55 protein-coding genes (2 of these 55 only partly in view) are annotated in these 56,532 nt (G+C 59.9%); 17 read left to right on the top strand and 38 right to left on the bottom strand.

The annotated features are described in order from the left end of the window. Positions 1-641, top strand: partial view of a LysR family transcriptional regulator gene (locus J7573_RS05850; protein WP_294330351.1) — the 3' portion only. 307 nt of this gene lie to the left of the window's left edge; 641 of the gene's 948 nt are visible here — the last part of the coding sequence; the start codon falls outside the window, past its left edge; it ends in the stop codon at positions 639-641. Here J7573_RS05850 and J7573_RS05845 read toward each other — a convergent pair. Beyond that, the gene (locus tag J7573_RS05845) at positions 583-801 is read right to left on the bottom strand and encodes a PA3496 family putative envelope integrity protein (RefSeq protein WP_294330206.1); all 219 of its coding nucleotides are present in this window, start codon (positions 799-801) and stop codon (positions 583-585) included. The genes J7573_RS05850 and J7573_RS05845 overlap by 59 nt on opposite strands. A 164-nt stretch (positions 802-965) precedes the next feature. Next, on the bottom strand, positions 966-1,832 hold the full coding sequence (gene hexR / locus J7573_RS05840) for a transcriptional regulator HexR (protein WP_027917078.1): 867 nt from the start codon (positions 1,830-1,832) through the stop codon (positions 966-968). Between the two features lie 103 nt (positions 1,833-1,935). Between hexR and zwf the strand changes: the two genes are divergently transcribed. Further along, positions 1,936-3,378, top strand: a complete 1,443-nt coding sequence (zwf, locus tag J7573_RS05835; RefSeq protein ID WP_294330203.1) for a glucose-6-phosphate dehydrogenase — start codon at positions 1,936-1,938, stop codon at positions 3,376-3,378. Positions 3,379-3,390: 12 nt separating this feature from the next. Here zwf and J7573_RS05830 read toward each other — a convergent pair whose 3' ends face one another. Next, positions 3,391-5,751 carry a GGDEF and EAL domain-containing protein gene (locus J7573_RS05830; RefSeq protein ID WP_294330201.1) on the bottom strand — a complete coding sequence of 787 codons (2,361 nt, stop codon included), beginning with the start codon at positions 5,749-5,751 and terminating at the stop codon, positions 3,391-3,393. Between the two features lie 235 nt (positions 5,752-5,986). Between J7573_RS05830 and uvrD the strand changes: the two genes are divergently transcribed. From uvrD to J7573_RS05815, 3 genes are all read left to right on the top strand, one after another. Next, complete coding sequence (uvrD, locus tag J7573_RS05825; protein ID WP_294330199.1) at positions 5,987-8,173, top strand: DNA helicase II; 2,187 nt, start codon at positions 5,987-5,989, stop codon at positions 8,171-8,173. A gap of 110 nt (positions 8,174-8,283) precedes the next feature. Beyond that, positions 8,284-9,141: a TIM44-like domain-containing protein gene (locus tag J7573_RS05820; RefSeq protein WP_294330196.1), complete on the top strand. Its 858-nt coding sequence runs from the start codon at positions 8,284-8,286 to the stop codon at positions 9,139-9,141. Positions 9,142-9,255: 114 nt separating this feature from the next. Further along, the gene (locus J7573_RS05815; RefSeq protein WP_294330194.1) at positions 9,256-9,663 is read left to right on the top strand and encodes an SMI1/KNR4 family protein; all 408 of its coding nucleotides are present in this window, start codon (positions 9,256-9,258) and stop codon (positions 9,661-9,663) included. Positions 9,664-9,793: 130 nt separating this feature from the next. Here J7573_RS05815 and J7573_RS05810 read toward each other — a convergent pair whose 3' ends face one another. Then, positions 9,794-11,554, bottom strand: a complete 1,761-nt coding sequence (locus J7573_RS05810) for a cation:proton antiporter (protein WP_294330192.1) — start codon at positions 11,552-11,554, stop codon at positions 9,794-9,796. A 333-nt stretch (positions 11,555-11,887) separates the two neighbouring features. Here J7573_RS05810 and J7573_RS05805 point away from each other — a divergent pair, with 333 nt between their 5' ends. Continuing rightward, a complete protein-coding gene (locus tag J7573_RS05805) occupies positions 11,888-12,373 on the top strand; it encodes an acyl-CoA thioesterase (RefSeq protein ID WP_294330190.1) in 486 nt (161 codons plus the stop codon). Here the strand turns inward: J7573_RS05805 and pdxY are convergent. Next, on the bottom strand, positions 12,370-13,242 hold the full coding sequence (gene pdxY, locus J7573_RS05800; protein WP_294330188.1) for a pyridoxal kinase PdxY: 873 nt from the start codon (positions 13,240-13,242) through the stop codon (positions 12,370-12,372). The two genes, J7573_RS05805 and pdxY, sit on opposite strands and share 4 nt — an antisense overlap. A gap of 120 nt (positions 13,243-13,362) precedes the next feature. Here pdxY and J7573_RS05795 point away from each other — a divergent pair, with 120 nt between their 5' ends. After that, entirely contained in the window at positions 13,363-13,755 is a 393-nt protein-coding gene (locus J7573_RS05795) for a DUF3301 domain-containing protein (protein WP_294330186.1), read from the top strand. A gap of 3 nt (positions 13,756-13,758) precedes the next feature. Here J7573_RS05795 and J7573_RS05790 read toward each other — a convergent pair whose 3' ends face one another. The 3 genes from J7573_RS05790 to zigA are packed head-to-tail and all read right to left on the bottom strand — an operon-like array spanning position 13,759 to position 16,598. Continuing rightward, complete coding sequence (locus tag J7573_RS05790) at positions 13,759-14,727, bottom strand: CobW family GTP-binding protein (RefSeq protein WP_294330184.1); 969 nt, start codon at positions 14,725-14,727, stop codon at positions 13,759-13,761. 39 nt (positions 14,728-14,766) lie between these two features. Beyond that, the gene (locus J7573_RS05785; RefSeq protein ID WP_294330182.1) at positions 14,767-15,393 is read right to left on the bottom strand and encodes a DUF1826 domain-containing protein; all 627 of its coding nucleotides are present in this window, start codon (positions 15,391-15,393) and stop codon (positions 14,767-14,769) included. Continuing rightward, a complete protein-coding gene (gene zigA, locus J7573_RS05780) occupies positions 15,390-16,598 on the bottom strand; it encodes a zinc metallochaperone GTPase ZigA (RefSeq protein WP_294330180.1) in 1,209 nt (402 codons plus the stop codon). The genes J7573_RS05785 and zigA overlap by 4 nt, the downstream gene beginning before the upstream one ends. 112 nt (positions 16,599-16,710) lie before the next feature. Here zigA and J7573_RS05775 point away from each other — a divergent pair, with 112 nt between their 5' ends. After that, the gene (locus J7573_RS05775; RefSeq protein WP_294330178.1) at positions 16,711-17,091 is read left to right on the top strand and encodes a glutamine synthetase; all 381 of its coding nucleotides are present in this window, start codon (positions 16,711-16,713) and stop codon (positions 17,089-17,091) included. Positions 17,092-17,112: 21 nt separating this feature from the next. Beyond that, the gene (gene folE2, locus J7573_RS05770; RefSeq protein WP_294330176.1) at positions 17,113-18,000 is read left to right on the top strand and encodes a GTP cyclohydrolase FolE2; all 888 of its coding nucleotides are present in this window, start codon (positions 17,113-17,115) and stop codon (positions 17,998-18,000) included. A 3-nt stretch (positions 18,001-18,003) separates the two neighbouring features. Here folE2 and J7573_RS05765 read toward each other — a convergent pair whose 3' ends face one another. Then, positions 18,004-18,531 (bottom strand): DUF3617 domain-containing protein, encoded by a 528-nt coding sequence (locus tag J7573_RS05765; protein ID WP_283723433.1) that lies wholly within the window; start codon positions 18,529-18,531, stop codon positions 18,004-18,006. A gap of 130 nt (positions 18,532-18,661) precedes the next feature. On the opposite strand from J7573_RS05765, the gene cls reads away from it, so the two are divergent. Further along, complete coding sequence (gene cls / locus J7573_RS05760; RefSeq protein WP_294330172.1) at positions 18,662-20,101, top strand: cardiolipin synthase; 1,440 nt, start codon at positions 18,662-18,664, stop codon at positions 20,099-20,101. A gap of 47 nt (positions 20,102-20,148) precedes the next feature. Here the strand turns inward: cls and cfaB are convergent, their stop codons facing one another. Further along, positions 20,149-21,333 (bottom strand): C17 cyclopropane fatty acid synthase CfaB, encoded by a 1,185-nt coding sequence (gene cfaB, locus J7573_RS05755; protein WP_294330170.1) that lies wholly within the window; start codon positions 21,331-21,333, stop codon positions 20,149-20,151. A 207-nt stretch (positions 21,334-21,540) separates the two neighbouring features. Between cfaB and lpdA the strand changes: the two genes are divergently transcribed. Both lpdA and J7573_RS05745 read left to right on the top strand, forming a co-directional pair. After that, positions 21,541-22,941 (top strand): dihydrolipoyl dehydrogenase, encoded by a 1,401-nt coding sequence (gene lpdA / locus J7573_RS05750; RefSeq protein ID WP_294330168.1) that lies wholly within the window; start codon positions 21,541-21,543, stop codon positions 22,939-22,941. Between the two features lie 73 nt (positions 22,942-23,014). Then, entirely contained in the window at positions 23,015-23,923 is a 909-nt protein-coding gene (locus J7573_RS05745) for a LysR family transcriptional regulator (RefSeq protein WP_294330350.1), read from the top strand. Here the strand turns inward: J7573_RS05745 and J7573_RS05740 are convergent. The 5 genes from J7573_RS05740 to J7573_RS05720 all read right to left on the bottom strand — a co-directional run bounded on the left by J7573_RS05740 (position 23,909) and on the right by J7573_RS05720 (position 29,659). Then, entirely contained in the window at positions 23,909-24,679 is a 771-nt protein-coding gene (locus tag J7573_RS05740) for a substrate-binding domain-containing protein (RefSeq protein WP_294330166.1), read from the bottom strand. The two genes, J7573_RS05745 and J7573_RS05740, sit on opposite strands and share 15 nt — an antisense overlap. Beyond that, the gene (locus tag J7573_RS05735) at positions 24,676-25,974 is read right to left on the bottom strand and encodes an MFS transporter (RefSeq protein ID WP_294330164.1); all 1,299 of its coding nucleotides are present in this window, start codon (positions 25,972-25,974) and stop codon (positions 24,676-24,678) included. Before J7573_RS05735 ends, J7573_RS05740 begins: the two co-directional genes overlap by 4 nt. 233 nt (positions 25,975-26,207) lie before the next feature. After that, the gene (locus J7573_RS05730; RefSeq protein WP_294330163.1) at positions 26,208-27,779 is read right to left on the bottom strand and encodes a glycosyltransferase family 39 protein; all 1,572 of its coding nucleotides are present in this window, start codon (positions 27,777-27,779) and stop codon (positions 26,208-26,210) included. A 608-nt stretch (positions 27,780-28,387) separates the two neighbouring features. Beyond that, positions 28,388-28,618 (bottom strand): DUF4917 family protein, encoded by a 231-nt coding sequence (locus J7573_RS05725; protein ID WP_294330349.1) that lies wholly within the window; start codon positions 28,616-28,618, stop codon positions 28,388-28,390. 21 nt (positions 28,619-28,639) lie between these two features. Then, positions 28,640-29,659, bottom strand: coding sequence for a hypothetical protein (locus J7573_RS05720; RefSeq protein WP_294330161.1), 1,020 nt, complete (start codon positions 29,657-29,659; stop codon positions 28,640-28,642). A gap of 384 nt (positions 29,660-30,043) precedes the next feature. Between J7573_RS05720 and J7573_RS05715 the strand changes: the two genes are divergently transcribed. The 4 genes from J7573_RS05715 to J7573_RS05700 are packed head-to-tail and all read left to right on the top strand — an operon-like array spanning position 30,044 to position 32,856. Next, positions 30,044-30,364 carry a hypothetical protein gene (locus J7573_RS05715; protein WP_294330159.1) on the top strand — a complete coding sequence of 107 codons (321 nt, stop codon included), beginning with the start codon at positions 30,044-30,046 and terminating at the stop codon, positions 30,362-30,364. A gap of 20 nt (positions 30,365-30,384) precedes the next feature. Continuing rightward, on the top strand, positions 30,385-31,596 hold the full coding sequence (locus tag J7573_RS05710) for a PfkB family carbohydrate kinase (RefSeq protein ID WP_294330157.1): 1,212 nt from the start codon (positions 30,385-30,387) through the stop codon (positions 31,594-31,596). Next, the gene (locus J7573_RS05705; protein WP_294330155.1) at positions 31,593-32,198 is read left to right on the top strand and encodes a 7-cyano-7-deazaguanine synthase; all 606 of its coding nucleotides are present in this window, start codon (positions 31,593-31,595) and stop codon (positions 32,196-32,198) included. Before J7573_RS05710 ends, J7573_RS05705 begins: the two co-directional genes overlap by 4 nt. After that, complete coding sequence (locus J7573_RS05700) at positions 32,176-32,856, top strand: nitroreductase family protein (RefSeq protein WP_294330153.1); 681 nt, start codon at positions 32,176-32,178, stop codon at positions 32,854-32,856. The genes J7573_RS05705 and J7573_RS05700 overlap by 23 nt, the downstream gene beginning before the upstream one ends. On the opposite strand, the gene J7573_RS05695 is transcribed toward J7573_RS05700, so the two are convergent. The 23 genes from J7573_RS05695 to rpmH all read right to left on the bottom strand — a co-directional run bounded on the left by J7573_RS05695 (position 32,791) and on the right by rpmH (position 54,841). Beyond that, complete coding sequence (locus J7573_RS05695) at positions 32,791-33,624, bottom strand: 8-oxoguanine DNA glycosylase (RefSeq protein ID WP_294330151.1); 834 nt, start codon at positions 33,622-33,624, stop codon at positions 32,791-32,793. The genes J7573_RS05700 and J7573_RS05695 overlap by 66 nt on opposite strands. Next, positions 33,624-34,262: a DNA adenine methylase gene (locus J7573_RS05690; protein WP_294330148.1), complete on the bottom strand. Its 639-nt coding sequence runs from the start codon at positions 34,260-34,262 to the stop codon at positions 33,624-33,626. Before J7573_RS05690 ends, J7573_RS05695 begins: the two co-directional genes overlap by 1 nt. A 345-nt stretch (positions 34,263-34,607) precedes the next feature. Next, complete coding sequence (glmS, locus tag J7573_RS05685; RefSeq protein WP_294330146.1) at positions 34,608-36,443, bottom strand: glutamine--fructose-6-phosphate transaminase (isomerizing); 1,836 nt, start codon at positions 36,441-36,443, stop codon at positions 34,608-34,610. A 2-nt stretch (positions 36,444-36,445) separates the two neighbouring features. After that, a complete protein-coding gene (locus J7573_RS05680) occupies positions 36,446-37,222 on the bottom strand; it encodes a DeoR family transcriptional regulator (RefSeq protein ID WP_294330144.1) in 777 nt (258 codons plus the stop codon). 149 nt (positions 37,223-37,371) lie between these two features. Then, entirely contained in the window at positions 37,372-38,739 is a 1,368-nt protein-coding gene (glmU, locus tag J7573_RS05675; RefSeq protein ID WP_294330142.1) for a bifunctional UDP-N-acetylglucosamine diphosphorylase/glucosamine-1-phosphate N-acetyltransferase GlmU, read from the bottom strand. 121 nt (positions 38,740-38,860) lie between these two features. Further along, complete coding sequence (locus J7573_RS05670) at positions 38,861-39,280, bottom strand: F0F1 ATP synthase subunit epsilon (RefSeq protein WP_103448396.1); 420 nt, start codon at positions 39,278-39,280, stop codon at positions 38,861-38,863. Between the two features lie 44 nt (positions 39,281-39,324). Continuing rightward, positions 39,325-40,701 carry a F0F1 ATP synthase subunit beta gene (atpD, locus tag J7573_RS05665; protein WP_008092236.1) on the bottom strand — a complete coding sequence of 459 codons (1,377 nt, stop codon included), beginning with the start codon at positions 40,699-40,701 and terminating at the stop codon, positions 39,325-39,327. A 27-nt stretch (positions 40,702-40,728) separates the two neighbouring features. Beyond that, the gene (gene atpG / locus J7573_RS05660; protein WP_013974905.1) at positions 40,729-41,589 is read right to left on the bottom strand and encodes a F0F1 ATP synthase subunit gamma; all 861 of its coding nucleotides are present in this window, start codon (positions 41,587-41,589) and stop codon (positions 40,729-40,731) included. A 48-nt stretch (positions 41,590-41,637) separates the two neighbouring features. Further along, entirely contained in the window at positions 41,638-43,182 is a 1,545-nt protein-coding gene (gene atpA, locus J7573_RS05655; RefSeq protein WP_016712768.1) for a F0F1 ATP synthase subunit alpha, read from the bottom strand. A gap of 21 nt (positions 43,183-43,203) precedes the next feature. Next, entirely contained in the window at positions 43,204-43,740 is a 537-nt protein-coding gene (locus tag J7573_RS05650; protein ID WP_003253191.1) for a F0F1 ATP synthase subunit delta, read from the bottom strand. A 12-nt stretch (positions 43,741-43,752) separates the two neighbouring features. Further along, positions 43,753-44,223 carry a F0F1 ATP synthase subunit B gene (locus J7573_RS05645; RefSeq protein WP_027917106.1) on the bottom strand — a complete coding sequence of 157 codons (471 nt, stop codon included), beginning with the start codon at positions 44,221-44,223 and terminating at the stop codon, positions 43,753-43,755. A gap of 57 nt (positions 44,224-44,280) precedes the next feature. Beyond that, positions 44,281-44,538 (bottom strand): F0F1 ATP synthase subunit C, encoded by a 258-nt coding sequence (gene atpE / locus J7573_RS05640; RefSeq protein ID WP_003097235.1) that lies wholly within the window; start codon positions 44,536-44,538, stop codon positions 44,281-44,283. A 143-nt stretch (positions 44,539-44,681) separates the two neighbouring features. Beyond that, complete coding sequence (atpB, locus tag J7573_RS05635) at positions 44,682-45,551, bottom strand: F0F1 ATP synthase subunit A (protein ID WP_294327064.1); 870 nt, start codon at positions 45,549-45,551, stop codon at positions 44,682-44,684. Positions 45,552-45,567: 16 nt separating this feature from the next. After that, the gene (locus tag J7573_RS05630) at positions 45,568-45,975 is read right to left on the bottom strand and encodes a F0F1 ATP synthase subunit I (RefSeq protein ID WP_043199916.1); all 408 of its coding nucleotides are present in this window, start codon (positions 45,973-45,975) and stop codon (positions 45,568-45,570) included. Between the two features lie 149 nt (positions 45,976-46,124). Next, a complete protein-coding gene (locus J7573_RS05625; protein ID WP_294327059.1) occupies positions 46,125-46,997 on the bottom strand; it encodes a ParB/RepB/Spo0J family partition protein in 873 nt (290 codons plus the stop codon). 9 nt (positions 46,998-47,006) lie between these two features. Continuing rightward, positions 47,007-47,798, bottom strand: coding sequence for a ParA family protein (locus J7573_RS05620; RefSeq protein ID WP_060507762.1), 792 nt, complete (start codon positions 47,796-47,798; stop codon positions 47,007-47,009). 18 nt (positions 47,799-47,816) lie between these two features. Continuing rightward, the gene (gene rsmG, locus J7573_RS05615; RefSeq protein ID WP_110638902.1) at positions 47,817-48,467 is read right to left on the bottom strand and encodes a 16S rRNA (guanine(527)-N(7))-methyltransferase RsmG; all 651 of its coding nucleotides are present in this window, start codon (positions 48,465-48,467) and stop codon (positions 47,817-47,819) included. Continuing rightward, on the bottom strand, positions 48,464-50,356 hold the full coding sequence (gene mnmG / locus J7573_RS05610; RefSeq protein WP_294327051.1) for a tRNA uridine-5-carboxymethylaminomethyl(34) synthesis enzyme MnmG: 1,893 nt from the start codon (positions 50,354-50,356) through the stop codon (positions 48,464-48,466). Before mnmG ends, rsmG begins: the two co-directional genes overlap by 4 nt. A gap of 558 nt (positions 50,357-50,914) precedes the next feature. Next, a complete protein-coding gene (mnmE, locus tag J7573_RS05605; protein ID WP_294327048.1) occupies positions 50,915-52,285 on the bottom strand; it encodes a tRNA uridine-5-carboxymethylaminomethyl(34) synthesis GTPase MnmE in 1,371 nt (456 codons plus the stop codon). An 86-nt stretch (positions 52,286-52,371) separates the two neighbouring features. Continuing rightward, entirely contained in the window at positions 52,372-54,048 is a 1,677-nt protein-coding gene (gene yidC / locus J7573_RS05600; protein WP_103448390.1) for a membrane protein insertase YidC, read from the bottom strand. Between the two features lie 2 nt (positions 54,049-54,050). Further along, positions 54,051-54,296, bottom strand: a complete 246-nt coding sequence (gene yidD, locus J7573_RS05595) for a membrane protein insertion efficiency factor YidD (RefSeq protein WP_011536514.1) — start codon at positions 54,294-54,296, stop codon at positions 54,051-54,053. Then, positions 54,289-54,693 carry a ribonuclease P protein component gene (gene rnpA, locus J7573_RS05590; RefSeq protein ID WP_082433472.1) on the bottom strand — a complete coding sequence of 135 codons (405 nt, stop codon included), beginning with the start codon at positions 54,691-54,693 and terminating at the stop codon, positions 54,289-54,291. The genes yidD and rnpA overlap by 8 nt, the downstream gene beginning before the upstream one ends. Before the next feature lie 13 nt (positions 54,694-54,706). Further along, positions 54,707-54,841, bottom strand: coding sequence for a 50S ribosomal protein L34 (rpmH, locus tag J7573_RS05585; protein ID WP_003253163.1), 135 nt, complete (start codon positions 54,839-54,841; stop codon positions 54,707-54,709). A gap of 583 nt (positions 54,842-55,424) precedes the next feature. On the opposite strand from rpmH, the gene dnaA reads away from it, so the two are divergent. Continuing rightward, positions 55,425-56,532 carry the 5' portion of a chromosomal replication initiator protein DnaA gene (dnaA, locus tag J7573_RS05580; RefSeq protein WP_294326960.1) on the top strand. 431 nt of this gene lie beyond the right edge of the window, so only the first 1,108 of its 1,539 coding nucleotides appear in the window; its start codon is at positions 55,425-55,427; the stop codon falls past the right edge of the window.

The raw sequence follows: 56,532 nt of genomic DNA, 5'->3' as shown, positions 1-56,532 counted from the left end.
CCAAGTACTTCGTGCCACACCTGTTCGCCGCCTTCAAGCAGCGTCACCCGGAGGTCAACCTGACCCTCACCGTGGTCAACCGGGCCCAGGCGATCCGCCGGCTCTCCGACAACCGCGACGACCTGATCATCATGTCGATGGTGCCACAGGACATGGGCCTGGAGTTCCTGCCGTTTCTCAACAACCCGATCATTGCCGTGGCACCGCCGGAACACCCGCTGTGCAAGCTCGAACACCTGCGCCTGCAGGACCTGGAGCCTCATACCCTGCTGGTCCGCGAGCAGGGTTCGGGCACGCGCAAGGCCTGCGAGGAGTACTTCAAGGACAAGCGCGTGCACTTCACCCAGACGCTGGAGGTCGCATCGGCCGATGCCCAGCGCGAATGCGTGATCGCCGGCCTGGGTATTGCCTTGCTGACCCGCCATGCCGTGAACCTGGAGCTGGCCACGGGGGTACTCAGGGAGCTGCCGGTGGAGGAGCTGCCGCTGTACCGCAGCTGGTGCGTGGTGCAGGCCAAGGCCAAGCGGCAGTCGCCGGTTGCCTTGGCCTTTCTGGCGTTCATCCGCAGCGAACGTGCGCTTATCAGCGCACTGGTTGAGCGTTTTTCGGGGAAGTTGCCGCCGACGCCTGCCACACCGTGAGCGCTTGCAGCTCAGGGTAGTCGACCAGATCGCGGAGCAGTTGACGCTGGTCGCAATAGCTCTCGATCGCGCGGCGGTATTCCATGCGGCGCTGATCCTTTTCCTGCTGCTTGCGAGCCTTGGCGCTGGGTTGGTACGTACCGTCGAAGTCACGAGCCATTGCCTGTCTCCCAGATAGGATGCGGGAGTTTCAGACTGGCCTTGAGGGTTTACGGTTTGGCTGTGGAATGGTGACAAAACCGTGAAATTTGACAGCCTGTTCCGGCCCTTTCGCGGGTTTATCGAGGCGTCGAACCGCCGCGAAGAGGCCGGTACAGGCTTACCTCAGTCGTCGGTAGCCTTGATCGACTTGGGCGACAAACGCAGGCTGCGCAAGCTGCGCTTCACGCTCTTGAGGTGATTGACCAGGCTCGGCCCACGGGCCATGGCCACGCCCATGGCCAGTACGTCGATCACCACCAGGTGAGCGATACGCGAGGTCAGCGGGGTGTAGATCTCGGTGTCTTCATGCACGTCGATCGCCAGGTTGACCGTCGACAGCTCCGCCAGCGGCGTCGCGCTCGGGCACAGGGTGATCAGGTTGGCACCGCTTTCACGCACCAGGTTGGCGGTGATCAGCAGGTCCTTGGAACGCCCCGACTGGGAAATGCATACCGCCACGTCACCCGGCTTCAGCGTCACCGCCGACATGGCCTGCATGTGCGGGTCGGAGTAGGCCGCGGCGCTGAGCAGCAGGCGGAAGAACTTGTGCTGGGCGTCGGCGGCGACCGCGCCGGATGCACCAAAACCATAGAACTCCACGCGTTGCGCCTGAGCCATGGCACTCACGGCCTGCTGCAGAGCCTGCGGGTCCAGGTGTTCACGCACTTCCATCAGCGTGTGCAGGGTAGTGTCGAAAATCTTCAGGCTGTAGTCGGCAACCGAGTCGTCTTCATGAATCGCGAACTGGCCGAAACTGGCACCGGCCGCCAGGCTCTGCGCCAGCTTGAGCTTGAGATCCTGAAAGCCCGAACAACCGATCGCCCGGCAGAAACGCACAATGGTCGGCTCGCTGATACCCACGCTGTGCGCCAGGTCAGCCATGGAACTGTGCATCACGGCAGCCGGGTCGAGCAGCACGTGGTCGGCCACTTTGAGTTCCGATTTGCGCAGCAGGTGGCGCGATTGGGCGATATGTTGCAACAGATTCACGGGCTGGACTCGGTTATGATCGGCTGGCCGGGATGTAGCTTTCTTGTAGTTATACTACATGGACGCCAACCCGCCCAGTTAAACGAACGTGGAGAGTGGTGGTTTGACTATTCCTTGCGACATTCTGGTGTTCGGTGGCACCGGTGACCTGGCCCTGCACAAACTGCTGCCGGCGCTCTATCACCTGTATCGCGAGGCACGCCTGAACAACGCGGTGCGCATCATTGCCCTCGCCCGCCGCCACATAAGCCGTGACGAATACCTCAAGCTCGCCGAGCGCCATTGCCGGGCGCAGATTGCCCGCCACGATTTCGATGAAGATGTGTGGCAACGCTTTTCCGCACGCCTCGACTACTTCCCCATGGATGCCGCGCAAAGCGCCGATTTCGTCCGCCTGGCGCGCTACCTCGGCGAGCCTGGAGGGCTGACCCGCATCTACTACCTGGCCACTGCGCCCAACCTCTTCGTGCCGATTGCCAACCATCTGCGGATTGCCGGGCTGGCCGACAGCGAAGCGCGCATCGTGCTGGAGAAGCCGATCGGTCACTCGCTGGCATCCGCCACCGCCATCAACGAAGCGATCGGCGCGGTGTTCGACGAATCGCAGGTGTTTCGCATCGACCACTACCTCGGCAAGGAAACCGTGCAGAACCTGATGGCCCTGCGCTTCGCCAATGCCCTGCTGGAGCCGGTGTGGCGCAACGGCCAGGTCGACCATGTGCAGATCAGCGTCTGCGAAACCCTCGGCGTGGAAAACCGCGGCGGTTACTACGACCGCGCCGGGGCGACTCGCGACATGCTGCAGAATCACCTGCTGCAGTTGCTGTGCCTGGTGGCCATGGAGCCGCCCGCGCAGTTCGAGGCCGAAGCCGTGCGCGACGAGAAAGTGAAGATCCTGCGCGCACTCAAACCCATTGCCGGCCAGGACGTGCAGGACAAGACCGTGCGTGGCCAGTACGGTGCCGGCCACATCGGCGGCCAGGAAGTGCCGGCCTACTACTTCGAGAAGGACGTCGACAACGACACCGACACCGAAACCTTCGTCGCCGTGCACGCCCACATCGACAACTGGCGCTGGGCCGGCGTGCCTTTCTACCTGCGCACCGGCAAGCGCATGGCACGGCGCTCGTCGCAGATCGTCATCCAGTTCAAACCGGTGCCCCACGAGCTGTTCAGCGGCGGCCAGGTCAACCAGTTGCTGATCCAGCTACAGCCGGAGGAGCGCATCAGCCTGCGCATGATGACCAAGAGCCCCGGCAAGGGCATGCGCCTGGAGCCGGTCGATCTGGACCTCAACCTTGCCCAGGTATTTGGCCAGACCCGCCGCTGGGACGCCTACGAACGTCTGCTGCTGGACATCCTGGAGGGCGATTCGACGCTGTTCATGCGCCGCGACGAAGTGGAGGCCGCCTGGGCCTGGATCGACCCGATCATCGAGGGTTGGCAAGAGCACTTCCAGGCGCCCCGCCACTATGCTGCCGGCAGCAACGGCCCGGAACAGGCCAACAGCCTGCTGGCCAGGCATGGCAGGCACTGGCACGGCTGAGGGTTGGTGCGCTCAATGCCCCCACGGGCGGGCAATCATCTGCCTGAACTCAGGCTCCGGGACGGGCCTGCTGATCAGGTAGCCCTGGGCCTCGTCACACGCCTGCTCACGCAGGAACGCGAGTTGTTCCGCCGTTTCCACCCCCTCCGCCACCACCTTCAGGCCCAGGCTCCTGGACATCGTGATGATCGCCTGGGTAATGGCCGCATCCTGGCTACCCTCGTGCACACCACGAATGAATGCCTGGTCGATCTTCACGTAGTCCACCGGCAGGCGCTTGAGGTAGCTCAATGACGAATAGCCGGTGCCAAAATCGTCGATGGCCAGTTTCACCCCCAGTATGTGCAGTTGCTCGAAGGTCGAGATGATGTGTTCGACGCTGTCCAGCAACTGGCTTTCGGTAAGCTCCAGCTCCAGCAGGTGCGGCGCCAGCCCGGTTTCCTCCAGCACCTGACGCACCAGGCTGACCAGCTTGCCCTGGCGCAGCTGGTAGACCGACAGGTTGACCGAAACCCGCACCTCCAGCCCTTGCCGTTGCCATTCACGCGCTTGCCTGCAGGCATGGCGGAGCACGAACTCGCCGATAGGGGCGATCAGCCCGGTTTCTTCCGCCAGGCCGATGAATTCGCCCGGCGGCACCATGCCCCGCTGTGGATGCAGCCAGCGCACCAGCGCCTCGGCGGCATGCAAGCGCCCACTGAGCAGGCACAGCTTGGGCTGGTAATAGACCATCAGTTGTTCTTCATCGATGGCCTTGCGAAGCTGGTTCTCCAGCTGCAGACGCTCGAGCGTGCTGGCGCGCAGGCTCTCGGTATAGAACTGGAAGTTGTCACCCCCAAGGTGCTTGGCATGCTGCTTGGCCATGTCGGCCTGGCTGATCAGGGCATCGGCATCGAGTGTGGCGTCGGACAGCACACTGATGCCCACCGAAGCGCTGACCACGACCTCATGCCCATCGAGCCGCTGCGGCTTGCGCAACTTGTTCAGCAAGCGGGTGGTGACCTGCACCAGGCTCGACAGGTTGCTGTAACCATCGAACAGCACGGCAAACTCATCGCCGGACAGCCGCGCCACGGTATCCGCCTCGGGAACGGTGCTGACAATGCGCCGGGCAATCTTGTGAATCAGCTGATCGGCCAGTTCATGGCCCAGGCTTTCATTGAGCAGCTTGAACCGGTCCAGATCAACATGCAGCAATGCGAGGCTTCGGCCGTTGCCGCGCACGCGTTGCGCAGCTTCCTGCAGGCGCAGCCGGAACAGTGTACGGTTGGCCAACCCGCTCAGTTCATCGTAGTGCGCCAGGTAGCGCAGGCGCTCCTCGGATGCCCGACGGGCCGACAGGTCGGTGAAGAAGCCGACCACCTGGTTCAAGTGGCCTTGAGGGTCGCGCACAGCCGTCAGCTGCAACCTTTGCGGGTGTAACTCGCCGTGCTTGCGGGCCTCTACCAGCTCACCCTGCCAGCCGCCTTGCAGCGCCAGCGCCGACTCGATGGCCTGGCTGTGCCGGCGCGCATCGCTGTGGCATGGCAGGTCGAACAGCTCGCGCGCCAGCAGCTCGGAGCGGTTGTAGCCGGTCATCTGGCAGTAAGCCTGATTCACTGCCAGCACCACGAAATCGGCACTGAGAATCGCCACACCCTCATTGCAGGCCTCGAACACCGTGGCAGCAAGGCGCTGCTGCTCTTCGAGCACCTTCTGCGCCGAAACCCGTTGCAGGTCCTGGTTCAACGCCTGATTCTGGAAACGCCGCAGCAGGCTGCGGTCGAGCAGCCGGTTGACCTGCCAGGCCACCACCAGCAGCGCCGCCAGCAGGATCAGGCCGAGCCAGCCCCAACCGCGCTGCTGCCCCGCCTCGAAGTAGAACAGGAACAGGATGGGTGGCAACAGGCAGGGCAAGGCAAAGCTGAGGAAGGCCGGCAGGCTCACTGCATAGGCAATGCTCGCGCTCAAGGTGGCCATCCCCAGCAACCCGAACACCCAGGCCTGCTGCACGAAATTGTCTTCCGGCACCAGCGCGATCGCAGCACAGGCCAAGGTCAAGCCGCTGAACGCCGAACCGAACAGGAACATGCGGCGCCAGCCGGGGTTGGCCTGGCGTTGCGCCGTGGCTGCGTCGAACGCCGCCACCTGGATCACCCGCAGGGCCACCAGCGCGAGCACCCACACCAGCCACACGCCCATCAGCAGATAGCGCCCAGGGCTCCACAACAGCCAGGCACACAGCAGGCCGTTGAGCAGCATGAACAATGTGGGTAACAGTGAGCCTTGATACAGCAGACGAGTTCGCTCGACGGAGAGCTGAGTGGCGAACTGCCTGCGCACGTTCCTTGTCATCTCCAGCGATACTCCGATCGCCGTGCAGTCCTGGGTCATAGCGCTGGTTCTTGTAGTGTTCTTGTTATGGTTGGCACTAAACGAGCTGCGATCTTACACAAACGGCAGACTTGGCCAAACTGCTGTCGGGCATCTTCCACCCAGTCAGGCGGGTGCAGACACTGGTATAGCTGAAATGTTGCGGCTACCAGAACCCGATGAGCGACCGCCCAAGAGGTGAATATTTATACAGTAGACGTTTGCCCGTTGCCCGGCCTGCCCCTAGAATGGCCGGATGCACACAGATGACCTCTCCCTCCTGCTGAACTCCCTCAACGATGCCCAACGCCAGGCCGTCGCGGCCACGCTTGGGCGTCAGCTGGTGCTTGCTGGCGCCGGTTCCGGTAAAACCCGCGTGCTGGTGCACCGCATCGCCTGGCTGATCCAGGTCGAGCAGGCCTCACCGCACTCGATCCTGTCGGTGACCTTCACCAACAAGGCTGCCGCCGAAATGCGCCAGCGGATCGAGCAGTTGCTGGGTATCAACCCGGCCGGCATGTGGGTGGGCACCTTCCACGGCCTGGCGCACCGCCTGCTGCGGGCGCACTGGCAGGAAGCACGCCTGGTGCAGAACTTCCAGATCCTCGACAGCGATGACCAGCAGCGGCTGATCAAGCGCGTCATGCGCGAACTCGGCCTGGACGAGCAGAAATGGCCGGCGCGCCAGGCCCAGTGGTTCATCAACGGGCAAAAGGACGAGGGCCTGCGCCCGCAACATATCCAGGCCAGCGGCGACCTGTTCCTGCAGACCATGCGCGATGTCTACAGCGCCTACGAACAGGCCTGCGAACGCGCCGGGGTCATCGATTTCTCCGAATTGCTGCTGCGCGCCCTCGACCTGTGGCGCGACCACCCTGGCCTGCTGGAGCACTACCAGCGGCGCTTCCGCCACCTGCTGGTGGACGAATTCCAGGACACCAACGCCGTGCAGTACGCCTGGCTGCGCCTGCTGGCTGGCAAGAACGGTGGCAGCCTGATGGCGGTGGGCGACGACGACCAGTCGATCTATGGCTGGCGCGGCGCCAAGATCGAGAACATTCATCAGTACACCGCCGACTTCCCTGATGCCGAGATGATTCGCCTGGAGCAGAACTACCGCTCCACTGGCGGCATCCTCAAGGCCGCGAACGCGCTGATCGCCAACAACAGCGGGCGCCTGGGCAAGGAACTGTGGACCGACATGGGCGAAGGCGAGCCCCTGACGCTGTACGCCGCCTACAACGAACACGATGAAGCGCGCTATGTGGTCGAGACCATCGAGAGCCTGATCAAGCAAGGCAACGCACGCAGCGACATCGCCATCCTGTATCGCTCCAACGCCCAGTCGCGGGTGCTGGAAGAAGCCCTGCTGCGCGAACGCATCCCCTATCGCATCTACGGTGGCCAGCGCTTCTTTGAACGCGCCGAAATCAAGAACGCAATGGCCTACCTGCGGCTGATCGAAGGCCGCGGCAACGATGCGGCGCTGGAACGGGTGATCAACGTGCCACCCCGTGGTATCGGCGAGAAGACCGTCGAAGCCATTCGCGAGCATGCCCGCCACAGCCAGCTGTCGATGTGGGAAGCGATGTGCCAGCTGCTGGCCGCCAAGGCGCTGAAAGGCCGAGCCGCTTCTGCCCTGGGTGCCTTCATCGAGTTGATCGAGGGCCTGGCCAGCAAGGTCGCCGACATGCCGCTGCACACCATGACCCAGACCGCCATCGAGCAGTCCGGCCTGATCATCTATCACCAGGAAGAAAAGGGTGAAAAGGGCCAGGCACGGGTAGAAAACCTTGAGGAACTGGTCAGCGCCGCGCGCAACTTCGAAACCAGCGAAGACGACGCCGACCTGTCGCCGCTGTCGGCCTTCCTTGGCCATGCCTCGCTGGAGGCCGGCGATGCCCAGGCGGACGAGCACGAAGACAGCATCCAGCTGATGACCTTGCACAGCGCCAAGGGCCTGGAATTCCCCTACGTGTTCCTGGTCGGCATGGAAGAAGGCCTGTTCCCGCACAAGATGAGCCTGGAAGAACCTGGCCGCCTGGAAGAGGAACGCCGCCTGGCCTACGTGGGCATTACCCGTGCCATGCGCCAGCTGATCATGACCTATGCCGAGACCCGCCGCCTCTATGGCAGCGAGACCTACAACAAGGTGTCTCGTTTCGTACGCGAGATTCCGAGCGGCCTGGTTCAGGAAGTACGCCTTTCCAATAGTGTCAGCCGACCGTTCGGCGGTTCGACGAGCACGAGCAGCAACCTGTTTGCCAATGCCAATATTCCACAGACCGCCTTCAACCTGGGCCAGCGCGTGCAGCATGCCGTGTTTGGCGAAGGGGTGATCCTCAACTTCGAGGGCTCCGGTGCCCAGGCGCGGGTGCAGGTGAACTTTGCCGAAGGCAGCAAATGGCTCATGCTGGGGTACGCCAAGCTCGAGGCTATCTAAAAGCCTCGAAACATTCAGGCAAAAGCTGGAAACATCTTGTCGCTGGTCATGTGCACAGGAACCTGTGCACCATGGCGCGCGTGCAATCCACAACAGGGGAAATCCCATTTATGCAACGTTTTCTTAGCATCGCACTGGCGCTCTGCGTCGGCCTGACGCTGAGCCTGGACGCCAACGCCAAGCGTTTCGGCGGCGGCAAGAGCTCGGGCGCCGCGCCTATCCACCAGACCCGCCAGGCTACGCCAACCACGCCTGCTGCCGCGCCGACCGCTCCTGGCCGCGCCCCGGCCGCCGCCAGTGGTGCTTCGCGCTGGCTGGGCCCACTGGCAGGCCTCGCCGCTGGTGGCCTGCTGGCTTCCATGTTCATGGGTGACGGCTTCCAGGGCATGCAGATCATGGACTTCCTGATCATGGGCCTGATCGCCTTCCTGGTGTTCCGCTTCATTGCCGCACGCCGTCGCCAGCAGCAGCCGCAAATGGCAGCTCCGGGTCACGCGCCGTTCCAGCGTGAAGCCCATGGCCAGCAGCCTGCCCAGCCATCGATCTTCGGTGGTTCGGCCGCCCCTGCCGCCGCAGCCGCTCCGGTGATCAACGCGCCGGCCTGGTTCAACGAGCAGAGCTTCCTGGCCGCGGCTCGCAGCCACTTCCAGTCGCTGCAGCAGCACTGGGATGCCAACGAGATGGACAAGATCGCCGAGTTCGTCACCCCGCAGATGCTCGAGTTCCTCAAGCGCGAGCGGGCCGACCTGGGTGATGGCTTCCAGTCCACCTACATCGATGACCTCGATGTGCAACTGGATGGTGTCGACGATCGCGCCGACCGCACTGACGCCACCCTGACCTTCCGTGGCGTGTCGAAGACCTCGCGCTTCGACCAGGGCGAAGTCTTCAGCGAAAGCTGGCACATGGTTCGCGCCCAGGGCGAAAACCAGCCTTGGCTGGTTGCCGGTATCCGTCAAAACGGTTAACCATCGCACGTTGCACAAAAAACCCCGGGCCTGTCCCGGGGTTTTTGCTTTTGCCAGAGCGGGCTACTAGGGTATAACGCGCAGCGTTGTCATCAAGGTCAGAGGATGTAAACCGTGGAAGAAGTGATCGAACAACTCCGTGAAGCCAATGAACCCGTGCCGGTGCCGCTGGAGCTTCCCGATGAAGACCAACTGGTCGAGATCGAGGAACAGCTGTTCATCAACATTCCGTTCGTGTTCAAAGAGTTCCTGCTGACTGTCAGTGACGTGGTGTACGGCTCGCTGGAGCCGGTAACCTGCACCGACCCGCAGTCACACACCTACCTGCCCGACGTCGCTGCCAACGCCTGGGATGCCGGTGTTCCGCGCGACCTGATCCCCCTGTGCGAAGACGGCAACAATTACTACTGCGTCGAAGAAGACGGCACCGTGGTGCTGTGGGATGGCGACGAAGAAGCGATCGGCGAGGACAGCTGGGAATCGGTGTGGCACTGGGCGCGAGACGTGTGGCTGGAAAGCTGATACACAGGAAAAACAATGGCTTAGTGCCATCAATGTAGTTAAAATCGCCAGGCTTTCTGCGCCTGGCGACATCGCTACCGCTCCATCCCCTCGGACGACGGTGAAATCTTGCGCAGAGGGCAATGCTGTCTCAGTGCGAATGATCGCGACTGTTCTCCAGCGTCTCCAGCAAGGCGATCTGCATCCGCGAATGCACACGGATGAACCAGCGCCACAGCAACGCCACCACCCCCGCCGCGACCACCGCGATCACCAGCAACAGCTCGCTGGTCGGCAGAATGCTCGCCGACAACGCCGACAGCAGCAGGAAGATCACCAGCAGCGACAGCAGCGGAATCACTTCGGCAACCACGCGACGCACGCGCTGGGTATGCCGCCCGGCCATTTCCGGCTTCACTCCCATCTCCGCCAACAGCATCGACAGTGCCTTGAGCTTGCGATAGGCGGCAATCAGGAACGGTAGCGACAGCAGTAGCGCCGCGCCCCAGATCAGCGCCTTCTGCTGGCTGACATCCGTCACCCACTCATTGAGCCAAGTGCCGATGCGCCCGGCGAAGTAACCGCCACTGAAGAAGATCGCGATCACCAGCGCCAGGTTGACCCCCACCTGCAGCAGAATGCGCCGGATCATCGCCGCCAGCATGGCACTTTCACCCTGCGGCTGAATGTTGCGCAACCATTCCCCATACAGTGACAGCACCCGCGCCAGGCGCCGTGGGACGACGTTGCCAAGTTTCAGTGACAGCGGGTCGGCGGCGCGGATCAGGTAAGGCGTCAGCAGCGTGGTAATGGCCGAAACCGCCACCGCCACCGGGTAAAGGAAGTCACTGGTGACTTGCAGGGTCATTCCCAGGGCCGCGATGATGAAGGAGAATTCGCCAATCTGCGACAGCCCCATGCCCACCCGCAGCGAGGTACGCCCATCGTTGCCGGCAATGAATGCGCCCATGCCGCACGACAGCATCTTGCCCAGCACCACTGCCACGGTGATGACCACGATCGGCCAGGCATAGTCGACCAGCACCTGTGGGTCGATCATCAGGCCGATGGCGACGAAGAAGATCGCGCTGAACAGGTCGCGCACCGGCTCGATCAGGCGTTCGATCTTCAGCAGCTGGCGCGATTCGGCCATGATCGCACCGATCAGGAAGGCCCCCAGCACCATGCTGTATTCCAGCTTGACCACCAACAGGCAGAAACCGAAGCACAAGCCCAGCACGGTAATCAGCAACATCTCGTTGCTTTCGAATTTCGCCACGTAGGCCAATAGCCGCGGCACCAGCAGAATGCCGATGACCAGCGCGACGATCATGAACAACGACAGCTTGCCGATCGTCGAAAACACTTCGCCGGAGCTGACCGCGCCACTGACGGCAATGCCCGAGAGCAAGGCGATGATACCGATGCCGAGGATGTCCTCGACGATCAGCACGCCAAAGATCAGCTGGGCGAAGCGCTCGTTCTTCATCTTCAGGTCGTTCAGCGCCTTGACGATGATGGTGGTCGAGGAAATCGCCAGGATCGCGCCAAGGAACAGCGAGTCCATGGTGTTCCAGCCAAACCAGCGGCCGATCTCGAAACCGATCCAGATCATCAGGACGATTTCCAGGAATGCCGCAATGAATGCCGTGGCGCCGACCTTGAACAGCTTGCGCAGGCTGAACTCAAGGCCCAGGCAGAACATCAGGAAAATGACCCCCAGCTCGGCCAGGGTCTTGATCGTGTCTTCATCGTGGATGAGGCCAAACGGCGGCGTATGCGGGCCGATGATGAAGCCGGCGACGATGTAGCCCAGTACCACGGGCTGCTTGAGGCGATGAAAGAGGATCGTCACCACACCGGCGACCAGCATGATCACTGCCAGGTCCTGGATGAAGCTGATGGCATGCATGGCGCGATACTCCTTTTCGACTTTGCTGGGTGCCCGGGCAGACCGCTCCTCTGCCAAGACAAAGCCGAGCGAGCAGCAAGTACATACTGTATTGAATGCAGAAACGCCCACGTTGCATGGGCGTACTCAGGTTAACATCGCACCCCGCCGCAAAAAGCCGGTGCAATATGTAGAAACAGATCGGCCAATCAGCCGCCTCTGATGACGTAATTGGCGTGACGAGGGAGCGTCCGGCAACGTCCCGTAATTCAGGAAGGCAAACCTTCTAGAGGGGAAACAGAAGTGTCAGCAGATACCAGCCCCGATTCAGCGCAATCTCACCGTGAGCACACTATGGAACCTGGAAACGCCGAGCTGAGCATGACCGTCCTGATGACCCCGGACATGGCCAACTTCTCTGGCAACGTACACGGCGGCACCCTGCTCAAGTACCTCGACGAAGTGGCCTATGCCTGTGCCAGCCGCTATGCCGGCAGCTATGTGGTGACCTTGTCGGTCGACCAGGTGATCTTCCGCGAGCCGGTTCACGTCGGCGAGCTGGTAACGTTCCTCGCCTCGGTCAACTACACCGGCAACACCTCGATGGAAGTGGGTATCAAGGTGGTCACCGAGAACATCCGCGAGCGCTCGGTCCGCCATTCCAACAGCTGCTTCTTCACCATGGTCGCCGTCGATGACAACCGCCGCCCGGTGCCGGTGCCACCACGCCAGCCGCACTCCAGCGAAGAGAAGCGCCGCTTCCTGCAAGGCCAGCAGCGCCGCCAGATCCGCCAGGAATTGGAAAAACGCTACCAGGACCTGAAAACCGACTCGATTTAAACCGCCAGGCGCTGCGCCTCGAAGCGCACGCGCGGGTGGGCAATGCGATCCTGGGCCCGCACCAGCTGCAGTTCGTAGCTGGTGCAGGCCTGGGTTTCCAGCAGCACCTCATGCACGGCCGCCGCAGTGAACTCAAAGGCCTGCAACCAGCTGTCGCCCAGCAGCACCCGGGCCAGGAACAACCCCGACGTCAGGTCGCCCACGCCAACCGGCTGCCGCGGGAAGGCCAGCAGGGGGCGACGCAGGTGCCAGCTTTCTTCGCGGGTCACCAGCAACATCTCGAACATGTCTTCAGCACGACCCGGATACGACAGGTGCTTGACCAGCACCACTTGCGGGCCGCGCTCGAGCAAGCTGCGCGCCATGCTCACGCAATCCTCGAGCGATTGCGCACGACGGCCGCAGAAGCTGTCCAGTTCCAGCTGGTTGGGGCAAAGGATATCCGCCTTGGCGGCTGCTTCATCGAGCAGGAACTCGCTGACCTCCTGGGGAACGATACAGCCCTTTTCCGCATGGCCCATGACCGGGTCACACAGGTACAGTGCCTTCGGGTTCACAGCCTTGATGCGTTCGACCCCAGCCAGAATCGCCCGGCCCTGCTCGGCGCTGCCCAGATAACCAGACAGCACCGCATCGCAGTGGCCCAGTTCGCCAATGTTGGAAATACCTTCCACCAACGCAGGAATTTGCGCTGGAGCGAGCACTTCACCCGCCCACTGGCCATACTGAGTGTGATTGGAAAACTGTACGGTATTGAGGGGCCAGACGTTGACCCCGATACGCTGCATGGGGAACACCGCAGCGCTGTTGCCGGCGTGGCCGAAGACCACGTGGGACTGGATGGCGAGCAGATGCGGGGTACGTTTCATGCGGGAGGGTTCCAAAGCTGTTTCAAGGATTGTGCAGCGCGCAGTATGGACTCGATTGCCACCTGTACGACAGGCCAGGGACGCAGTTAAGCTGGTTCGACCTGTTTGGAGCATACGTAAATGTTGACCCTGGAGAATCTCTTCGTCCTGATGTTGTTGGCCACGGCAGGCGCTTGGTTATGGCACAACCATGGGCTGCGCGAGAAGGCCCTGGAGCGGGTCAAACAGCACTGCGCAAAGCTCGACCTGGAACTGCTGGATGACGCCGTTGCGCTCAAGCGCATCGCGTTCATCCGCGATGCCAACGGCCGCAAGCGCCTGGCCCGGGTCTATGCCTTCGAGTTCACCGTGACCGGGGAACAACGTCACCCTGGTACCGTGACCCAGTTCGGCGCCCACAGCGCACTGATCGAACTGGCACCCTACCCGTTCGAGATCAAGACGCCCCCACGGGCTGACAATGTGATCGAGATGCAGCAGTGGCGCCAGGAGCACAATCGCTGGCGCAACTGACAATCAGATCAGGCATTTCGCCAGAGCCGCCTGTAGCAGCGGCTCTGGCTGCGCTTGCTCGAAGATCAGCTCGATGCGCGAGTCCTTGCGCCAGTCGCTCGGCAGCCACTGCGGCAAGTTACCTTCCAGCCCATTGAACGACTGCCATCCCTCCGCACTGTGGATAACTCCCTTGGCGCGCCGCCATGGCCAGGTCGCGAGAAACGCCTGCAAACGCAGTGGCTCGAATCGCTGGCTGGGGTGCCAGCGCCAGCCGATGCTCCAACCCCCCTCACCTTCGTGGGCCGAACAAATCGGCAGAGAAGGATCTATCCACAGGGCTGAAGACGCTGTGGATAGACTTGCTTCAGGCAAATTATTCACAGAACTGTCACTAATTTGACTTGTGGATGAAACGGGCAGCATGTCGAGGTCGACCAACCCCTGCTGGGTCCAAACCTTGTGGATATTTAAAAACTCTTTATTTATCAACAACTTGATATCTTCATCCACAGCATCGGCCTTGTTCAGCAAAACCAGCGCTGCCGCTTGCAAGGCCTGTTGCTGAGCCTCCGGTAGCGGCTCACGTCGGGCCAGTGCCTGAGCATCCAGCACCATCACTAACGGCTGCACCGCCAGCACCCCAACCCAGGGTGCCTGCTGCAGCTGGTTCAGCAACTGCACGGGATGGCCCAGCCCGGAAGGCTCGATGAACAACCGGTCGGGCCGAGCCTTGCGCAGCAGGCGGCCAAGCCCGACCTGAAACGGCGTGCCGTTCACGCAGCACAGGCAGCCGCCAGCCACCTCGCCTATGGCGATACCGTCCTCGTCACGACTGAGCAACGCCGCATCGAGGCCAACCTGGCCAAACTCGTTGACCAGCACGGCCCAGCGTTCGTTTGCCGGGCGCTGGGCCATCAGCTGGCGGATCAGGCTGGTCTTGCCGGCCCCCAAGGGGCCGCCGATGACGTGGGCGGGGATGTTCTGCAGCATGCCAGGACTTCTATGGGGAATTCACCCCACTATGCCCCGTCATGCCAACCAGTCAAGGCTGAGCAACAGCCGCCGCTGCTCACTGGCTGGCGAGCGGTGGATAAGTCCCGCGCCTTCATTGCCCAGCCATTTCTCCCCTTTGAGGACGGCCACCTCACCCGCCTGCAAGGTGCGAATGTTATCCACAGGTGCCGGCGCGAGATGCAGACCGACCCGCTCTACTGCACCTTCTTCCAGCCATTCACTGCCAGGGCCCACGTAGGTGGTCAGCAAGCGCAAGGGCACGTTATCCACATGGAAGCGCGGGCACATCGCACCTTGCAGCACCCGCAGACGCAGACCCACCCGCCGTGCACCGAGCAGGCAGGTGTAGGCTGATACCAGCCACTTCACATCGGCGACAAAGCCCTCGTAACCCTGCAGGTCGGCAGCCTCCTGCAGCAAGCCAGGCAATTGCGGCGGCTCGTGCTCGTTCACGTCAAGTACGCGCTGGTCAGCCAGGGACTGGCCGAGACTCACCACCAGGGCCGCAAAGTCTTCCACCTGTGCTGGCAAGCGGCGCTGCCAGACAGCCAGGTTCACGCCATCCTGGAAGATCTCGGTGAGCACCTTTGGCGATTCAGCAAAGGTCTGGCGGATATCCACAGGGCGCAACGCCGGGTTCATGCCGCTTCCTCGGCATGCCAGGGGCCGAAAGGATCCGGCAGGCGAAGCCAGGCCATCGGCCCAACTGCCATTTCCTCATCGCTCAGCAGGCAGGCATTCAGCTCTGTGGATAACCGTGCGAAGTCGATGTTCTGCCCGATGAATACCAGCTCCTGACGGCAGTCACCGGTTTCGGCGTGCCAGTGCTTGAGAATGTCTGCTGTGCTCTGCTCATCCTGTGGCCAATGCTCCCGTGGAACAAAACGCCACCAACGCCCGGCCAGGCCATGGCGCATCATGCCGCCGGCCTGCGACCAGCTGCCGGCTTCCTGGAATTTGCTGGCCAGCCAGAAAAAGCCCTTGGAGCGCAGCAGCCGACCGTTGCTCCAGCTGTTGTGGATAAAGTCGAAGAAGCGTTGCGGGTGCAGTGGCCGGCGGGCTTCCCAGGTGGTCGCCGCGATGCCGTATTCCTCGGTTTCCGGTATGTGCGCGCCGCGCAACTCCTGCAGCCAACCTGGCGCCTGCGCGGCCTGGTCGAAGTCGAACAGCCCGGTATCGAGAATCCGCGCCAGCGGCACCTGGCCCATGACCATCGGCACGATCTGCGCGCGGGCATTGAGGCTGCGCAAAATGGCGGTGAGTTCTTCGCGCTCGTGCTGGCTGATGAGGTCGATCTTGCTGAGCAGCAGCACATCGGCGAACTCGACCTGTTCGATCAACAGGTCGCTGATGGAACGCTCATCGTCCTCACCCAACGTCTCGCCACGGCTGGCCAGGCTGTCGGCTTGCTGATAATCGCGCAGGAAGTTCAAGCCATCGACCACAGTGACCATGGTGTCCAGGCGCGCCATGTCGGACAGGCTACGGCCTTGCTCATCGCGGAAGGTGAACGTCTCGGCGACCGGCAGCGGCTCCGAGATACCGGTGGACTCGATCAGCAAATAGTCAAAGCGACCTTCATCGGCCAGACGCGCAACTTCCTCCAGCAGGTCTTCACGCAGGGTGCAGCAGATGCAGCCGTTGCTCATCTCGACCAGTTTTTCTTCAGCGCGGTTGAGGCTGACGTTGCGCTGTACCTCGCTGGCATCGATGTTGATTTCACTCATGTCGTTGACGATCACTGCGACCCGAAGGTTGTCGCGGTTACGCAGCACATGGTTGAGCAAGGTGCTCTTGCCGGCGCCGAGGAAGCCGGAAAGCACGGTGACAGGGAGGCGATTGGACATGGTGAAACCTCTTCAGACGGACGCACTCGAAACGATGCATTGCATAATGTTATAAAGTAACAATACAATTTCGCCAAGCCGTACTCGTCGGAAGAGTGCTTCGGAGATGTAAATGAACCTGTCACGTGCTGCCCTGTTACTGCTCCTTCTCACGCCAGTGCCAGCCTTGGCACTGGCGCAGGGCAACTCGCTGGCGTTATGCACCCGTAGTGCAACACTGCTCGCCTGCCAGGACGGCAAAGGCAGCTACTACAGCGTGCGCACCGAAGGCAGCCATTTCTACCTGCGCGGTTTCGACTCAGCAACACGCCGGCTTTGGTCACAGACCAACAGCCGTTACGGCACGCTGACGTTTTTCACCGGTCTGGCCAGCGATGGTGAAGCCTGGTTCGGTTACAGCCGGCGTGTTGGCTGGACCACGTTAAATCGCGTTTCCAGCTCCAGCGGCCAACGCTTCAACTTGCATTGCAGCCTGGTCGGCGGATGCCGCTGACCCTTTTGCCTGGTATCCCACATGACTAGCCTGACGCTTCCGGACATTGCCACACAGACCCAAGAGCACGCCGTCCCACTGGATTGGGTCGGCATGTGCGGCATTGCCTTACCCATTCAGCTCGATGGTCGTCAGTTGGCGGCCATGGCCGATGCCGGTGTCAGCCTGGTGGATGGCACTTCACGGGGCATTCATATGTCTCGCCTCTACCTCGCACTGGATTCGCTTGAACAGCAGCCATTGACGCCCTTGGCCATTCGCCGTCTTCTGGCAGACTTTCTCGCCAGCCACGAAGGGCTTTCCAACGCGGCTTACCTCAACCTGGCCTTCGAGCACCTGCTGAAGCGACCCGCCTTGGTGAGCCCACTCGCAGGTTGGAAGAGCTATCCGATCACCCTCGACGCGAAGATAGAAAATGAAATGTTCCACGTGGAACTATCAGTTCGAGTGCCTTACTCCTCAACCTGCCCCTGCTCGGCAGCGCTGGCAAGGCAACTGATTCAACAGCAGTTCGAGGCTGATTTCGCCGGGCAGCACCTGGAGCGCAGTGCAGTACTGGAGTGGTTGGGCAGCAGCCAGGGCATCGTCGCAACGCCGCATAGCCAACGCAGCCAGGCGCTGATCAGCGTGCGCCTGCAAGACAATCTAGCGTCGTTACCCATAACCGAATTGATCGACCAGATTGAGGCCAGCCTAGGTACGGCTGTGCAGACCGCCGTAAAGCGTGCAGACGAACAGGCGTTCGCTTTGGCCAATGGGCAGAACCTGATGTTCTGCGAGGATGCCGCGCGGCGACTGCATCAATCACTGCGGCAGTTGCAGTGGGCTACCGCCTTCAAGCTGCGCGTGGAACATGCAGAGAGCCTGCATGCCCACGATGCGGTAGCCAGCAGCCAATGGCAGTGGTGAAACTCAGGTACGCGGTTTGACTGTTCCACAGTCGTTGCCGAGCCATACGGCCCGGGTGTTCATGCTGCCCTGCTGCTGAACGCCCGAGGCATTGAAGGTGCCGTTGACCTGCGTGGTGAATTCCTTGTCGCTGAGGAAAGTCGCCTGGCCAGTGCCTTGGGCTTTCGGGCAGCTGAACTGAAACTTCCAGACATTGCCCGTGCGGTCGGTAATTTTCTGGGTGCAGCCAGACTTCGGATCCTGCAACGGGATATCGTTGGTCTGCACCTGCTCACGCGTCAGGCACGAACGCACCCCATTGCCGCCAATCGTGACGCCCTGCTTGGCCAGTACCCCTTCCATCATGGCTCGCTGTTCCGGCGGCAGGTTCTTCAACTGCCCGAGCATGAACTGCATATCGGGTAACGGCTTGCCATCGACCTGCATGTTGCTGGTAGTCAGCTCCCACAAACCAGGTTGCAACATCTGCGCATGCACCAGTGGGCTGCTCAGGCCCAGGGCCAGAGCCAACAGTGGCAGACGAATCTTCATGTACGAACGCTCCTCGAAAAACCGGCCAACGGGCCGGGCTCAGCCTTAGACGCCAAATCCGCTTTCAGGTTGCAAGGCGGACGTGGAACGTGTTCTGTTATCCGCTGTGTACTCGGCAAGCAGGATGCGTATGGATTACCACAGCCCCTACTTTTTCGGCTATGTGCTCGGCCTGATTCACTTGCTTGGCATGATCGCCGCGTTGCATGCAGTGTTCACCGTGCGTACCGCCCAAGGCGCAATTGCCTGGGCCATGTCGCTGTTGTTCATTCCTTACTTCACGCTGATTCCCTACCTGATCTTTGGTGCGCGATCCTTCTACGCCTACATCCAGGCCCGGCGCCAGGCCAACCAGGAAATGCACGTGGCCATGGCCAACCTCAACTGGCGGCCGTGGGTTGAAGAAGCCCTCACCGCCAGGGAATCGGAAAGTTACGCCGCCTTGCGTGCCATGCCGAAACTCGGGCGAATGCCTTGCCTGGCCAATAACCAAGTGAAGCTGCTGATCAATGGCAAAGCCACTTTTGACGCTATCTTCGCCGCCATCGAGCAGGCGCGCGAAGCGGTACTGGTGCAGTTTTTCATCATCCACGACGACACCCTCGGCAAAGCCCTGCAGCAGTTGTTGCTGCGCAAGGCAGCCGACGGGGTGAAGGTATTCGTGTTGTACGACCGTGTCGGCAGCCATGCCCTGCCTGCCAGCTACAGCCAGGCACTGCGTGATGGCGGTGTACAGATCCATGCCTTCGCTACCCGCCGCGGGTGGTTCAACCGCTTCCAGGTCAACTTCCGCAACCACCGCAAGATCGTCGTGGTCGATGGCCTGCTCGGCTTTATCGGTGGGCATAACGTTGGCGACGAATACCTCGGCAAGAACCCACACCTGTCACCTTGGCGCGATACCCATGTGCAGATCAGCGGCCCGGTGCTGGCCTGCCTGCAGGAGTCGTTTGCCGAAGACTGGTACTGGGCCACGCGCCAGCTGCCACCTCTGATCCTGCCGGACACCTACCCCGACAACGGCGTGCTCTGCCAAGCCCTTGCCAGTGGCCCGGCAGACCCGCAGGAAACCTGTTCGCTGTTCTTCATCGAGGCCATCCACTCGGCGAGCAAACGGGTATGGATCACCAGCCCTTACTTCATTCCGGATGAGGCCGTGTTCGCCGCCTTGCGCCTGGCGGTACTGCGCGGGGTGGATGTACGCGTGCTGATTCCGTCTCGGCCCGATCACAAGATCGTCTATGCCGCCTCCAGCCTGTTCGCGTTCGAAGCGGTACGTGCAGGGGTGAGGATGTTCCGTTATCAGCCTGGCTTCCTGCACCAGAAGGTGGTACTGGTGGATGACGAGGTTAGCGCGATCGGCAGCGCCAACCTGGACAACCGCTCGTTCCGGCTCAATTTCGAAATCACCTTGCTGACGGTGGACCGCCCGTTCGCCGACCAGGTGGAGGCGATGTTGCGGGACGACTTCGAGCAGGCCCGCGAGATCACAGCCGAAGACAGCCGCGATACCCATCGTGTCCAGCAGCTGGGGATGCGCATTGCGCGCCTGATTTCACCCATCCTCTGAATGAAGAAAGGGCCGCTTCTGCGGCCCTTACTTCAATCAGCGCTTGGTCAGCGATAAAGGTCTTCCCGTGTCCACGGCAGATCATGGTGCCCATCGGCGTACGGCTTCACGGCCAGAATCTGATGCAGGTTGATCCAGCCCTTCTGGAACGCATAAGCACACCCGGCCAGGTACAAGCGCCAGATGCGCAGGGTCTTCTCAGGCACCAGCGCCGCTGCTTTATGCAACTGGTTCTCCAGGTTCTCGCTCCAGTGATGCAGCGTCTTGGCGTAGTGCAGGCGCAGGCTCTCCACGTCCACCACCTCCAGCCCCGCCTCACAGATGCTGGCTGTGATCATCGACAAATGCGGCAGCTCACCATGGGGGAACACATAGCGGTCGATGAACTCACCTGCCCCACGCCCGACCGGTCGGCCATCGACGTGCTTGGCAGTAATCCCATGGTTCATCACCAGCCCACCTTCCTTGACCGCACCGAATAGTTTCCGGCAATACAGCGCCAGGTTGGCGTGCCCGACATGCTCGAACATACCAACGCTGACGACCTTGTCGAAGCGGCCATCCTGAGGCAGGTCGCGGTAGTCGAGGATCTGCAGGTCGACCTTGTCGGCCAGGCCCTCGGCCTTGACCCGCTCGCGCCCGAGCTTGAGCTGCTCCTTGCTCAGGGTGATGCCGAATACCTTGGCGCCATATTCGCGCGCGGCGAAACGCGACAGCCCGCCCCAGCCACAGCCCACATCGAGCAGGTAGTCGCCGGCATCCAGGCGCAGCTTGCGGCACAGGTGGTCGAACTTGTCCTGTTGTGCTTGATCCAGGGTGTTGTCCGGCTCACGGAAATAGGCGCAGGAATAAGCCATGTCCTGGTCGAGCCAGAGTTGATAGAAGTCATTGGAGACATCGTAATGGTAGGAAATAGCCTTGGCGTCTGTGCGCTTGTCATGGGAGAGGCGCTCTGGCGGGGTGTCATCCTCGTCGATCAGCAGCGCTTCGCTAAGCTCGTCGCACACGCGGATGGCTTCACCGATATCACCTTCCAGCTCCAGCTTGCCCTCCACGAACGCAGTGCCCAGCTGGTCCAGGCTTGGGTGGGTCAGCTGGCTGATCAGCTGTGGCTCCTTGACCAGGATGGTGACCTGCGGGCTTGGGCCCAGATCGAACTGGTTACCGTCCCACAGTTTCAGCCGCAGCGGCAGATGCAGGCTTTGCAGTGCCGGTGGAAGTTGAGCAAGCATGAACACTCCTCCTATCCCTAAAGGCCACGACGCCTGATATTTCGAACGTCGCCGGATCAGAGTAGTTCATTCGTAGGAGCTTTCCTCTAAACGAGACCAAGGTCTAGAACCAACTGATCTGATGAAAGCAACGGATTGTATACAATCCGCCCTTCTCAGCTTAACCTTATGCCCCTCTCGCGCTTCCTCATCTGGAGTACAAAACCCATGAAATCCTATGACGTGGTGATCATCGGCGGCGGCCCTGGCGGCTACAACGCAGCGATCCGCGCTGGCCAACTGGGCCTGAGCGTCGCTTGCGTGGAAGGCCGTTCGACCCTCGGTGGCACCTGCCTCAACGTCGGTTGCATGCCGTCCAAAGCGTTGCTGCACGCCTCCGAGCTTTACGAAGCGGCCAGCGGCGACGAGTTCGCCCACCTTGGCATCGAAGTGAAGCCGACGCTCAACCTCGCCCAGATGATGAAACAGAAGGACGAGAGCGTGACTGGCCTGACCAAGGGCATCGAGTACCTGTTCCGCAAGAACAAGGTCGACTGGATCAAAGGCTGGGGCCGCCTGGATGGCGTCGGCAAGGTCATCGTCAAGGCCGAAGATGGCAGCGAGACCGCACTGCAGGCCAAGGACATCGTCATTGCCACGGGTTCCGAGCCTACTCCCCTGCCCGGCGTGACCATCGACAACCAGCGCATCATCGACTCCACCGGTGCCCTGGCCCTGCCGCAGGTACCCAAGCATCTGGTGGTGATCGGCGCGGGCGTCATCGGCCTGGAACTGGGCTCGGTATGGCGCCGCCTGGGTGCACAGGTCACCGTCATCGAGTACCTCGACCGTATCTGCCCGGGCATCGATGAAGAAACCGCCAAGACCCTGCAGAAAGCCCTGACCAAGCAAGGCATGGCCTTCAAGCTCGGCAGCAAGGTTACCCAGGCGAAGACTGAAGCCGAAGGTGTCAGCCTGACCCTGGAGCCAGCTGCTGGTGGAGCCGCCGAAACCCTGCAGGCCGACTACGTACTGGTCGCGATCGGCCGTCGTCCTTATACCAAGGGCCTGAACCTTGAGAGCGTAGGGCTGGAAACCGACAAACGCGGCATGCTGAGCAACGAGCACCACCGCACCTCGGTCCCCGGTGTATGGGTGATCGGCGACGTCACCTCCGGCCCGATGCTGGCGCACAAGGCTGAAGACGAAGCGGTCGCCTGCATCGAGCGCATCGCCGGCAAGCCCCATGAAGTGAACTACAACCTGATCCCCGGCGTGATCTACACCCGCCCGGAACTGGCTACCGTCGGCAAGACCGAAGAGCAGCTGAAGGCCGAAGGCCGCGCCTACAAGGTCGGCAAGTTCCCCTTCACCGCCAACAGCCGCGCCAAGATCAACCACGAGACCGAAGGCTTCGCCAAGGTCATCGCCGACGCCAACACCGATGAGGTGCTCGGCGTGCACCTGGTCGGCCCGAGCGTCAGCGAGATGATTGGCGAGTTCTGCGTGGCCATGGAGTTCGCCGCCTCGGCTGAAGACATCGCCCTGATCTGCCACCCGCACCCGACCCGCTCCGAAGCCCTGCGCCAGGCAGCCATGAACGTGCACGGCATGGCCATGCAGATCTGACCCATCTGGCTCCGCCGGTTTTTTCGAAATACCATTGATGCACGCTTTCGATCAAACCAGCGGGGCCCACCGGTTGAGCATCAACTTCGATCTGAATGACCTGCAAGCTTTCCGCGCTGTCGTCGAGCAAGGCAGTTTCCGCCGCGCCGCCGACACCATTCGCATCACCCAGTCGGCGTTGAGCCGGCGCATCGAAAAACTCGAGTCGGCATTGGGCGTGAAGCTGCTCGAACGGACCACCCGCAAGGTGTCGCTGACCAATGTCGGTCGCGCCTTCCTGCCTCAGGTCGAACGCCTGCTGGACGACCTGGACCTGGCGCTGCTCAGCGTCGGCGATGGTGGCTCGCTGCGCACCGGTACCCTGACCATCGCCTGCGTGCCGTCAGCGGCCTACTACTTCATGCCCCATGCAATCCGCGCCTTCCATACGCAGTATCCGAAAATTCGTATCAACCTGTACGACGCCTCCGCCAACGAAGTCAGCGCCGCCGTGGCCTCCGGCGAAGCGGACTTCGGCCTGAGCTTCACGGGCAACCTCGCCCCGGAGATCGAGTTCAGCGTCCTGCTCGAGGAGCGCTATGTCATCGCCTGCCGCCAGGATCACCCGCTCGCCAAGCTGGACAAGGTGACTTGGGCGCAGGCCTACGAGCATGACTACATCACCCTGGGCAAATCGTCAGGCAACCGCCTGGTACTGGATCGGGCGTTGGCCGGGATGCAGGTCAGCAAGGAGAGTGTGTGCGAAGCCAGGCATGTGACCACCCTGCTCGGCCTGATCGAAGCGGGGCTGGGTATCGCGGCGGTGCCATCGATCGCACTGCCGATGACCCCGCATCCGATCCTGGCCAGCATTGCACTGGTCGAACCGGAGGTCAGCCGCAAGATGGGCCTGCTCAAGCGCCGCGGCCGCACGCTGACACCGGCGGCACTTGAGATGGTCAGGCTGATTCGGGAACTGCCCGGCGTCTTACCGGGCGACTGAGTCCAGCCCTGTGGCGCGCACGGCGGGCTGCACGTCGGGCGAAGCGAGGTAGTTCAGCAACTGCTTCGCCTCAGCCGGGTGCTCGGCGGTTTTCGGGATGCCAGCGGCAAAGCGGGTCACCGACTGCAGGCTTTCCGGGATCTTGCCAACGTAAGTGACACCCTGCACAGGCAGCAGCTCGGCAACCTGCTGGAAGCCAAGCTGATAGGTGCCCTTGGCCACCTGCGAGGCCACCGGAATGCGCTCCACCATGGTGCTCTTGCCAACCAGCTGGTCCTGGATGCCCAGCTTCTTGTACAGCTCCTTCTCGATGTACACGCCGCTGGCGCTGTCCGAGTAGGCCACCGACCGTGCCGCCAGCAAGGTCTGCTTCAATTCGTCAGCAGTGCCGATGGCAGGCTTGGCCTGCCCTTCCCGGACCACCAGGCCGATGCGCGAATCCGCCAGTTCCACCCGCGATGCCGGGTCGACCTTGCCCTGACGGATCAGCTCGTCCAGCGCATAGCCGACCATGATCACCACATCCGCGTGCTCGCCACGCGCGAGGCGATTGGGGATCGCCTCGGGGGCCTTGCCCATGGACGGGCCCAGCACGGTGACCAGAGTATCGCCGCTCTGCGCCGCATACTGCGGCCCCAACTGCTTGTAGGCGGCGGTGAAGCCGCCCGAGGTCATCACAGTCAGTTCGGCAGCCTGGGCAAGGCTGCAGCCAGCGAGCAACGTAGCAGCCAGCAACGCTTTCAACGAAGCCCTCATGCGGCCACCGCTGCGCGGTTGGCCAGGCGGCGATAGAGCATCCAGGTGGCGACGAATGCACAGAGCGCGGCGAACATCATCCAGTAGGCCGGTGCGGCCTTGTCATTGGTGACGTGGATCATCCAGGTCGAGATCGCCGGGGTGAAACCGCCGAACAGTGCAGTCGCCAGGCTATAGGCCAGCGAGAAACCTGCCACCCGCACTTCCACCGGCATGATTTCGGTCAGCGCCGGGATCATCGCACCGTTGTACATGCCGTACAGGAACGAGAACCACAGCAGCACTTCGAGCATGTGGCCAAAGGTCGGCGACTGGGCCAGATAGGTCAGCGCCGGGTAGGCGGTGATCACGGTCATCAGCGACATGGCCAGCAGCAGCGGCTTGCGCCCGAGGCGGTCGCTGAGCGTGCCGCCGATGGGCAGCCAGATGAAGTTCGACACCGCCGTCAGCAAGGTCACCAGCAGTGCGTCGCCGGTACTCAGTTGCAGCACGGTCTTGCCGAAGGTCGGCGCATACACTGTGATCATGTAGAAGGCCGTGGTGGTCATGGCCACCATCAGCATGCCGAACAGCACCACGCCGGAGTTGGCCGCCAGCGTCGCCAGCACCTGCTTCATGGTAGGGCGATGCTCGCGGGCGGCGAACTCCTCGGTCTCCTGCAGGTTGCGCCGTAGCAGGAAGATCACCGGGATGATCATGCAGCCCACACCGAACGGCACGCGCCAGCCCCACTGGGCAATCTCGGCGGCAGACAGCCATTCGTTCAGCGCAAAGCCCAGCGCGGCGGCGACAACGATCGCCACCTGCTGGCTGGCGGACTGCCAGCTGGCGTAGAAGCCCTTGTGCCCAGGCGTTGCCATTTCGGCCAGGTACACCGACACACCGCCCAGCTCGGCACCGGCCGAGAAGCCTTGCAGCAAGCGCCCGATCAGCACCAGCGCCGGGGCCAATAGCCCGATGCTGGCGTAGCCGGGCACCAGCACGATCAGCAAGGTCCCGCTGGCCATGATCGCCAGGGTGACGATCAGCCCTTTGCGTCGGCCTACGTCATCAATGTACGCACCGAGGATCACCGCACCCAGCGGGCGCATGAGGAAGCCGGCGCCGAACACGGCGAAGGTCATCATCAACGAGGCGAATTCATTGGACGCGGGGAAGAAGGCCGCCGCGATGTGCGTGGCATAGAAGCCGAACAGGAAGAAGTCGAACTGTTCGAGGAAGTTTCCGGACGTAACCCGGAAGACCATACCGGCCTTGGACTTGCCCTCGGGCACCGAGCGTGACGGCAGACTCATGGTGGATCTCCAGCGTTTCTTAATAATTGTAAGTGCTTATTTCTGGAATGATCGTCGAAAGCGGCGCTGGAGATAATCGTTCATTTTTCATTAATTGATGCGCGGATGACATCAATGAGACGCGTGGGCCCTTGAAGATACCGTCTCGATCCTCACCTCGCGTGGCTTGCTTCGCGGCTAAAGCCGTTCCTACAGGAGCATGTGGCACGCTCGCGACGGCGAACCTTCGATTGCTAGTCTGCTTTCGCGTTATAGGCCATGCCAATAGTATAAAGGCGTACTTGGGTATCGCCGACTTTTAGCGTACTGACCTTATTCCAATTATCCGGTATGGGTGAGAAATCATCGGGCGGTTCGCTATTGCTTATCAACCAGACTCTGGTTTGGCCAACGGGTAGATTTTCAAGGCTGTCGAAATAGATTTTATCGGCATCATGGTTCACCAGTGTGCCAAATCCGTAGTTACCTGGCCGACCCGAAGCGCCGTTGGCCAGTGGCGGCGTATAGAGCAGTGGCACTGACCCGGTCTTGTTATAGTAGACGTAGCTGAAATACCAGAAAAGATCGCTGACGATGATACGGTCGTTCGTACGATAGTTTTCATTGACGAAGTTGACCAGCTTGTTGAACTGATCTTCATCCTTTTGGTAGTAACTACTCAGGCCGCCCAGCTCTACCGCCAGAAAGGTCACCAGGGTGGCTATTGCTGCGTATCGAAAATTACGCCTCATTCGATCAATGGCGACTGCCAGTATTAACGGTAAGCCCAGGGCGGAAAACATCAGATAACGCTCGACCATCAGTGGCGTTATCCACGAGACAGAAAATACGATGATCAACGGGAGAAACGTATAGATCGCCATTAGCGTATGGAATCTATGCGGGCTTCTATCATGTCGGCAGACAGCGACCGTTACCAGCGCCAACGCCAGTGGCAGTGCAAAGTAGACTGGCCATTTCAGATTCAGACCATCGGTAAGGGCCAGATCCTGCCAGATTGTCGATGGCAGTGAATACAGTGTAACGGGCAGTATCCAGCCAATGTCGCCACCCGCCTTGAGTTGGTCAAGGTGCTGCAGCAGGTCTATCAAGTTGGGAATCCAGGGGGTGTACAACAAGACGATCAAGCTGTTGGCGACCCACCATGATGGCCGAGTGATGAGGCGGTGTTTGTCGCCGCGTACAACCGATAGATAGGCCCAGTGAGACAGTACGCATAGGCTAGTGAAATAATGAGTATAGAAACTTGCCGTTATTAACAGCACATACACGCAAAGGTAGCGGTAGCGCTCAGGGTTTTTTACCCAATATACAAGCGCGATGGTTGCTCCCAGCAAAAAAAATCCCATTAGGGAGTACATGCGCACTTCTTGGCTGTAACGCACTGCAATTGGCAGCAAGGCCAACAAAACACCAGCCAGTATGGCTGCATGACGTGTTGCAATCTGATAAACCAGCCACATGCCCAGGGCTACAGTACCGACACCTGTCAGCACGCTGATGAACCTCACCGAAAAGATACTGTCCCCGAACACATCTATCCAAGCGTGTAGAAGGAGAAAGTAAAGCGGTGGGTGTACGTCATGGGCGCTGTGGACCCAGATGAGCGAGGGTGAGTACTGGCTCATTAACAAGCTGGAGCCCTCGTCGCACCAAATGGCGGAGGCCGTTGAGCCGTACACCCGAGCCAGCGTGGCGAGCAACAGGATTGGCAGCGGCCAGAGTTTCCTGGCCCATACAGCGAATTTCTTCGCATTACCGGGAGCTGGGCCTTTCCCACTGACGTTGTGCGAGTGAGACTTCATGTTTCCTCCAGCCCAGTGCATCCCTTGTGATCGAATTTTACACGACGTATGGCAAGCATGGTTGCCGCTGAGCGAACATTGACCCACTGTGTGAATTTTCAATCAGCGCCGGCATCCTGATAGAAGTCGCCGATAAATCAGTATTACTCTCAATACTCAACATGCGTGCCTGGAAAGCAGAGGTGCGAACGGTTATCGCAGATTCACGATGACCTGCGAGAGTGCGAGAGGCTCTAGGCTGAACACTCACCCACGAGCTTTAGCACAATCAGCTTGAGGCTGACATGTCGATGGAGGGAGCCAGAGTGGCTCCCTCCTTCTGCGGCAGTTTTTATTTTTTAGCGACAGCTTTAATTCTCTAAAACCATTTCGCTGGATTTAGAGAATTAAAACTGTCTCAGCAGGGGCACAAAACCCGCAGTCTGCAACCACGGCTTGAGGAAACGCAAAACTGTCGCAACCATCCGAAATGACAGTCCAGACGATTGCGCCAGAGAATTAAAACTGTCGCAGCCAGCTTCGACGTGGCGTGGAGGCCTCCCGACGCAGTGCGCTTCCGCCTTGATCGATCAGTCCTAATCCGCTGGATGAATCCAGCATCACGGGCTTTAACTGTCAAAGAATTTGACCTCTAAGGGACCAAGGTCACCCTGGATAACCTGGTAAGCCACGTTGCAGTACGGCTGGTCCCCTCGGAAAACCGAGACAGCTACGCGCTGAATGCCAATTCCACGCATGCGCTTAAGCACGTGCCTGTAACGCTCCCTTAACCCCCACCTGAACAGAGTCAGTCTCTCCCGCGGCGAGGTGAGAACCTCCCGGTAACCACCAGTGGAAATGCCGGAGCTTCCGCTGGCAACTCAAACCTCCGGCATCTCAAGTGAAATAACTACTTCACGATCATCCACAACCACATCGACGTCTTCTTTTTTCTTTACTAAGTAAAATACAAAGCCTTGATTTGGCAGCACGCCACCTTCTACGCGATAGATTTTCTGGATTGAACTTTCAGAAATCAAGCGTGGCGTAGTAGACATCAGCGGGCTGATATCAAAATGATAGCCATCTGGAAAGTTTACGATGATATCAGCGCCCACAACAGGTACTTTCGTACCCTGAGCATCAGTAATATCGCCCTTATAATGTTTTTCGAAAACAGTATTATATTCTGCATAGCTCTTGGCTGGAATTTTAACAGAATACAACACGGTAAGCTTATTACCGTCACGCACTACATCGAGATTAATGTGCTTGCTGTCGTCATCAGGATTATATTTCACGAGAACATCGCCAAATTGACCGTGACATTCTGCAGATACAAGGCTATAGGCGGCCCCTCCGAGCGCGTCAAGATCCAACCTTATCGGATTTGAGACCTCTTGATGACTTAAGTTGTGGAGCTCATATCGAGTTGTTTGTCTGCAGACTATTACCTCACCCCGCACAGTGAAGTCATAAATCCATTTTGCTTCCTTCCTTAGAACTTTGTTCTCAATAATTTCTTGCTTGATAATTTTGAAAATTGCGTCCGGGATTATCGTTTTGAAAAGGCTATCAAATACGTTCACACTGATAGCTTCGTTTAGCTTTGTCAGCTCTTGCTGCTTCTCTTCATGCAAAGCTTTTTGCATTCTATCCGCAATGAACACGGTGATAAAAATTGCCGCTCCGAGACCATACAGAAAATTCTTAGCCAGCCCTACAATTTGATACCACAGTGGGAAGGAAGCTTGAACCGTAATTAATTTTTCACCAGATGAATCTAATGTAACTTTATTGCTATATTCCACTGCAACATTAGAGGACACCAAATCCAAGAAAAAAGCTAAAGAAACAACAACAAGAACAGCAAGCAGATAGTGATACTTATCTTTGATCATTTACGCGTTCCCCATTAGGCGGCCGAATGATAGCATAAAGCCGTACTTAAAGGGTGGGAGTGCGTCGTCATTGACGTGAATAATATTGACTTCTTCGAGTTAGATGTCAGGCACTTATCGGAATTCCCATCCGAAAGCAGGGTTAGGCCAAGTTATGAAATTTTCATCGTATGGGCGACCAGCTCTAGATTTTTAAGGTTTCGCATTGCCAGTTGCGAGAAAACCATTTTTTGGATTTTTCTGACTAATTTAGTGAACAATTGGGCAGCCATGGTCGTGTGCGAGATAACGTTCTCTACCGCAATCGGACATACGATGTATGGCCATTTGACATGTTATGTGATATTGCTTTGAATCCTATCTGGCACGCAAAGGAAAATGCACATGTCTGGTTCTGGCGTCAGCTACCTGGGGCCTTCCACCCCGACCACTTCCTGCACCACTCTCCAATTTGATACCCAGCTGGCCTCGCCGAAAGCAGCGGTGGTCACTCAGTTGAAACCGAACGACATCCTCGACGTCGTCTTCGCCCAGGCCAATAACCCGCAGATCGTAATCGCCCTGTGGAACGGCGCGGAGGCCGGCAGCATTGTCGACCCGCACCTCACCCAACTGCGCAATTGCATGGGCCAAGGCGAGATGTACAAAGCCAGAGTTCTGCACGTCGGCGGCGGCCAGGTTCGCCTGCGCATTTACCACGTCTAATCGAGAGCAAGGAGAGCTCCATGATCACCATCGTTGGTGGCGTGTACCGGGAGAGGTGCATGCGTCCGGCTTGGGACGATATTTACGGGTCTGCTGGCCGGGCAGCCGCCGCTATCGCCCGCTTCGGCGGCCAGGCTGAGCTACACGCGTGCATGGACGATTACACCCATGTCGTTGTCGAGGCTCGCGCGACTGCTGAAGGTTTCAAGTTCAAAGCCACACCCGAACCCGCCAGCGTCACTTTTGAGTACATCCATGGCCTCTCTACGCCCGACATCCGCCGGGGCGTACACGGCCAATCGGACCTGAATGTCAGCGCCGACAAGGTTCTGCGATTCGGCATGATCGACGGAACGGCGGTCATCGAAGCCGACTATGCCGTTTTCGACCCGCAGAATGCCGATGGGCCAGAGTCCTTTGCCGCCAACGGCTCCCGCGCCAATCACCTGGCTCTGGTCTTGAATCGTCATGAGGCGAACCTGCTCGCACCTGGTTACGCACACCTCAAGGCTGAAGACCTTGCAACTGCCTTAGCAAAACAGGAAAACGCCGAGGTGGTCGTCATCAAGATGGGGCCGCTGGGTGCCTTGGTGTATGACCGCGGCACTCTTTCCACAGTCCCCGCTTACCGTACTGAAAAAGTGTGGAAGATTGGCTCGGGAGACACCTTCGCTGCACATTTCGCGCTGGGGTGGATGGACAATGGCCTGTCGGCCCATAAAGCTGCAGAGATCGCCTCCATAGCGACTGCGTTCTATTGCCAAAACCAGGGCTTTCCCGCCCCGGCTTTGCTCGCCGACTTTAAACCGCAGCCACTACAACCTTCGGCCCGCTACCGGGATGGCTATGTCCCGAAGGTGTACCTCGCCGGGCCGTTCTTTACGCTCGCAGAACTGTGGATGGTTGGCCAAGCTCGCCGCGACCTCTTGGCCATGGGCCTGGATGTTTTCTCTCCCTATCATGATGTGGGCCTCGGCACGGCTGAAGATGTGGTGGCGAAAGACCTCGAAGGCATCCACCAATGCGATGCACTGTTCGCCATTGGTGATGGGCTCGACTCGGGCACCATCTACGAGATCGGCTATGCCCGCGCCCTGAATAAGCCCGTGGTCTTTTACGCCGAGAACGAGTCAGAGCAGGATCAGAAAATGATGGAGGGCTCAGACTGTGTCATCACCGATGACTATGTGACCGCGATCTATCAGACGGTTTGGGAAGCGGTGGTGCTATGAAAACAGGATTGTTGCTCTCTGGTGGCATGGACTCCGTGGCGCTTGCCTGGTGGAAACGTCCCGACATCGCGTTCACCCTGGACTATGGCCAGCTCGCAGCGCAAGCCGAGATCGAGGCATCGAGCACAGTCTGCCAACAGCTGGAGATCACTCACCATGTTATCCGCATCGACTGCAGTTCACTCGGATCAGGCGACATGGCTGGCAACGCCGCCGACAGTCTGGCCCCAGCGTCAGACTGGTGGCCCTACAGGAACCAACTGCTGGTGACGCTCGCGGCAATGAAGGCGATTAGTCATGGCGTGACGCACCTGTGGTTGGGTACCGTAAAATCTGATGGATTCCACCGCGACGGCTCCCCCGACTTCATGTCGGCCATCAGCAAACTGCTCTCTCTGCAAGAGGGCGGTATGGAGGTCCAAGCGCCTGCAATCGGCCTTACGACCGCCGAGCTCGTCCGTAAATCAGGAATCCCTGCCAGCCTCTTGGCGTGGGCTCACAGCTGTCACAAATCCCACGTTGCGTGCGGCGATTGTCGAGGCTGCAACAAGTATATGGAAGTGTTCCGTGAGGTGGGGTATGACCTGGATCGACCTCGGTGATCCGGTACCTCGCTCAACGCCCGAGCGATACACGCCGATCGACTGGAGAGTCGGGGAAGTTCATCAGTTGCCGACGCCGACACAGGCCCTGGACCGCCCTTTCGGCGAAGTCCTCGATACACGCGCCACTCACCGGACCTTCGGGGTGGTTGACGATGAACAACTCGGCGCTTTTCTCTGGTCCACCTGCAGAACCCGCGGCTCTGCCGCGTCGCATCTTGGCTTTGACCTTGAGCACCGTGCAGCACCTTCCGCCGGCGCGACGCACCCCGTTCATGTCGTGGTGAGCCGACCTGCGGATAGGCGCTGGTGGTTGTATCAACCTGACCAGCACCGACTGGCTGAACTCAAGGACGCCGACGTCGTGCTCGGAGGCCTGTATAAGCTCAGCCTGGAGGTCCTCACCGGAGGCGACGCCACACGTTTGCTGCTCCTGGCCGAACCTGGGAAGACGCTGGGAAAATACCAAAACGGCTGCAGCCTGGTATGGCGAGATGCCGGTGTGCTGCTCGGCGTGATGTCGCTCACCGCGGCAGCCCAGGGACTTCATTTCTGCCCGCTGGGCATCACGGGGGATCCCTGGGCCAGGGCTCTAGCTGATCAGGGCCAACTGGCCGGGGTTGGACTTGCTCTTCTTGGTACGGCCACGAGAGCCTGATGTCGGCGCATGGTGTCCCATGCCCATTATGCTGTGCACCGTGCTCGGCGAAGCCATCATCTCCAGCCACATCAGGGCATCCAGTTCGGAGGCGCGTACACCCAGCCCCTTGCTGAAGCGGATGAACTGATCTTCGAGCTCCAAGTAGTGACGTTCAACGGTCAGGTGACTATCGAAGAATTTGCCCAACAAGCCAGCTCGCAGGATATGGATGTCGAGAATGGCCACATCATCTGCATCCAGCCAGTTGCGCGCGACCCACGAGGCCGTCTTATAACCAATGCCTGGAACGTCTAGCAGCCAGTCTCGTAAAGCTCTTCCCGACTCGAGCGGTGCGCGCTCGACGGAAAGCTTCTGCAGCGCCGCGCTCAAGTAACGGGCTTTCTGCTTGGCAAAACGGTACCGCACTTGGCGGTCCTCAACAGTCAGCGGCTCCCTAAGCCACTCAAGCAACGTTTCCTCGCATGGAGGCTGGTCACCGAAAGCACCGTGCTCCTTGAGGTGATGAAACGCAGCCAGGCCAACACTGGCTGGGATACCGTGCCCACCCAGCAAGCAGGCACCGACTTCTTCTTTCAAGGTCGCGCCAAGCTTGTAATTGACTCGATCACCGATCAACCGACGGGCATAAACCTGATAAGCCCAGTAAGCCGGTGACGGGAAAGCCTCCACAGGTCCCCACGGCACGCCGGGTATGACCTCGGCGTCCGCCTTGGGAAGTTCGACATTGAAGACCACTTGGTCCAAGCAAATTGCGCCCAGTTGCATTAGGCGACCTCCTCGGCACTGCCGTAGTGTTCCTGCATCCATTGCAGTAGCTCGTGCCGCTCAATTGGGTCCAGGCTCTCGATGCGGCTGCGGAGTCTGGTTTGGCGACGCTGAATGGTTTGGCGGTCCCGGAATGTCTGGCCCATATAGCGGCCGTCGTGCAAACAGTCGGGAGGATCGAAGTTCATCCATACCGTTTCTTCACGCACCTCCACATGGGTCTTGGCCGGGAAAGTCACCTTGCGCCATCCAACGAGCTCACGGTTGTAGAGATCACAGTCATAGCCCGAAAGCATCACTTTGCAAGGTAGCGCGGCCAAGCACCGCAGCAGACGCAGGTGATCATCTTCCGAGTAGTCGCAGCGATAGACCTTGGCTCGGCGGCGCGTCTCAGGGACATAGGGCGGGTCGGCATAGACCAGTTCATGACCCTCGAACGCATACCCTTCCAGGAAAGCGATCGCATCGACTTGGTGAAGCTCGCAAATGCCTGGATGCTGTGCGTGCCAAAGCGCAATGACTTTGTCGTCCAGGTCCAATCCGATGTTGCGCTGCGCGGCTTTCTTGTTGCGCATGACAGCGCCCCCACCAAGGTGGGATTCGATGTAGGTCTGATGCGGTGGCATCAGGTTGATCAAGCGCTGGTAGCACTTGCCTTTTCCGCCTGGATATCTCATGAGTCCAAGCATCGTCAGAAATGACGATGATGTCAAGCAGGGGCCGCCCAGCGGCAACCAGGCGCAACAATGCCCGCTTCACACTGAGTACCTGGGGTGCGTTTTCCAGCACGTTACGCCTGACGTACTAGGCGAGCGATTCATCGGGATGGATTTGGAGAGCCATGGATGAGCGTCGACACTGGCTTGCGGTGAGCGCAACGAAAAAGGGAGCCGGTTAAGGCTCCCTCCGTACACGACAGTTTTTATTGCGGTGCGACAGCTTTAATTCTCTAAAACCATTTCGCTTTTCCGAAGAACAAGCGCTTATTCAACAGTTACCGACTTCGCAAGGTTACGCGGCTGGTCGACATCAGTACCCTTCAGCACTGCCACGTAATACGACAGCAGCTGCAGCGGGATGGTGTAGAGGATCGGCGCCAGCTCGTCAGCGATGTGCGGCACCTTGATCACGTGGATGCCTTCGCCGTTGCTCATGCCGGCGTTCTCGTCGGCGAACACCACCAGCTCGCCACCGCGGGCACGCACTTCCTGCAGGTTGGACTTGAGCTTCTCCAGCAGTTCGTTGTTCGGCGCCACAGTCACCACTGGCATGTCGTTATCCACCAGCGCCAGCGGGCCGTGCTTGAGCTCACCGGCCGGGTAGGCTTCGGCGTGGATGTAGGAAATTTCCTTGAGCTTCAGCGCACCTTCCATGGCCACCGGGTACTGTGCACCACGGCCGAGGAACAGGGTGTGATGCTTGTCGGCGAACAGCTCGGCGGTTTTCTCCACGGTGCCGTCCATCGCCAGGGCCTCGCCCAGGCGTGCTGGCAGACGGCGCAGCTCTTCCACCAGCCCGGCTTCGACGCCCGCTTCGAGGGTGCCACGCACCTGGCCCAGGGCCAGGGTCAGCAGCATCAGCGAAACCAGCTGGGTGGTGAAGGCCTTGGTCGAAGCCACGCCAATCTCCGGGCCGGCCAGGGTCAGCAGGGTCAGGTCGGACTCGCGTACCAGCGAGCTGATGCCGACGTTGCAGATGGCCAGGCTACCGAGGAAGCCCAGTTCCTTGGCATTGCGCAGGGCAGCCAGGGTGTCGGCGGTTTCGCCGGACTGGGAGATCGAGACGAACAGGGTGTCTGGCTGCACCACCACCTTGCGATAGCGGAACTCGCTGGCCACTTCGACCTGGCAAGGAATGCCAGCCAGGCTTTCCAGCCAGTAACGGGCGACCATGCCGGCGTGGTAGCTGGTACCGCAGGCGACGATCTGCACGTTGCGCACTTTGGCGAACAGCTCGGCAGCCTGCGGGCCGAAGGCCTGGACCATCACGTGGTCCTTGCCCAGGCGACCTTCCAGGGTGCGCTGGACCACGGTCGGCTGCTCGTGGATCTCCTTGAGCATGAAGTGGCGATAGGCGCCCTTGTCGGCGGCTTCGGCGCCCTCGTGGTACTGCACGGTTTCACGCACCACCGGCTGGCCGGCCTGGTCCCAGATCTTCACCTGGTCGCGGCGGATTTCGGCGATATCGCCCTCTTCCAGGTACATGAAGCGGTCGGTGACCTGACGCAGGGCCAGTTGGTCGGAAGCCAGGAAGTTCTCGCCATGGCCCAGGCCGATCACCAGCGGGCTACCGCTGCGCGCGGCGACCAGGCGGTCAGGCTGTTTCACGCTGATCAGCGCCAGGCCATAGGCACCGTGCAGGCGCTTGACCGCGGATTTCAGCGCATCGGCCAGGTCCGGAATGGTCTTCAGGGTATGGTGGATCAGATGCACGATAACTTCGGTATCGGTCTGCGAGGTGAAAACGTAACCCAAGCCTTTCAGCTCTTCGCGCAGCTCTTCGTGGTTCTCGATGATGCCGTTGTGCACAACGGCGACTTCGCTACCAGAGAAATGCGGGTGGGCGTTGCCTTCGGTCGGCGCACCGTGGGTGGCCCAACGGGTGTGGGCGATGCCCAGCTGACCATTCAGCGGCTCGGCGGCCACAGCAGCTTCCAGCTCGGCGACCTTGCCGATGCGGCGGCGGCGTTGCAGTTCGCCCTGCTGGGTGTAGACGGCCAGGCCGGCACTGTCGTACCCGCGATACTCAAGACGCTTGAGGCCTTCGATGAGAATGGCAGTGATGTTGCGCTCGGCTACGGCACCAACGATTCCACACATGGTTATTGCTCCTGGCTGATCGCGGCGCAGATCAGGTTGATGCCGCGGGCTTGAATCTGTTCGCGTGCCGCTGTGGGCAGGCGTTCGTCTGTAATAAGGGTGTGCACGCTGCCCCAAGGCAGTTCGAGATTGGGGATCTTGCGTCCGACCTTGTCGGACTCGACCATGACGATCACCTCGCGGGCCACCTCGGCCATCACTCGGCTCAGTCCAAGCAGCTCATTGAAGGTGGTAGTGCCGCGCTGCAGGTCGATGCCATCGGCACCGATGAACAGCTGGTCGAAATCGTAAGAGCGTAGTACCTGCTCGGCGACCTGACCCTGGAACGACTCCGAATGCGGGTCCCAGGTGCCACCGGTCATCAGCAGCACTGGTTCGTGCTCGATCTCGCTGATGGCGCGGGCCACGTTCAACGAGTTGGTCATCACCACCAGGCCGGGCTGACGGCCCAGTTCCGGGATCATGGCGGCGGTGGTGCTGCCGCTGTCGATGATGATCCGTGCATGCTCGCGGATTCGCCCTACTGCGGCGCGTGCGATGGCTTTCTTGTAGGCAGAGACGGGTTGTGCAGCTTCACCCAGCATCTCCTGCGGTACCGGCACAGCACCACCATAGCGGCGCAGCAGCAGGCCGTTGGCCTCCAGCGCGGCAAGGTCCTTGCGAATGGTCACTTCCGAAGTTTCGAAACGCTTGGCCAAGGCGTCCACGCTCACCTCGCCCTGCTCACTGAGCATGGCCAGGATGTTGTGGCGGCGTTGGGGGGTGTTTCGTTTCGACATGGGCTAATAAGTTTCGATTCGAAAGATAATGGTTGCAATCAAAACCTAAGACGAGCGTTTCGTCAAGGTGTAGACAACATTTCCCGAGCCACAAAAAAAGCCGACTTATTCACATAAGTCGGCTTTCGATCGAAGCAGCTGTGTATAACTCAGCTTTTCTTGATCTTCTCCGGCCGCTTCCAGCCCGAGATGTTGCGCTGGCGCGCACGCGCCACGGCCAGGTCACCGGCTTCGACGGCCTGAGTGATGGTCGAACCGGCCGCCGTAGTCGCACCCGCCTTGATTTCCACAGGCGCCACCAGCGAGTTGTTGGAGCCGATGAACACGTCCTCACCCATTACGGTCTTGAACTTGTTGGCGCCATCGTAGTTGCAGGTGATGGTGCCGGCACCGATGTTGGTGCGTGCACCGATCTCGGCATCGCCCAGGTAGGTCAGGTGGCCGGCCTTGGCCCCTTCACCCAAGTGGGCATTTTTCAGTTCGACGAAGTTACCCACATGGGCCTTGGCTTCCAGCACGCTGCCCGGGCGCAGGCGGGCGAACGGGCCGGCATCGCTGCCCTCGCCCATAACCGCACCGTCGAGGTGAGTGTTGGCCTTGATGATCGCGCCCTTGCGCAGGATGCTGTCCTTGATCACGCAGTTCGGGCCGATCTGCACGTCGTCCTCGATGACCACCTTGCCTTCGAGGATCACGTTGATGTCGATCAGCACGTCGCGACCAACGGTCACTTCGCCACGCACATCGAAGCGTGCAGGGTCGCGCAGGGTGACACCCTGGGCCATCAGCCGGCGGCCTTCGCGCAGCTGGTAATGGCGCTCGAGTTCCGACAGCTGGCGACGGTCATTGGCGCCCTGCACTTCCATCGGGTCGTGCGGCTGCTCGGTGGCAACCACCAGCCCGTCGGCCACCGCCATGGCGATGACGTCCGTGAGGTAGTACTCGCCCTGAGCATTGTTGTTCGACAGGCGGCCCATCCAGTCGGCCAGGCGCGCGGCCGGCATGGCCAGGATGCCGGTGTTGCCTTCCTTGATCGCCTTCTGTGCTTCGCTGGCGTCCTTGTGCTCGACGATAGCGGTTACCTGGCCTTCGCCATCACGCACGATGCGGCCATAACCGGTCGGGTCCTGCAGCGTAACGGTGAGCAGGGCCAGCTGCTTGTCGCTGGCCTTGGCCAGCAGGCGCTGCAGGGTTTCCACTTCGATCAGCGGTACATCGCCATAAAGCACCAGCACCGTTTCGGCGGTGATCGCCGGCAATGCCTGCGCAACGGCATGGCCGGTACCCAACTGCTTGTCCTGCATGACGAAATTCAGGTCGTCGGCTGCCAGGCGCTCACGTACCCGCTCGGCGCCGTGGCCGATGACCACGTGGATGCCTTGGGGCTGAAGCTGGCGTGCACTGTGGATAACGTGGCCGAGCATGGAGTTGCCGGCTACCGGGTGCAGCACCTTGGGCAGCGCCGAACGCATGCGAGTACCTTGGCCGGCGGCGAGAATAACGATATCAAGGGACATTGACTGGCTACCAATCCTGGGCGGTCAGGGATGACCGAAGAGGAGAATTCAGAAAAAGAAAAAGGGTAGCCGAGGCTACCCTTTAACTCAATCGCAACGCAAAAATGCGGCCGAAACCGGATTACTTGCCTTTGCGCATTTGCTGGACGGTACGCAGCTGAGCTGCAGCCTCGGCCAGGCGTGCGGCAGCAGCACCGTAGTCGAAGTCCGCGCTTTTCGCATTCAGGGCGTTCTCAGCAGCCTTGAGGGCTTCCTGAGCCTGAGCTTCGTCCAGGTCGGCAGCGCGCTGCACGGTGTCGGCAAGAACCTTGACCATGTTCGGCTGCACTTCGAGGAAGCCACCGGAGATGTAGAACACCTCACGATCGCCACCTTGCTTGGTCAGCGTGATCGGACCCGGCTTGAGATTGGTGATCAGCGGGGCGTGGCCTGGAGCGATACCAAGATCGCCCAGGTTGCCGTGCGCTACTACCATCTCGACCAGGCCGGAGAAGATTTCTCCTTCCGCGCTGACGATATCGCAATGGACTGTCATAGCCATCTGCTTGCCTCAACCTGATTAGCGCCCCTTGCGGGGCGCCGGGATTACAGTTTCTTGGCTTTCTCGATCGCTTCGTCGATGCTGCCGACCATGTAGAACGCTTGTTCTGGCAGGTGGTCGTAGTCACCTTTGAGGATGCCGCTGAAGCCAGCGATGGTGTCTTTCAGGGAAACGTACTTGCCTGGCGAACCGGTGAAGACTTCGGCCACGAAGAACGGCTGCGACAGGAAGCGCTGGATCTTACGAGCGCGGGCTACCAGTTGCTTGTCGCTTTCGGACAGTTCGTCCATACCCAGGATCGCGATGATGTCCTTCAGCTCTTTGTAGCGCTGCAGCACATACTGAACGCCACGAGCGGTGTCGTAGTGTTCGTTGCCGATCACGTTCGGGTCCAGCTGGCGCGAAGTCGAGTCCAGTGGGTCGACCGCTGGGTAGATACCCAGGGAGGCGATGTCACGGGACAGAACGACGGTGGCGTCCAAGTGGGCGAAGGTGGTCGCTGGCGACGGGTCGGTCAGGTCGTCCGCAGGTACGTATACGGCCTGTACGGAGGTGATCGAGCCTTCTTTGGTCGAAGTGATACGCTCTTGCAGAACGCCCATCTCTTCGGCCAAAGTCGGCTGGTAACCTACTGCCGAAGGCATACGGCCCAGCAGTGCGGATACTTCGGTACCGGCCAAGGTGTAACGATAGATGTTGTCGACGAACAGCAGAACGTCGTTACCTTCGTCACGGAACTTCTCAGCCATGGTCAGGCCGGTCAGCGCTACGCGCAGACGGTTTCCTGGTGGCTCGTTCATCTGACCGTAGACCAGCGCTACCTTGTCGAGAACGTTGGAGTCCTTCATCTCGTGGTAGAAGTCGTTACCCTCACGAGTACGCTCACCCACACCAGCGAACACGGAGTAACCGCTGTGTTCCATGGCGATGTTACGGATCAGTTCCATCATGTTTACGGTCTTGCCGACGCCGGCACCACCGAACAGACCAACCTTACCACCCTTGGCGAACGGGCAAACCAGGTCGATAACCTTGATGCCGGTTTCCAGCAGGTCGTTGCCGCCTGCCTGGTCAGCGAACGAAGGCGCTGGCTGGTGGATACCGCGACGCTCTTCTTCGCCGATCGGGCCGGCTTCGTCGATCGGGTTGCCCAGTACGTCCATGATACGGCCCAGGGTGGCCTTACCAACTGGAACGGAAATGGCAGCGCCGGTGTCGACGACATCCAGACCGCGCTTCAGGCCTTCGGTCGAGCCCATCGCAATGGTACGAACCACGCCGTCGCCCAGCTGCTGCTGAACTTCGAGGGTGGTTTCCGCGCCTTGTACTTTCAGCGCGTTGTAAACACTCGGTACGACGTCACGTGGGAATTCCACGTCGATGACGGCGCCGATGATTTGAACGATACGTCCGCTACTCATAGCTGGATCCTCTGAATTTTTGAACCGTTAAACCGCGGCAGCGCCGCCGACGATTTCCGAGATCTCCTGGGTGATCGCAGCCTGACGCGCCTTGTTGTAGATCAACTGCAGCTCTTTGATCAAATCACCGGCGTTGTCTGTGGCGTTCTTCATGGCGATCATCCGGGCCGCTTGTTCAGCAGCGTTGTTCTCGACCACCGCCTGGTATACCTGCGACTCCACGTAACGCACCATCAAGCCGTCCAGCAGCTCTTTTGCGTCGGGTTCGTACAGGTAATCCCAGTGATGCTTGAGATCCTGATCCGGGGTTGCCACCAACGGTACCAATTGCTCGACCGTCGGTTTTTGGGTCATGGTGTTGATGAACTTGTTCGAAACCACCGAGAGGCGATCGATACGGCCGTCCAGGTAGGCGTCCAGCATCACTTTGACGGAGCCGATCAGATCGTTGATCGATGGCTCTTCGCCCAGGTGGCTGATCGCGGCTACGACGTTGCCGCCAAAGATGCGGAAGAAAGTCGCACCCTTGCTGCCGATCACGCACAGGTCGATTTCAACGCCCTGTTCGCGGTTTTCGTTCATGTCCTTGACCAGGGCCTTGAACAGGTTGGTGTTCAAGCCACCGCACAGACCACGGTCACTGCTCACCACGATATAACCGGCGCGCTTTACAGGGCGCTCGATCATGAACGGGTGGCGGTATTCCGGGTTGGCGTTGGCCAGATGACCGATCACCTGGCGGATACGCTCCGCGTAAGGACGGCTAGCAGCCATGCGCATTTGTGCCTTGCGCATCTTGCTGACCGCCACTTTCTCCATGGCGCTGGTAATTTTTTGCGTGCTTTTGATGCTCGCAATCTTACTGCGAATCTCTTTTGCGCCTGCCATGTATCACCTATCAGGTTAGCAAGCGGGGGCCGGAGCCCCCGCTGCGGCTTACCAGGTCTGGGTGGCCTTGAACTTCTCGATACCGGCTTTCAGGCCAGCGTCGATTTCGTCGTTGAAGTCACCCTTCACGTTGATCTTCGCCATCAGTTCGGCGTGATCACGGTTGAAGAAGGCGATCAGTGCTTGCTCGAAGCTGCCGATCTTGGAGACTTCTACGTCAGTCAGGAAACCACGCTCAGCGGCGTACAGCGACAGGGCCATGTCCGCGATGGACATTGGCGCGTACTGCTTCTGCTTCATCAGCTCGGTTACGCGCTGACCATGCTCCAGCTGCTTGCGGGTCGCTTCGTCCAGATCGGAAGCGAACTGGGCGAATGCAGCCAGTTCACGGTACTGAGCCAGAGCGGTACGAATACCACCGGACAGCTTCTTGATGATCTTGGTCTGAGCGGCACCACCTACGCGGGATACCGAAACACCGGCGTTCACTGCAGGGCGGATGCCCGAGTTGAACATGGCCGATTCCAGGAAGATCTGACCGTCGGTGATGGAAATCACGTTGGTCGGAACGAACGCGGAAACGTCGCCAGCCTGGGTTTCGATGATCGGCAGGGCGGTCAGGGAACCGGTCTTGCCAGTGACTGCGCCGTTGGTGAACTTCTCGACGTACTCTTCCGAAACGCGCGATGCACGCTCCAGCAGACGGGAGTGGAGATAGAACACGTCACCTGGGTACGCTTCACGTCCTGGTGGACGGCGCAGCAGCAGGGAGATCTGACGGTAGGCAACGGCCTGCTTGGACAGGTCATCGTAAACGATCAGGGCGTCTTCACCGCGGTCACGGAAGAACTCGCCCATGGTGCAGCCGGCGTATGGCGCCAGGAACTGCAGTGCGGCGGATTCCGAAGCACTGGCAACGACCACGATGGTGTTGGCCAGGGCGCCGGCTTCTTCCAGCTTGCGAACGATGTTGGCAACGGTGGAACGCTTCTGGCCGACAGCAACATAAACACAGAAAATACCGGAGTCTTTCTGGTTGATGATGGCGTCGATGGCCATGGCGGTCTTGCCGATCTGACGGTCACCGATGATCAGCTCGCGCTGGCCACGGCCGACAGGGATCATGGCGTCGACGGACTTGTAGCCAGTCTGTACAGGCTGGTCTACCGACTTACGCCAGATCACGCCTGGAGCTACTTTCTCGACCGCGTCGGTCTGAGTGTTGCCCAGAGGACCTTTGCCGTCGATCGGGTTGCCCAGTGCGTCAACGACGCGACCCAGCAGTTCCTTACCAACCGGAACTTCCAGGATACGGCCGGTGCACTTGGCGCTCATGCCTTCGGCGAGGGTGTCATAGGCACCCAGGATCACTGCACCTACGGAGTCTTGCTCCAGGTTCAGGGCCATGCCGAATACGCTGCCAGGGAACTCGATCATTTCGCCGTACATGACGTCGGCCAGACCGTGGATCCGCACGATACCGTCGGATACCGAAACAACGGTACCTTCGTTACGGGCTTGGGAGCTCACATCGAGGTTGTCGATGCGGCCCTTGATGATTTCACTAATTTCGGAAGGATTGAGTTGCTGCATTGCTCTGCTGCCCCTTCAAACTCAAGATTTCAATGCTTCGGCCAGTTTCGCGATCTTGCCGCGAACAGAGCCATCGATTACCAGGTCACCAGCGCGGATGACGACGCCGCCAATCAGGCTGGCATCCTCCGACGCGTGCAGGCGAACTTCCTGGCCTAGCCGTGCACTGAGAACCTTGGCGAGTTTGTCTTGCTGTTCTTGGTTCAACGCGAAGGCACTGGTGACTTCCACGTCCACGGATTTCTCTTGCTCGGCCTTGTACAGGTCGAACAGGGCGGCAATCTCCGGCAGAAGCAGGAGACGGTCGTTTTCCGCGGCAACATGAATGAAATTCTGTGCCTGTGCATTGAACTTGTCACCGCACACGTCAATGAACGTGGCGGCCTTTTCTGCGCTCGTCAGTCGCGGGGCCTTGAGCAGGCGCTGCATGGTGTCGTCTTGCGACACCGCAGCAGCCAGGCCGAGCATGGCTGACCAATTGGCCAGTTGCTGATGGGCCTGGGCATGCTCAAAGGCAGCCTTAGCGTAAGGTCGGGCCAACGTGGTCAGTTCTGCCATGATCGCCCTCGCTTAAATTTCAGCGGCCAGTTTGTTAACCAGCTCCGCATGCGCGTTTTGATCGATTGTGGCGCCAAGGATCTTTTCAGCACCGCCAACGGCCAGGGCACCCACTTGGGCACGCAGGGCGTCTTTAGCACTGTTCAGTTCCTGTTCGATCTCGGCCAGAGCCTGAGCCTTCACACGGTCAGCTTCGACGCGGGCCTGATCACGGGCTTCCTCGACAAGCTGAGCAGCGCGTTTCTTGCTTTGCTCAATGATTTCGGCTGCCTGTGCTTTAGCTTCACGCAGTTGCTGACCCACTTTCTCTTGGGCCAGCTCCAGGTCGCGAGCTGCGCGGTTGGCAGCGTCCAAGCCGTCGGCAATCTTCTTTTGACGCTCTTGCAGAGCAGTGATGACCGGAGGCCATACGTACTTCATGCAGAAGAGTACAAAAATCAGGAAGGCAACGGATTGGCCAATCAGGGTTGCATTAATGTTCACGCCAACACCTCGCTCGGTCTTAATTCATCACAGCCATCAACTCGTGGTTACGAGTGATTAGCCGGCGATCTGACCAACGAACGGATTCGCGAAGGTGAAGAACAGAGCGATACCAACACCGATCATGGTTACGGCGTCGAGCAGACCGGCAACGATGAACATTTTCACCTGCAGCATCGGAACCATTTCTGGTTGACGAGCAGCGCCTTCCAGGAATTTGCCGCCCAGCAGGCCGAAACCAATGGCGGTACCCAGAGCACCCAGGCCGATCAGCAGAGCAACAGCGATAGCGGTCAGACCAACTACAGTTTCCATCTTTCCTCCCGACTTTTACGTCGTATTGGTTAGGTTTTTAAGTTGAAGCGGTAAAACAAATCGTTTGGTACAGCTGCCCTTGCGGACTTTTAAAGCCCTCCCCCCAAACGAGCGGGGAAGGCTACAAGACACGCCAGGCGGTCTTAATGGTTATCTTCATGAGCCATCGACAGGTAGACGATGGTCAGCATCATGAAGATGAAAGCTTGCAGCGTGATGATCAGGATGTGGAACACAGCCCACGCCCACTGCAGCACGATACCCAGGCCGCTCAGCCAGAGGATGCCGGCGCCGAACATCACGGCGATCAGGATGAACACCAGCTCGCCGGCGTACATGTTGCCGAAAAGACGCAGTGCCAGCGAGATCGGCTTGGCGATCAGGGTGACGAATTCCAGCAGGAAGTTCACTGGGATCAGCAGGATCTGAACGAAGATGTTCTTGCTGCCGAACGGGTGCAGGGTGAGCTCACCGATGAAGCCGCCCAGGCCCTTGACCTTGATGCTGTAGAAGATGATCAGGGCGAACACGCTGAAGGCCATGGCCAGGGTCGCGTTCGGGTCGGTGGTCGACACGGCGCGGAACGGAATGTGCGGATCACCGGAGATCAGCATGGCCAGCTGAGGAATCCAGTCGACCGGTACCAGGTCGATGGCGTTCATCAGGAACACCCAGACGAAGATGGTCAGCGCCAGCGGAGCAATGACCGGGCTGCGGCCGTGGAAGGAGTCCTTCACGCTGCCATGGACGAAATCGACCATCACTTCAACGAAGTTCTGCAGGCCGCCTGGTTGGCCGGAAGTCGCCTTCTTGGCCGCCATGCGGAAGATGAACAGGAAGATCAGACCCAGCGCGACGGACCAACCCAGGGTGTCCACGTGGAACGCCCAGAAGCCCATTGCCTTGGCTTCTGCAGCCGAATGGGCGAAGCCCCAGCTGCCGTCTGGTAATTGACCATAGGTCAGGTTCTGCAAGTGGTGCTGGATATAACCCGAAGCGGTTTCTTCTGCCATGGTTGCCTCAAACGCCCTAAGGTCTCGAAAGTCTTTTATTCATCAGCAGGGGCGCGAACCAGCTGACCCAAAGGGTCAACACGAAGACGCCGAATACTGCCAACGGCGCCAGTGGCTTCACTCCTGCGAAGGTCAGTGCAAATAGCACTGCCGTCAAAATCATCTTGCCTGCCTCGCCAGCGTAAAACGACTTGACGATAGCTTGTGCCGCCCGAGCTCCGCTGAAGCGAAAAGCCTTCCAGGCGAAATACACATTGGGCAGCCAGGCAATCAAACCTCCGCAAAGGCCTGAATATCCACTGACCGCCCCTTTCCACTGCCACAACACCAAGGTTGCCAGCAGTAGTACGACGAATTGAGCCAGCAGTACCGGAAAAACCGCCCAGCGATGGAAAGGCAGGCGGTTTGGCGTGCGGATTTCCATCACAACTGCTCCTCGGAAGTCGACCAACAAGTCAGTTATGACTTGGCATAATTTGTGCCGACAAAATGCGCGCAGAGTATAGGGGTGGATTAACCCCTATTCAACTCTTCGGTAGTGATTTCCGACTGCGCGCTACAACGGGAATTGTTTCAGCGGATGTGAGCAAGCACGCCTTGCAACTCGTCAAGCGAGTTGTAGCGAATAACCAATTGGCCTTTGCCCTTGTTGCCGTGGCGTATCTGCACGGCAGAGCCCAGGCGCTCTGCGAGCCGCTGTTCAAGGCGCGCGATGTCCGGATCAGGTTTGCTCGGTTCGACCGGATCAGGCTTGCCATTGAGCCACTGACGGACCAGTGCCTCGGTTTGGCGCACGGTGAGGCCACGTGCGACAACATGACGCGCCCCCTCCTCCTGACGATCTTCCTCGAGGCCGAGCAAGGCACGGGCGTGGCCCATTTCCAGGTCGCCGTGGGCGAGCATGGTCTTGATCGCCTCGGGCAGCGAGATCAGGCGCAGCAGGTTGGCCACGGTGACCCGCGACTTGCCCACGGCATCGGCCACCTGTTGCTGGGTCAGCTCGAACTCCTGCTGCAGGCGCTGCAGGGCCAGGGCTTCTTCCAGCGGGTTGAGGTCCTCGCGCTGAATGTTCTCGATCAGCGCCATGGCGATGGCGGCTTCATCCGGCACTTCGCGCACCATCGCCGGGATGGTGTCGAGACCGGCCTGCTGGGTGGCGCGCCAGCGGCGCTCACCGGCAATGATCTCGTAGCGGCTACCGTCGATCGGGCGGACCACGATCGGCTGCATCACGCCGTGGTTGCGAATCGAGTGCGCGAGTTCTTCCAGTGCCTCGGGGTCCATGTCACGGCGCGGCTGGTACTTGCCGCGCTGGATCAGTTCGACGGGCAGGTGTTGCAGTTCTTTCTGGTCGATCGTCACAGCCTGCTCTTCGAGCGCGCTGACGGAAGGACCACTGAGCAGTGCATCCAACCCACGTCCGAGACCCCGTTTCTTAACGGCCATGCGGATTCCTTAAGTTGTTTGTGCAGTGCGAGATTGACGGCGTTGACGGCGTACCAGTTCCCCGGCCAGGGCCAGATAGGCCAGTGCGCCACGCGATTGCTTGTCGTAGGCCAGCGCCGGCATGCCGAAGCTCGGGGCCTCGGCCAGGCGGATGTTGCGCGGAATGACCGTGTCGTACAGTTGCTCGCCGAAGTGTTCCTTGAGCTGCGCCGAAACATCGTTGTTCAGGCTCAGGCGCGGGTCGTACATGGTCCGCAGCAGGCCTTCGATCTTCAGCTGCGGGTTCAACCGGGCAGCGATGCGCTTGATGTTATCCACAAGGTCGCTGAGACCTTCCAGTGCGTAGTATTCGCACTGCATCGGGATGATCACGCCATCGGAGGCGACCAGCGCGTTGAGCGTCAGCATCGACAGCGACGGCGGGCAGTCGATGAGGATGAAATCGTAGTTTTCGCGGATCGGCGCCAGCGCGTTGCGCAGGCGGCTCTCTTTGACCTGCATTTCCAGCAGCACCACTTCCGCGGCGGTCAGGTCGCGGTTGGCAGGCAGCAGCTGGTAGGCTCCATGCTCGGAGTAGTGCATGGCCTGGGCAAGGTCGCATTCCCCGATCAGCAGGTCATAGACCGAATGCTCGAGTTCGTGTTTGTCCACACCGCTGCCCATGGTCGCGTTGCCCTGGGGATCGAGGTCGATCAGCAGCACACGACGCTTGGTCGCGGCCAGCGATGCTGCGAGGTTGATACAGGTGGTGGTCTTGCCGACACCACCTTTCTGGTTCGCGATTGCGAATACCTTAGCCATTGTTGCGTGTGTTCCCAGTCAAGCCTTGCGGCGCAGTATCAGCAGATGGCGCTGGCCCTGGCAACCTGGAACGGTCAGGGCCTGCTCGCTTTCCACTGTGAAGTCTGCGGGCAATGCTACCAGTTCATCGGCAGGATGCAGCCCCTTCATTGCAAGCCATTGCGTCCCGGTGTCGCCCAGATGGCGGGTCCAGTTGGTGAAGTTCTCCATGCTGCTGAAGGCGCGAGAGATGATTCCGCTGAACGGTAGCGACGGCTGGAAGGCTTCGACCCGGCTGTGGATAACCGTGAGGTTGTCCAGTTTCAGTTCCATTTTCACCTGGGTCAGGAAGCGCGTCTTCTTGCCATTGGCGTCCAGCACCGTCACCTGCTTGTGCGGATGCAGGATAGCCAAAGGAATGCCGGGCATGCCACCGCCGCTGCCAACATCCAGCCAGTTGTCACGCTCGCTGTGGATAAACGACATGACGCTTAGGCTGTCGAGCAGATGGCGGGACACCATCTCGTCCGGATCGCGCACGGCAGTGAGGTTGTAGGCTTTGTTCCATTTGATCAACAGGGCCAGGTAGCCCAGCAGCTTCTCGTGCTGCTCGGCGCTCAGCTCGACACCGAGCTGGCGCGCACCTGTGGACAACTCTTCGGCGTGTTGCGGGGTGACCAGGGAACTCAAGCGCTTTGCTCCAATTCGCGGCCAGCGCCGCGTTTTTTCAGATGAATCAGCAACAGGGAAATCGCCGCCGGGGTAACGCCGGGGATACGCGAAGCCTGGCCCAGGGTCTCCGGACGGGTCTGGCCGAGCTTGCCCTGGATTTCCTTCGACAGCCCGGAAATGGTGGTGTAGTCGATATCCACAGGCAGGCGGGTGTCTTCGCTGGCGCGCAGGCGAGCGATCTCGTCCTGTTGGCGGTCGATGTAACCGGCGTACTTGGTCTTGATCTCGACCTGCTCGGCGACCTGTGGATCGATTTCTGCACCGCCGGTCGCTTCGATCAGCCCGGCATAGTCGATCTCTGGCCGGGCCAGCAGGTTGAGCAGGCTGTACTCGTGGGCCAGCGGGGTGCCGAACTTATCCACAATGGCTTGGCCTTGCTCGGTGTTCGGGCGCACCCAGGTCGACTTCAGACGCTGCTCTTCACGTTCGATGCCGTCGCGCTTGGCGCAGAACGCGGCCCAGCGATCGTCGTCGATCAGGCCGAGCTCACGACCTTTTTCGGTCAGGCGCAGGTCGGCGTTGTCTTCGCGCAGGATCAGCCGGTATTCGGCGCGCGAAGTGAACATGCGATACGGCTCCTGGGTACCCAGGGTAATCAGGTCGTCGACCAGTACGCCGATGTACGCCTCGTCGCGACGCGGGCACCAGCTTTCGCGGCCTTGCGCACGCAGCGCGGCGTTGGTCCCGGCCAGCAGGCCTTGGGCGCCGGCTTCTTCGTAGCCAGTGGTGCCGTTGATCTGGCCGGCGAAGAACAGACCACCGATGACTTTGGTCTCGAGGCTGTACTTCAGGTCACGCGGGTCGAAGTAATCGTACTCGATGGCGTAGCCCGGGCGAACGATATGGGCGTTTTCCATGCCGCGGATCGAGCGCACCAGCTCCAGCTGCACGTCGAACGGCAGCGAAGTGGAAATACCGTTGGGGTAAAGCTCGTGGGTGGTCAGGCCTTCCGGCTCGATGAACACCTGGTGGCTTTCCTTGTCGGCAAAGCGGTGGATCTTGTCTTCGATCGACGGGCAATAGCGCGGACCGACACCTTCGATCACCCCGGAGTACATCGGCGAACGGTCGAGGTTCGAGGCAATGATCTCGTGGGTGCGGGCGTTGGTGTGGGTAATCCAGCAGCTCACCTGGCGCGGGTGCATCTCGGCATTGCCCATGAACGACATCACCGGGATCGGCGTGTCGCCTGGCTGCTCGGTCATCACCGAAAAGTCCACGGAACGCCCATCGATACGCGGAGGCGTACCGGTTTTCAAGCGGCCGACTCGCAGCGGCAGTTCACGCATGCGGTGAGCCAGGGCAATCGATGGGGGATCGCCGGCGCGACCACCGGAATGGTTCTGCAGACCGATGTGGATAAGGCCACCGAGGAAAGTACCGGTGGTCAGCACCACGGATTCGGCGAAGAAGCGCAGACCCATCTGCGTCACCACGCCTTTGACCTGGTCCTGTTCGACGATCAGGTCATCACAGGACTGCTGGAATATCCACAGGTTCGGCTGGTTTTCCAGGATCTCGCGTACCACCGCCTTGTAGATGGCGCGGTCGGCTTGCGCACGGGTGGCACGTACGGCCGGGCCCTTGCGGTTGTTCAGGATGCGGAACTGGATGCCGCTCTTGTCGGTGGCCAGCGCCATGGCGCCGCCGAGTGCATCGATCTCTTTGACCAGATGGCTTTTGCCGATGCCACCAATGGCCGGGTTGCAACTCATGTGACCGAGGGTTTCCACGTTATGGGTCAACAGCAGGGTTTTCACACCCATGCGTGCTGACGCAAGCGCAGCCTCGGTACCGGCATGGCCGCCGCCGATGACGATCACTTCAAAACGGGAAGGGAAATCCACCACGCACCTCGTGCCTGTTTTTGCGAATAGAGAAGGTAAGCCGACAAGTATAGGGACTTCACCCCCTCTAAAGGAACCGTCTGAGCAAATTTTGACCAGTCTGTGGATGAATGGCAGACAACAGAAATCAAAGAGGAGAAATTTAAAAAAGCTTTGTTTTTATGTTTATTCTTATGCACAGCCTTGCCTGTGGATAAGGTTCTGTAGCCCTTTAGCTATCTGATTTACAGCAAAATTGAACCCTGTGGCTTACCCACCATGAGGGCTATGGATAAGGTCTTTTAGCCTGTGGATTAAATGGCTGTTTACCCACAGGTGGATTTGTCCTCAGAAAAAATGCCTGCTTATCAACGGAGCTGAAGGTGGGTTTTCCACAGGGCTCCTGAACAGGGTTTTGTACCTGTGGAGGGATTTCTGCAGGCCTGAACGGGCCTCTTCGCGGCTAAAGCCGCTCCCACAGGGGTCGGTGTGGTTTTTGAAAGATCCGACGAGTGGATAAATTGCAGGCAAAAAAAAGCCGCTCCCGGAGGAGCGGCCTTGGTTTTAGCCAGCTGTGGATTACTTGCCGATGCAGAAACTGGAGAAGATCCGCCCCAGCAGATCATCGGAACTGAACGCACCGGTGATCTCACCCAGCGCCTGCTGCGCCTGACGCAAGTCTTCGGCCAGCAGTTCACCCGCGCCAGCCAGGGTCAACTGTGCGCGACCGTGCTCCAGGTGCGAACTGGCCTGGCGCAAGGCATCCAGGTGGCGCCGACGGGCGCTGAAACCGCTCTCGGCGGTCTGTTCATAACCCATGCAGGCCTTGAGGTGATCACGCAGCAGTTGCAGCCCCTGGTCGTCACCCTTGGCACTCAGGGTGATGGTCACGTGGCCGTCGTCGCATTGTTCCAGGCCTACCCGCTCACCACTGAGATCGGCCTTGTTGCGAATCAGTGTGACCTTGCCCGGGTCTGGCCGCTGGTCGAGAAACTCGGGCCACAAGGCGAACGGGTCACTGGCCTCAGGGGCGGTGGAGTCGACCACCAGCAGCACTCGGTCGGCCTCGCCAATGGCCTTCAGCGCGCGCTCAACGCCGATCTTTTCCACATGGTCGTCGGTATCGCGCAGGCCGGCGGTATCGACCACGTGCAGTGGCATGCCATCGATGTGGATATGTTCGCGCAGAATATCCCGGGTGGTGCCGGCGATGTCGGTAACGATGGCCGCCTCACGCCCCGCCAGCTGGTTCAGCAGGCTCGATTTGCCGGCATTTGGCCGGCCGGCTATGACCACCGTCATGCCGTCACGCAGCAAGGCGCCCTGCCCGGCCTCGCGCTGCACGGTGGATAACTCGCCGCGCACTGCATCGAGCATGGACAACACATGGCCATCGGCGAGGAAGTCGATTTCCTCTTCAGGGAAGTCGATCGCGGCCTCGACGTAGATGCGCAGGGCAATCAACGCCTCCGTCAAACTGTGCACACGCTTGGAGAACTCCCCCTGCAGCGAGCGCAAGGCATTGCGCGCAGCCTGGCTGGAGCTCGCTTCAATCAGGTCGGCGATGGCTTCGGCCTGGGCCAGGTCGAGCTTGTCATTGAGGAACGCACGCTCGCTGAACTCGCCTGGACGCGCCAGACGACATCCGACTTGTACACACCGCTGCAGCAGCATATCCAGGACCACGGGGCCGCCATGCCCCTGCAGCTCAAGTACATCCTCGCCCGTGAACGAGTTGGGACCAGGGAAGTACAACGCAATGCCTTCATCCAGCACCAGGCCATCCTCGTCGCGGAATGGCCCGTAGTGGGCATGGCGTGGTGTCAGCGTTCGGCCGGTAATCAGCTGCCCCGCCTTGCTCGCCAATGGGCCGGACAACCTCACGATACCGACGCCTCCGCGGCCCTGGGCAGTGGCGATGGCGGCGATGGTTTCACGCACAGTGTTCATGCTCGAAAGCCTCTACGACAAAAACGACAGATAGCAAAAACGCCCCCGAGGGGGCGTTTTTATTCACAGGCTAGCGCAGTAGCCCGTCAAGCAGCAGCTTTTTTGGTGGCTGCTTCGATACGGCGGGTGATGTACCACTGCTGAGTGATCGACAGGCAGTTGTTCACAACCCAGTACAGCACCAGACCAGCCGGGAACCACAGGAAGAAGAAGGTGAAGATGATCGGCATCATTTTCATTACCTTGGCCTGCATCGGATCCGGCGGAGTCGGGTTCAGACGCTGCTGGATGAACATGGTGGCGCCCATGATGATCGGCAGGATGAAGAACGGATCCTTGATCGACAGGTCGGTGATCCACAGCATCCATGGGGCCTGGCGCATCTCGACGCTTTCCAGCAGTACCCAGTACAGGGACAGGAACACCGGCATCTGCACCAGGATCGGCAAGCAGCCGCCCAGCGGGTTGATCTTCTCTTTCTTGTACAGCTCCATCATCGCCTGGGACATCTTCTGGCGATCGTCACCGAAGCGTTCCTTCAGTGCGGCGAGCTTCGGCGCCACGGCACGCATGCGCGCCATCGAGCGGTAGCTGGCAGCCGACAGCGGGAAGAACAGGCCCTTGATGAGCATGGTCAGCACGATGATCGACCAGCCCCAGTTACCCAGCAGGCTGTGGATATGTTGCAGCAGCCAGAAGATCGGCTGGGCGATGAACCACAGGAAGCCGTAGTCGACGGTCAGTTCCAGGCCTGGGGACAACTCTTTCAGCTTGGACTGGATCTTCGGACCGGCATACAGCATGGCGCTGGTTTCGACTTTGCCGCCAGCCGGAACGCTGAGCGCCGGGCCGGTGTAGCCGATGATGTAGTTGCCCTGGCTGTCCTTGCGGGTCTGGACAACATTGTTGTCCGACTTGGCCGGAATCCAGGCGGTCACGAAGTAGTGCTGCAGCCAGGCAACCCAGCCGCCGGACACATTTTCTTTCAAACTACCTTTGTCGATGTCCTTCATCGAGACCTTTTTGTAAGGCTCGGAAGCCGTCCACATGGCGGCGCCCAGGTAGGTCGCGGTGCCGGTGGCGGTGCTCGACGATGGATCGGAGCTGGCGTCACGCTTGAGCTGGGCAAACATGTTGCCGTTCCAGGCCTGGCCGCTCTGGTTGTCGATCAGGTAGCTGACAGTCAGGTCGTACTCACCGCGCTTGAAGCTGAAGCGCTTGATGTAGTTGACACCGTTGTCGCTGAACTTGAGGTCGACGACCAGTTGGTCCTGACCATCAGCCAGCTGGTAGCTCTTCTGCTCGGCAGCGTACAGCGGGCGACCCGACGAACGGGCATCCGGGCCATTGGCGCCGGTCAGGCCGCTCTGTGCCAGGTAGATGCGCTCGCCACCGTTGTCGAACAGCTGGAACGGAATGTCCGGATGATCCTGACGGCGTGGGTACTTCGGCAGGTTCAGCTGGACGATGTCACCACCGACCGGATCGATAGCCAGTTCCAGGACATCGGTCTTGATCCGGATCAGATCCTTGCTGACCGCGGCCGGAGCCAGTTCGGCAGGGCTGGATTCGGCATTGGCGCTCGGCACATCGGCGCTGGCGGTACCGGCCGGCACGCCATCCGGCAAGGCCGGGGCAACGGTGCTGGCAGCAGTATTCTGAGTCGGCAGGGCAGCCTGGCCGTAGTCCTCGTTCCACTTGAGGACCATGACGTAGGACACGATTGCCAGGGCGACGATCAGGATCGTGCGTTTAATATCCATGATTACTCGGCTATCGAAGAAGTTCGGGAGGAAGGAGCGGGGGGAACGGGATCGAAACCGCCGTCGTTCCACGGATGACAACGCCCCAGGCGACGAACGGCTAGCCACCCGCCACGCAAGAGGCCATGGTTTTCAATGGCTTCGTAAGCGTAACAGGAGCAACTGGGGTAGAAACGACAGTGGCTGGCCATCAGGGGACTGATGGCGTAACGGTAAAACTGGATCGGAACGAGGGCCAGTTTACGCATTTTGACTGTCTACCCCTGCGGAATCGGCGTTTGCCGCTGGAGTTGGCCGGCTGCGCGCCAGGCGTTTCCAGAGCTTGCCAAAGTGTTGGTGCAATTCCGGGTTTTCTATCTCACCCAATCCCTTGCGCGCGACGATCACTATATCCAGGCCACCCAGCAATTGCTGGTTGAGCCGGAAGGAATCGCGCATCAAGCGCTTGAGGCGGTTGCGTTGAACGGCGAGCTTGACGCTCTTCTTGCCGATCACCAGGCCGAGGCGCGGGTGATCCAGGCCGTTCTCGCGAGCAAGGATCAGCAGGTTTTTCCCTGGAACCTTGCCGGTTGGGGAGTCGAAGACCGCTTTGAAGTGCCGGGGTGTAAGCAGTCGCTTTTCCCGACTGAAGTCCTGACTCACCACCTGTGCCGAAAAATCAAATGGCCAGACGCTTACGGCCTTTGGCACGACGACGCGACAGAACAGCGCGGCCGTTCTTGGTAGCCATACGGGCACGGAAGCCGTGGGTGCGAGCGCGCTTGATGGTGCTTGGTTGGAAAGTACGTTTCATGGCGTTGTTACCTGGTTTGTCGACTACGGGCCGGAATGGCCCCCTTTTTAAGAGATCGGCGATTCTAGAGAAAGCAAGCCCATAGGTCAATTTCCAACCAGCCTTTCCTTATAGAAGGCGTCCTGACGGCTGGATGCCAGGAAGGGTTGCTCAGGCAGGCAGACGGACGACAAAATGAAAAAAAAGAAGAGACATATAAAAAGCTTTTCTGAAGAACTTATAAATCTTAGGTGGATAACCTTCTGTGGATAACTGTGTTAAGCCCAATAACGGCGAGCTGTACAGAGATTCACAACCTTGTCGGTAACAGGTGCTGCGCTTGTGTCGGACGTGCGGAAAGCCTGTGGATAGAAGTGGCCGTTATCCACAGCAGAGTTATCAACAGGGCTGGCCTCAGGGTTGTGCATAGCCCTCATGGCCGTTTATCCACAGACCTTATTCACAGAGGTTGGAAGACGTTTTTGCCGCTAAATGGCTGATTTGTCATGGCTCAGAATGTTTCCACATGTGGATAACTGATCGCTCGACCGGTACAATGGCGGTTTGTTTTTGCCTCATCCGGCTTTCAACTCAGGGGATATCCGTGTCAGTGGAACTTTGGCAGCAGTGCGTGGAGCTTCTGCGCGATGAACTGCCTGCCCAGCAATTCAACACCTGGATCCGTCCGCTACAGGTCGAAGCCGAAGGCGACGAGTTGCGCGTCTATGCGCCTAACCGTTTCGTGCTCGATTGGGTGAATGAAAAGTACCTTGGCCGTCTGCTCGAACTGTTGGGTGAAAACGGCAGCGGCATGGCGCCAGCCCTTTCCTTGTTAATAGGCAGCCGTCGCAGCTCTGCTCCACGTGCTGCACCCAATGCCCCCGTCAGTGCTGCAGTTGCTGCTTCGCTTGCACACAGCCAGACCCAACAGGCCGCTGCGCCTGCGGTGGCCACCGTTGCTGAGCCGGTTCATGCGCCTGTAGCCGAACCGGTGCAGGTAAATGAAGTCGCTGAATCGGCTTCGCGTGACAGCTTCGATGGCATGGGCGACAGCACTTCGGCTCCTGTTACCGGCAGCCGTACCGAACAGCGCACGGTCCAGGTGGAAGGCGCGCTCAAGCACACCAGCTACCTGAACCGCACCTTCACCTTCGAGACCTTTGTCGAAGGTAAGTCGAACCAACTGGCCCGCGCTGCGGCCTGGCAGGTCGCCGACAACCCCAAGCATGGTTACAACCCGCTGTTCCTTTATGGCGGCGTGGGCCTGGGTAAGACCCACCTGATGCATGCTGTGGGTAACCACCTGCTGAAGAAGAACCCGAATGCCAAGGTCGTGTACCTGCATTCCGAGCGCTTCGTTGCGGACATGGTCAAGGCGCTGCAGCTCAACGCAATCAATGAATTCAAGCGCTTCTACCGCTCGGTTGATGCGCTGCTGATCGACGACATCCAGTTCTTCGCCCGTAAAGAGCGTTCCCAGGAAGAGTTTTTCCACACCTTCAACGCCTTGCTCGAGGGCGGCCAGCAGGTGATTCTCACCAGCGACCGCTACCCGAAGGAGATCGAAGGCCTGGAAGAGCGCCTGAAGTCGCGCTTCGGCTGGGGCCTGACGGTGGCCGTCGAGCCGCCGGAACTGGAAACCCGTGTGGCGATCCTTATGAAGAAGGCCGACCAGGCCAAGGTCGAGCTGCCGCATGATGCTGCGTTCTTCA

This window comes from Pseudomonas sp., assembly GCF_017744435.1.
Taxonomy (GTDB): domain Bacteria; phylum Pseudomonadota; class Gammaproteobacteria; order Pseudomonadales; family Pseudomonadaceae; genus Aquipseudomonas.
Note: the sequence above shows the minus strand (reverse complement) of the source record. Positions and strands in the feature narration are given on the sequence as shown.

Excerpts from the sequence above, each read along its gene's own strand:
- J7573_RS05845 (WP_294330206.1), bottom strand. The coding sequence starts at position 801 with ATGGCTCGTGACTTCGACGGTACGTACCAACCCAGCGCCAAGGCTCGC.
- J7573_RS05830 (WP_294330201.1), bottom strand. The coding sequence starts at position 5,751 with ATGACCCAGGACTGCACGGCGATCGGAGTATCGCTGGAGATGACAAGG.
- uvrD (WP_294330199.1), top strand. The coding sequence starts at position 5,987 with ATGCACACAGATGACCTCTCCCTCCTGCTGAACTCCCTCAACGATGCC.
- J7573_RS05820 (WP_294330196.1), top strand. The coding sequence starts at position 8,284 with ATGCAACGTTTTCTTAGCATCGCACTGGCGCTCTGCGTCGGCCTGACG.
- J7573_RS05810 (WP_294330192.1), bottom strand. The coding sequence starts at position 11,554 with ATGCATGCCATCAGCTTCATCCAGGACCTGGCAGTGATCATGCTGGTC.
- J7573_RS05805 (WP_294330190.1), top strand. The coding sequence starts at position 11,888 with ATGGAACCTGGAAACGCCGAGCTGAGCATGACCGTCCTGATGACCCCG.
- pdxY (WP_294330188.1), bottom strand. The coding sequence starts at position 13,242 with ATGAAACGTACCCCGCATCTGCTCGCCATCCAGTCCCACGTGGTCTTC.
- J7573_RS05795 (WP_294330186.1), top strand. The coding sequence starts at position 13,363 with ATGTTGACCCTGGAGAATCTCTTCGTCCTGATGTTGTTGGCCACGGCA.
- J7573_RS05790 (WP_294330184.1), bottom strand. The coding sequence starts at position 14,727 with ATGCTGCAGAACATCCCCGCCCACGTCATCGGCGGCCCCTTGGGGGCC.
- J7573_RS05785 (WP_294330182.1), bottom strand. The coding sequence starts at position 15,393 with ATGAACCCGGCGTTGCGCCCTGTGGATATCCGCCAGACCTTTGCTGAA.
- zigA (WP_294330180.1), bottom strand. The coding sequence starts at position 16,598 with ATGTCCAATCGCCTCCCTGTCACCGTGCTTTCCGGCTTCCTCGGCGCC.
- J7573_RS05775 (WP_294330178.1), top strand. The coding sequence starts at position 16,711 with ATGAACCTGTCACGTGCTGCCCTGTTACTGCTCCTTCTCACGCCAGTG.
- folE2 (WP_294330176.1), top strand. The coding sequence starts at position 17,113 with ATGACTAGCCTGACGCTTCCGGACATTGCCACACAGACCCAAGAGCAC.
- J7573_RS05765 (WP_283723433.1), bottom strand. The coding sequence starts at position 18,531 with ATGAAGATTCGTCTGCCACTGTTGGCTCTGGCCCTGGGCCTGAGCAGC.
- cls (WP_294330172.1), top strand. The coding sequence starts at position 18,662 with ATGGATTACCACAGCCCCTACTTTTTCGGCTATGTGCTCGGCCTGATT.
- cfaB (WP_294330170.1), bottom strand. The coding sequence starts at position 21,333 with ATGCTTGCTCAACTTCCACCGGCACTGCAAAGCCTGCATCTGCCGCTG.
- lpdA (WP_294330168.1), top strand. The coding sequence starts at position 21,541 with ATGAAATCCTATGACGTGGTGATCATCGGCGGCGGCCCTGGCGGCTAC.
- J7573_RS05740 (WP_294330166.1), bottom strand. The coding sequence starts at position 24,679 with ATGAGGGCTTCGTTGAAAGCGTTGCTGGCTGCTACGTTGCTCGCTGGC.
- J7573_RS05735 (WP_294330164.1), bottom strand. The coding sequence starts at position 25,974 with ATGAGTCTGCCGTCACGCTCGGTGCCCGAGGGCAAGTCCAAGGCCGGT.
- J7573_RS05730 (WP_294330163.1), bottom strand. The coding sequence starts at position 27,779 with ATGAAGTCTCACTCGCACAACGTCAGTGGGAAAGGCCCAGCTCCCGGT.
- J7573_RS05720 (WP_294330161.1), bottom strand. The coding sequence starts at position 29,659 with ATGATCAAAGATAAGTATCACTATCTGCTTGCTGTTCTTGTTGTTGTT.
- J7573_RS05715 (WP_294330159.1), top strand. The coding sequence starts at position 30,044 with ATGTCTGGTTCTGGCGTCAGCTACCTGGGGCCTTCCACCCCGACCACT.
- J7573_RS05710 (WP_294330157.1), top strand. The coding sequence starts at position 30,385 with ATGATCACCATCGTTGGTGGCGTGTACCGGGAGAGGTGCATGCGTCCG.
- J7573_RS05705 (WP_294330155.1), top strand. The coding sequence starts at position 31,593 with ATGAAAACAGGATTGTTGCTCTCTGGTGGCATGGACTCCGTGGCGCTT.
- J7573_RS05700 (WP_294330153.1), top strand. The coding sequence starts at position 32,176 with ATGACCTGGATCGACCTCGGTGATCCGGTACCTCGCTCAACGCCCGAG.
- J7573_RS05695 (WP_294330151.1), bottom strand. The coding sequence starts at position 33,624 with ATGCAACTGGGCGCAATTTGCTTGGACCAAGTGGTCTTCAATGTCGAA.
- glmS (WP_294330146.1), bottom strand. The coding sequence starts at position 36,443 with ATGTGTGGAATCGTTGGTGCCGTAGCCGAGCGCAACATCACTGCCATT.
- J7573_RS05680 (WP_294330144.1), bottom strand. The coding sequence starts at position 37,222 with ATGTCGAAACGAAACACCCCCCAACGCCGCCACAACATCCTGGCCATG.
- glmU (WP_294330142.1), bottom strand. The coding sequence starts at position 38,739 with ATGTCCCTTGATATCGTTATTCTCGCCGCCGGCCAAGGTACTCGCATG.
- J7573_RS05670 (WP_103448396.1), bottom strand. The coding sequence starts at position 39,280 with ATGGCTATGACAGTCCATTGCGATATCGTCAGCGCGGAAGGAGAAATC.
- atpD (WP_008092236.1), bottom strand. The coding sequence starts at position 40,701 with ATGAGTAGCGGACGTATCGTTCAAATCATCGGCGCCGTCATCGACGTG.
- atpG (WP_013974905.1), bottom strand. The coding sequence starts at position 41,589 with ATGGCAGGCGCAAAAGAGATTCGCAGTAAGATTGCGAGCATCAAAAGC.
- atpA (WP_016712768.1), bottom strand. The coding sequence starts at position 43,182 with ATGCAGCAACTCAATCCTTCCGAAATTAGTGAAATCATCAAGGGCCGC.
- J7573_RS05650 (WP_003253191.1), bottom strand. The coding sequence starts at position 43,740 with ATGGCAGAACTGACCACGTTGGCCCGACCTTACGCTAAGGCTGCCTTT.
- atpE (WP_003097235.1), bottom strand. The coding sequence starts at position 44,538 with ATGGAAACTGTAGTTGGTCTGACCGCTATCGCTGTTGCTCTGCTGATC.
- atpB (WP_294327064.1), bottom strand. The coding sequence starts at position 45,551 with ATGGCAGAAGAAACCGCTTCGGGTTATATCCAGCACCACTTGCAGAAC.
- J7573_RS05630 (WP_043199916.1), bottom strand. The coding sequence starts at position 45,975 with ATGGAAATCCGCACGCCAAACCGCCTGCCTTTCCATCGCTGGGCGGTT.
- J7573_RS05625 (WP_294327059.1), bottom strand. The coding sequence starts at position 46,997 with ATGGCCGTTAAGAAACGGGGTCTCGGACGTGGGTTGGATGCACTGCTC.
- J7573_RS05620 (WP_060507762.1), bottom strand. The coding sequence starts at position 47,798 with ATGGCTAAGGTATTCGCAATCGCGAACCAGAAAGGTGGTGTCGGCAAG.
- mnmE (WP_294327048.1), bottom strand. The coding sequence starts at position 52,285 with ATGAACACTGTGCGTGAAACCATCGCCGCCATCGCCACTGCCCAGGGC.
- yidC (WP_103448390.1), bottom strand. The coding sequence starts at position 54,048 with ATGGATATTAAACGCACGATCCTGATCGTCGCCCTGGCAATCGTGTCC.
- yidD (WP_011536514.1), bottom strand. The coding sequence starts at position 54,296 with ATGCGTAAACTGGCCCTCGTTCCGATCCAGTTTTACCGTTACGCCATC.
- rpmH (WP_003253163.1), bottom strand. The coding sequence starts at position 54,841 with ATGAAACGTACTTTCCAACCAAGCACCATCAAGCGCGCTCGCACCCAC.